This is a genomic window from Rhizobium sp. CG5 (assembly GCF_023701945.1).
In the GTDB taxonomy this organism is placed as follows: domain Bacteria; phylum Pseudomonadota; class Alphaproteobacteria; order Rhizobiales; family Rhizobiaceae; genus Allorhizobium.
Genome location: NZ_JABAEF010000020.1, coordinates 57,672 through 115,342, shown reverse-complemented (window position 1 = coordinate 115,342; position 57,671 = coordinate 57,672). Strand labels below are relative to the sequence as shown.

55 protein-coding genes (2 of these 55 cut by a window edge) are annotated in these 57,671 nt (G+C 57.8%); 17 read left to right on the top strand and 38 right to left on the bottom strand.

The genetic code is table 11. The features are described from left to right. The 4 genes from traF to HGO38_RS25530 all read left to right on the top strand — a co-directional run. Positions 1-73 carry the 3' end of a conjugative transfer signal peptidase TraF gene (gene traF / locus HGO38_RS25545; RefSeq protein ID WP_250958634.1) on the top strand. The gene continues 455 nt to the left of window position 1, outside the view, so 73 of the gene's 528 nt are visible here — the last part of the coding sequence; its start codon lies beyond the left edge, outside the window; it ends in the stop codon at positions 71-73. A gap of 16 nt (positions 74-89) precedes the next feature. Further along, positions 90-1,259, top strand: a complete 1,170-nt coding sequence (locus tag HGO38_RS25540; RefSeq protein ID WP_250958633.1) for a conjugal transfer protein TraB — start codon at positions 90-92, stop codon at positions 1,257-1,259. A gap of 13 nt (positions 1,260-1,272) precedes the next feature. Beyond that, entirely contained in the window at positions 1,273-1,902 is a 630-nt protein-coding gene (locus tag HGO38_RS25535) for a TraH family protein (protein ID WP_110807900.1), read from the top strand. Positions 1,903-2,320: 418 nt separating this feature from the next. Further along, positions 2,321-2,629 carry a transcriptional repressor TraM gene (locus tag HGO38_RS25530; protein WP_130773805.1) on the top strand — a complete coding sequence of 103 codons (309 nt, stop codon included), beginning with the start codon at positions 2,321-2,323 and terminating at the stop codon, positions 2,627-2,629. 47 nt (positions 2,630-2,676) lie between these two features. Here the strand turns inward: HGO38_RS25530 and traR are convergent, their stop codons facing one another. The 4 genes from traR to HGO38_RS25510 form a co-directional block, all read right to left on the bottom strand. Continuing rightward, positions 2,677-3,381: an autoinducer-binding transcriptional regulator TraR gene (gene traR, locus HGO38_RS25525; protein ID WP_250958632.1), complete on the bottom strand. Its 705-nt coding sequence runs from the start codon at positions 3,379-3,381 to the stop codon at positions 2,677-2,679. Between the two features lie 299 nt (positions 3,382-3,680). Next, positions 3,681-4,676: a LacI family DNA-binding transcriptional regulator gene (locus HGO38_RS25520; protein WP_250958639.1), complete on the bottom strand. Its 996-nt coding sequence runs from the start codon at positions 4,674-4,676 to the stop codon at positions 3,681-3,683. A gap of 142 nt (positions 4,677-4,818) precedes the next feature. Beyond that, positions 4,819-6,012 (bottom strand): Gfo/Idh/MocA family protein, encoded by a 1,194-nt coding sequence (locus HGO38_RS25515; protein ID WP_250958631.1) that lies wholly within the window; start codon positions 6,010-6,012, stop codon positions 4,819-4,821. Between the two features lie 71 nt (positions 6,013-6,083). After that, entirely contained in the window at positions 6,084-7,136 is a 1,053-nt protein-coding gene (locus HGO38_RS25510) for a sugar phosphate isomerase/epimerase family protein (protein ID WP_250958630.1), read from the bottom strand. A 161-nt stretch (positions 7,137-7,297) separates the two neighbouring features. Between HGO38_RS25510 and HGO38_RS25505 the strand changes: the two genes are divergently transcribed. From HGO38_RS25505 to HGO38_RS25470, 8 genes are all read left to right on the top strand, one after another. Continuing rightward, positions 7,298-8,056: a sugar phosphate isomerase/epimerase family protein gene (locus HGO38_RS25505; RefSeq protein WP_250958629.1), complete on the top strand. Its 759-nt coding sequence runs from the start codon at positions 7,298-7,300 to the stop codon at positions 8,054-8,056. Further along, a complete protein-coding gene (locus tag HGO38_RS25500) occupies positions 8,053-9,225 on the top strand; it encodes a Gfo/Idh/MocA family protein (RefSeq protein ID WP_250958628.1) in 1,173 nt (390 codons plus the stop codon). Before HGO38_RS25505 ends, HGO38_RS25500 begins: the two co-directional genes overlap by 4 nt. 34 nt (positions 9,226-9,259) lie before the next feature. Further along, on the top strand, positions 9,260-10,597 hold the full coding sequence (locus HGO38_RS25495) for an NAD(P)/FAD-dependent oxidoreductase (RefSeq protein ID WP_250958627.1): 1,338 nt from the start codon (positions 9,260-9,262) through the stop codon (positions 10,595-10,597). Positions 10,598-10,662: 65 nt separating this feature from the next. Then, positions 10,663-12,330: a peptide ABC transporter substrate-binding protein gene (locus HGO38_RS25490; protein WP_250958626.1), complete on the top strand. Its 1,668-nt coding sequence runs from the start codon at positions 10,663-10,665 to the stop codon at positions 12,328-12,330. Positions 12,331-12,409: 79 nt separating this feature from the next. Then, a complete protein-coding gene (locus HGO38_RS25485) occupies positions 12,410-13,360 on the top strand; it encodes an ABC transporter permease (RefSeq protein ID WP_250958625.1) in 951 nt (316 codons plus the stop codon). 9 nt (positions 13,361-13,369) lie between these two features. Further along, positions 13,370-14,257 (top strand): ABC transporter permease, encoded by an 888-nt coding sequence (locus tag HGO38_RS25480; protein WP_250958624.1) that lies wholly within the window; start codon positions 13,370-13,372, stop codon positions 14,255-14,257. Continuing rightward, the gene (locus HGO38_RS25475; RefSeq protein ID WP_250958623.1) at positions 14,250-15,914 is read left to right on the top strand and encodes an ABC transporter ATP-binding protein; all 1,665 of its coding nucleotides are present in this window, start codon (positions 14,250-14,252) and stop codon (positions 15,912-15,914) included. Before HGO38_RS25480 ends, HGO38_RS25475 begins: the two co-directional genes overlap by 8 nt. Before the next feature lie 9 nt (positions 15,915-15,923). Continuing rightward, positions 15,924-17,291 (top strand): MmgE/PrpD family protein, encoded by a 1,368-nt coding sequence (locus HGO38_RS25470; protein WP_250958622.1) that lies wholly within the window; start codon positions 15,924-15,926, stop codon positions 17,289-17,291. 69 nt (positions 17,292-17,360) lie between these two features. Here HGO38_RS25470 and HGO38_RS25465 read toward each other — a convergent pair whose 3' ends face one another. Continuing rightward, positions 17,361-17,720 carry a cupin domain-containing protein gene (locus HGO38_RS25465; RefSeq protein WP_250958621.1) on the bottom strand — a complete coding sequence of 120 codons (360 nt, stop codon included), beginning with the start codon at positions 17,718-17,720 and terminating at the stop codon, positions 17,361-17,363. A 218-nt stretch (positions 17,721-17,938) separates the two neighbouring features. Here HGO38_RS25465 and HGO38_RS25460 point away from each other — a divergent pair, with 218 nt between their 5' ends. Continuing rightward, the gene (locus tag HGO38_RS25460; protein WP_250958620.1) at positions 17,939-19,327 is read left to right on the top strand and encodes an aspartate ammonia-lyase; all 1,389 of its coding nucleotides are present in this window, start codon (positions 17,939-17,941) and stop codon (positions 19,325-19,327) included. A 265-nt stretch (positions 19,328-19,592) separates the two neighbouring features. Next, the gene (locus tag HGO38_RS25455) at positions 19,593-21,548 is read left to right on the top strand and encodes a methyl-accepting chemotaxis protein (protein ID WP_250958619.1); all 1,956 of its coding nucleotides are present in this window, start codon (positions 19,593-19,595) and stop codon (positions 21,546-21,548) included. 486 nt (positions 21,549-22,034) lie between these two features. On the opposite strand, the gene HGO38_RS25450 is transcribed toward HGO38_RS25455, so the two are convergent. From HGO38_RS25450 to HGO38_RS25415, 8 genes are all read right to left on the bottom strand, one after another. Continuing rightward, the gene (locus HGO38_RS25450; protein WP_250958618.1) at positions 22,035-22,535 is read right to left on the bottom strand and encodes an NUDIX hydrolase; all 501 of its coding nucleotides are present in this window, start codon (positions 22,533-22,535) and stop codon (positions 22,035-22,037) included. After that, positions 22,525-24,168, bottom strand: a complete 1,644-nt coding sequence (locus HGO38_RS25445; protein ID WP_250958617.1) for a Na/Pi cotransporter family protein — start codon at positions 24,166-24,168, stop codon at positions 22,525-22,527. Before HGO38_RS25445 ends, HGO38_RS25450 begins: the two co-directional genes overlap by 11 nt. Positions 24,169-24,352: 184 nt before the next feature. Beyond that, the gene (locus tag HGO38_RS25440; protein WP_250958616.1) at positions 24,353-25,255 is read right to left on the bottom strand and encodes an inositol monophosphatase family protein; all 903 of its coding nucleotides are present in this window, start codon (positions 25,253-25,255) and stop codon (positions 24,353-24,355) included. A 32-nt stretch (positions 25,256-25,287) separates the two neighbouring features. Further along, positions 25,288-26,145: a glycerophosphodiester phosphodiesterase family protein gene (locus HGO38_RS25435; RefSeq protein WP_250958615.1), complete on the bottom strand. Its 858-nt coding sequence runs from the start codon at positions 26,143-26,145 to the stop codon at positions 25,288-25,290. Continuing rightward, a complete protein-coding gene (locus tag HGO38_RS25430) occupies positions 26,142-27,260 on the bottom strand; it encodes an ABC transporter ATP-binding protein (RefSeq protein WP_250958614.1) in 1,119 nt (372 codons plus the stop codon). Before HGO38_RS25430 ends, HGO38_RS25435 begins: the two co-directional genes overlap by 4 nt. Positions 27,261-27,262: 2 nt before the next feature. Further along, positions 27,263-28,177 (bottom strand): carbohydrate ABC transporter permease, encoded by a 915-nt coding sequence (locus HGO38_RS25425; RefSeq protein WP_250958613.1) that lies wholly within the window; start codon positions 28,175-28,177, stop codon positions 27,263-27,265. A gap of 4 nt (positions 28,178-28,181) precedes the next feature. Then, the gene (locus tag HGO38_RS25420; protein WP_250958612.1) at positions 28,182-29,072 is read right to left on the bottom strand and encodes a carbohydrate ABC transporter permease; all 891 of its coding nucleotides are present in this window, start codon (positions 29,070-29,072) and stop codon (positions 28,182-28,184) included. A gap of 60 nt (positions 29,073-29,132) precedes the next feature. Beyond that, positions 29,133-30,440: an extracellular solute-binding protein gene (locus HGO38_RS25415; RefSeq protein WP_250958638.1), complete on the bottom strand. Its 1,308-nt coding sequence runs from the start codon at positions 30,438-30,440 to the stop codon at positions 29,133-29,135. A gap of 191 nt (positions 30,441-30,631) precedes the next feature. Here HGO38_RS25415 and HGO38_RS25410 point away from each other — a divergent pair, with 191 nt between their 5' ends. Both HGO38_RS25410 and HGO38_RS25405 read left to right on the top strand, forming a co-directional pair. Further along, positions 30,632-31,786, top strand: coding sequence for an ROK family transcriptional regulator (locus HGO38_RS25410; RefSeq protein WP_250958611.1), 1,155 nt, complete (start codon positions 30,632-30,634; stop codon positions 31,784-31,786). Between the two features lie 69 nt (positions 31,787-31,855). Beyond that, the gene (locus tag HGO38_RS25405; RefSeq protein WP_250958610.1) at positions 31,856-32,056 is read left to right on the top strand and encodes a hypothetical protein; all 201 of its coding nucleotides are present in this window, start codon (positions 31,856-31,858) and stop codon (positions 32,054-32,056) included. Here HGO38_RS25405 and HGO38_RS25400 read toward each other — a convergent pair. The 13 genes from HGO38_RS25400 to HGO38_RS25340 all read right to left on the bottom strand — a co-directional run bounded on the left by HGO38_RS25400 (position 32,038) and on the right by HGO38_RS25340 (position 45,446). After that, the gene (locus tag HGO38_RS25400) at positions 32,038-32,934 is read right to left on the bottom strand and encodes an anti-phage nucleotidyltransferase (protein ID WP_250958609.1); all 897 of its coding nucleotides are present in this window, start codon (positions 32,932-32,934) and stop codon (positions 32,038-32,040) included. The genes HGO38_RS25405 and HGO38_RS25400 overlap by 19 nt on opposite strands. A gap of 10 nt (positions 32,935-32,944) precedes the next feature. Beyond that, positions 32,945-33,871: an anti-phage phospholipase gene (locus HGO38_RS25395; protein ID WP_250958608.1), complete on the bottom strand. Its 927-nt coding sequence runs from the start codon at positions 33,869-33,871 to the stop codon at positions 32,945-32,947. Between the two features lie 356 nt (positions 33,872-34,227). Beyond that, positions 34,228-35,199: a ketopantoate reductase family protein gene (locus tag HGO38_RS25390; protein WP_250958607.1), complete on the bottom strand. Its 972-nt coding sequence runs from the start codon at positions 35,197-35,199 to the stop codon at positions 34,228-34,230. A gap of 767 nt (positions 35,200-35,966) precedes the next feature. After that, positions 35,967-36,941, bottom strand: a complete 975-nt coding sequence (locus HGO38_RS25385) for a DUF4432 family protein (RefSeq protein WP_250958606.1) — start codon at positions 36,939-36,941, stop codon at positions 35,967-35,969. A 37-nt stretch (positions 36,942-36,978) separates the two neighbouring features. Beyond that, a complete protein-coding gene (locus HGO38_RS25380; protein ID WP_250958605.1) occupies positions 36,979-37,509 on the bottom strand; it encodes an NUDIX hydrolase in 531 nt (176 codons plus the stop codon). 80 nt (positions 37,510-37,589) lie between these two features. Continuing rightward, positions 37,590-38,396: an inositol monophosphatase family protein gene (locus tag HGO38_RS25375; protein WP_250958604.1), complete on the bottom strand. Its 807-nt coding sequence runs from the start codon at positions 38,394-38,396 to the stop codon at positions 37,590-37,592. Beyond that, positions 38,389-39,192 (bottom strand): glycerophosphodiester phosphodiesterase, encoded by an 804-nt coding sequence (locus tag HGO38_RS25370; protein ID WP_250958603.1) that lies wholly within the window; start codon positions 39,190-39,192, stop codon positions 38,389-38,391. The genes HGO38_RS25375 and HGO38_RS25370 overlap by 8 nt, the downstream gene beginning before the upstream one ends. A 16-nt stretch (positions 39,193-39,208) precedes the next feature. Further along, on the bottom strand, positions 39,209-40,075 hold the full coding sequence (locus HGO38_RS25365) for an ABC transporter permease (protein ID WP_250958602.1): 867 nt from the start codon (positions 40,073-40,075) through the stop codon (positions 39,209-39,211). A 1-nt stretch (position 40,076) separates the two neighbouring features. Beyond that, positions 40,077-40,994 (bottom strand): ABC transporter permease, encoded by a 918-nt coding sequence (locus HGO38_RS25360; RefSeq protein ID WP_250958601.1) that lies wholly within the window; start codon positions 40,992-40,994, stop codon positions 40,077-40,079. Further along, a complete protein-coding gene (locus HGO38_RS25355; protein WP_250958600.1) occupies positions 40,994-42,010 on the bottom strand; it encodes an oligopeptide/dipeptide ABC transporter ATP-binding protein in 1,017 nt (338 codons plus the stop codon). Before HGO38_RS25355 ends, HGO38_RS25360 begins: the two co-directional genes overlap by 1 nt. Further along, positions 42,007-42,954, bottom strand: coding sequence for an ABC transporter ATP-binding protein (locus tag HGO38_RS25350; RefSeq protein WP_250958599.1), 948 nt, complete (start codon positions 42,952-42,954; stop codon positions 42,007-42,009). Before HGO38_RS25350 ends, HGO38_RS25355 begins: the two co-directional genes overlap by 4 nt. Before the next feature lie 59 nt (positions 42,955-43,013). Next, positions 43,014-44,579, bottom strand: a complete 1,566-nt coding sequence (locus HGO38_RS25345) for an ABC transporter substrate-binding protein (RefSeq protein WP_250958598.1) — start codon at positions 44,577-44,579, stop codon at positions 43,014-43,016. Positions 44,580-44,636: 57 nt separating this feature from the next. Next, positions 44,637-45,446 carry a DeoR/GlpR family DNA-binding transcription regulator gene (locus HGO38_RS25340; protein ID WP_156633547.1) on the bottom strand — a complete coding sequence of 270 codons (810 nt, stop codon included), beginning with the start codon at positions 45,444-45,446 and terminating at the stop codon, positions 44,637-44,639. A 252-nt stretch (positions 45,447-45,698) separates the two neighbouring features. Here HGO38_RS25340 and HGO38_RS25335 point away from each other — a divergent pair, with 252 nt between their 5' ends. Beyond that, on the top strand, positions 45,699-47,351 hold the full coding sequence (locus tag HGO38_RS25335; protein ID WP_250958597.1) for a Na/Pi cotransporter family protein: 1,653 nt from the start codon (positions 45,699-45,701) through the stop codon (positions 47,349-47,351). 78 nt (positions 47,352-47,429) lie between these two features. Here the strand turns inward: HGO38_RS25335 and trbI are convergent, their stop codons facing one another. The 12 genes in view from trbI to traI are tightly spaced (at most 17 nt apart) and all read right to left on the bottom strand, a layout consistent with a single transcriptional unit that may run on beyond the window. Next, positions 47,430-48,752, bottom strand: coding sequence for an IncP-type conjugal transfer protein TrbI (gene trbI / locus HGO38_RS25330; protein WP_250958596.1), 1,323 nt, complete (start codon positions 48,750-48,752; stop codon positions 47,430-47,432). Between the two features lie 11 nt (positions 48,753-48,763). Next, entirely contained in the window at positions 48,764-49,240 is a 477-nt protein-coding gene (gene trbH, locus HGO38_RS25325) for a conjugal transfer protein TrbH (RefSeq protein WP_250958595.1), read from the bottom strand. Then, the gene (gene trbG / locus HGO38_RS25320) at positions 49,237-50,094 is read right to left on the bottom strand and encodes a P-type conjugative transfer protein TrbG (RefSeq protein ID WP_110807980.1); all 858 of its coding nucleotides are present in this window, start codon (positions 50,092-50,094) and stop codon (positions 49,237-49,239) included. The genes trbH and trbG overlap by 4 nt, the downstream gene beginning before the upstream one ends. Before the next feature lie 17 nt (positions 50,095-50,111). Beyond that, a complete protein-coding gene (locus tag HGO38_RS25315; RefSeq protein ID WP_132279446.1) occupies positions 50,112-50,789 on the bottom strand; it encodes a conjugal transfer protein TrbF in 678 nt (225 codons plus the stop codon). A 17-nt stretch (positions 50,790-50,806) separates the two neighbouring features. Then, positions 50,807-51,994 (bottom strand): P-type conjugative transfer protein TrbL, encoded by a 1,188-nt coding sequence (trbL, locus tag HGO38_RS25310; RefSeq protein ID WP_250958594.1) that lies wholly within the window; start codon positions 51,992-51,994, stop codon positions 50,807-50,809. Continuing rightward, positions 51,988-52,215: an entry exclusion protein TrbK gene (trbK, locus tag HGO38_RS25305; RefSeq protein WP_250958593.1), complete on the bottom strand. Its 228-nt coding sequence runs from the start codon at positions 52,213-52,215 to the stop codon at positions 51,988-51,990. The genes trbL and trbK overlap by 7 nt, the downstream gene beginning before the upstream one ends. After that, a complete protein-coding gene (gene trbJ / locus HGO38_RS25300; RefSeq protein WP_110807933.1) occupies positions 52,212-53,021 on the bottom strand; it encodes a P-type conjugative transfer protein TrbJ in 810 nt (269 codons plus the stop codon). The genes trbK and trbJ overlap by 4 nt, the downstream gene beginning before the upstream one ends. Further along, positions 52,993-55,461, bottom strand: a complete 2,469-nt coding sequence (locus HGO38_RS25295; protein ID WP_250958592.1) for a conjugal transfer protein TrbE — start codon at positions 55,459-55,461, stop codon at positions 52,993-52,995. Before HGO38_RS25295 ends, trbJ begins: the two co-directional genes overlap by 29 nt. A 9-nt stretch (positions 55,462-55,470) precedes the next feature. Next, a complete protein-coding gene (locus HGO38_RS25290; protein ID WP_250958591.1) occupies positions 55,471-55,770 on the bottom strand; it encodes a conjugal transfer protein TrbD in 300 nt (99 codons plus the stop codon). Further along, complete coding sequence (gene trbC / locus HGO38_RS25285) at positions 55,763-56,167, bottom strand: conjugal transfer pilin TrbC (protein ID WP_250958590.1); 405 nt, start codon at positions 56,165-56,167, stop codon at positions 55,763-55,765. Before trbC ends, HGO38_RS25290 begins: the two co-directional genes overlap by 8 nt. Then, on the bottom strand, positions 56,157-57,128 hold the full coding sequence (gene trbB / locus HGO38_RS25280; protein ID WP_250958589.1) for a P-type conjugative transfer ATPase TrbB: 972 nt from the start codon (positions 57,126-57,128) through the stop codon (positions 56,157-56,159). The genes trbC and trbB overlap by 11 nt, the downstream gene beginning before the upstream one ends. Beyond that, positions 57,125-57,671 carry the 3' portion of an acyl-homoserine-lactone synthase gene (gene traI / locus HGO38_RS25275; RefSeq protein WP_250958588.1) on the bottom strand. 89 nt of this gene lie beyond the right edge of the window, so only the last 547 of its 636 coding nucleotides appear in the window; the start codon falls outside the window, past its right edge — the gene reads right to left on this strand; it ends in the stop codon at positions 57,125-57,127. The genes trbB and traI overlap by 4 nt, the downstream gene beginning before the upstream one ends.

Below are 57,671 nucleotides of genomic sequence, written 5' to 3'. Positions count from 1 at the left end.
TCGGTATTTTGGACCGGTTCCCGACACGGGCCTTCTCGGTCTGGCGCGGCCGGTCCTCACGTTCGAACCGTAATTGGCAGCTAACCTGCTTGCTCATCGCCGCGTCCGGTGCCTGCGGCTGGACTGCCTGGAGCGGTCATGTCCTGGCCCTCCCGGTCGCTGTGTTGTTTCCGGCGCTCTGGGCGATGTCGCCGTCGCGGCTGACGGCGGGGCTCGTGTCCGCGGGATATTTTCTCGCTGCGTCGCGTGGGCTGCCGCAGGGCGTCGCCAACTTCTATGCCGCCGATCTCTGGCCCGGGCTTCTGCTCTGGGCAGCCGCTTCGCTCTCCTTCGCCGGCGTGCATGCGGCGCTCTGGAAGGCGCGACCGGAAGGGAAGTCTCCGGGAGTAGGTCGAACGGGAATGGCAATGGCGCCACGCTATCTGTCGGCGGCGATGCTCATGGGACTGCCGCCCCTCGGCATAACCGGCTGGGCGAATCCGCTCACCGCAACAGGTGTGCTGTTTCCGGGATGGGGATGGTGGGGGCTGGTCGCGATGACAGCCGGCCTCGCGATGATGACATCGCGATATTGGCCGGCTGCCGCCATCGTCCTGGGAGGAGTCTGGCTCTGGTCCGCCGCTACGTGGACATCACCGAATCTACCCGAGGGATGGAAGGGCGTCGACCTTGAACAGGGTCAGAGTCTCGGACGAGACGGCTCGCTTGACTATCACCGTGACCTGATCGCAACGGTGCGAAGGGCTGCCGGGGAGAAAATCCGCTTCATCGTTCTTCCCGAAAGTGCACTGGGCTTCTGGACGCCGATCGTCGCGAGGCTCTGGCAACAAGGCTTGCAAGGCTCGGAGCTCACTGTGATCGCCGGCGCGGCCGTCATCGACCCGAGCGGCTACGACAATGTCATGGTTGCGATTTCGGCTGACGAAGCACGAATTCTCTATCGCGAACGCATGCCGGTCCCGGTGTCCATGTGGCAGCCATGGGGGGCATGGACCGGGCAGGGCGGTGGAGCTCGCGCCAACCTTTTTGGCAATCCAGTTGTGAAAAGCGACGACCAGAAGCTCGCCGCGCTGATCTGCTACGAACAGCTCCTCCTCTGGCCGGTCCTGCAGTCGATGCTGCATTCCCCCACCGCAATCGTTGCCCCGGGCAACGGATGGTGGACCGCGGGAACTTCGATCGTCGCCATTCAGAACGCGAGCGTGGTCGCCTGGGCAAAACTGTTCGGACTGCCCGTCGTCACAGCTTTCAACAGATAAGGAATTGTTCGCGATGGTCGATGCCGCCCTCATCAAGGAATGCAGCGATCCCGGCCTGAAGCCGGCGATCGTCGAACAGTTCATCGAACGGGCAGGGGCACCGGACCCACTCGCTGTCACAGTCCGCTCCGGCAACCGAGTGGTGCTTGTGCCAAGGCCGAAGACAGCCGAGGAGTCGTTGGCGCTTATCCGAGACAACCTCGGTCGCAATACCGTTCGCGTCGGGATCACACAATATCCCGCCGGGCTCGGCATCGTGGAGGCGGGCCAGCTGAAGCCGGACCTGGTCGATGCTTGCGAGAACATCCGCATGGGCACTGCATTGTTCGCCAAGGTCTACCGTATCGTCACCAAGTGGTATGGCAATCCGACCGAGAAAGATGTTCTGCCGCAGGTGTTCGATGACGCCATCATCGCCTGGCAGACGGGATACTTCGAAGGAACGGCTGTGTTCCGTGCGGAAGATCCAGGTAACGTAAAGCTTGCCCAGCCGGGGCCGGTCAGGCGCGAAGGCGCCGACACAGAAGCCGGCCTTCCGGAGGATGAAGCCAAGTCCGAAACGCCAGCCGAAGCTTCGGGATCCGATCCCAATAAAGCAGGGATCAGGATCGACCTGTCCGGCATCGGTGCTCATCAAAAGTAGGCGTTACCGTCGGTTGATCAAACCAAAGCAACTGCCCAGCAACGATTTCAGAGTGCTTGGACTACGCTCGAAAATATCGATCGGAACGGAATTCCTGGCGTCTGATGCTTCTTGAATGTGAAGATTTGCACGTTCGCGACACTAATCCCCGCTGGCATCTCGTTGAAATGACTCTTATAAAGGCCGGGACGCAGTACGTGCTGTGTTGCGGCGTAGAATCCGCGGATGAAAGGTTGGCGCTGACCGAAATGGCGCCAGGAATCCTCTGACCTTATGGCCGGGGGCCTGTGACTCATGTCCAGGCGCTTCGGTGCTAAAGGTCTCAGGGCCGATTCATCTCGGATTCTAACCCCCGGCTAGGGTTCATAGGGTTCAACGTCAGCGGGGGCGGACCGCAGACAAAACCAGGGTTGGAAACATGGAATCGGAAGATGTGATCTTGTCCAAGGGAGTGGAGCTCCGGCCGGTGGTGGGGCTAACGCGGGGACTACCTCCCGCCGACTTGGAAAGTCTTACCGTCGACGCGATCCGAACGCACCGGCGGTTAGTCGAAAAGGCTGACGAACTGTTCCAGGCACTGCCGGAAAGCTACAGGTCAGGGGAATTGACCGGTGGCCCACAGCATCTTCGTTACATTGACGCCAGCATCGAGATGCATGCGCAGATGAGCGCAGTGAGTACCCTGATCAGCATCCTCGGCTACATCCCGAAGGTGACCGTTAACTGACCCGGATTTAGGATCACACGTGGTGAGCAACTCGGCCACCGGCGCTATCACATCAGCTTTCTGCGAATTGCGAGCGCGGTGAGATGGGCCTTGCTACGGACATCGAAGCGTTTCATCGCCTCGCGAAGCTTGACACGGACGCTGTTGTATTTGACGCCCTCCACATCAGCAATCTCCTCCATCGTCATGCCGACAGCGATCCATCTGAGATAGGTCGCCTCTTTCGGGTCGAGCCAGGCGGCATCTTCCACGGTCGGAGTGGTTTGGAGGAACGAGATGCGGGCATGGAGCTGTCCGACGGCCGCGGCGGCAGCGACCGCGTCTATCTCACGATCAAGATCGATTGCTGGCCTTTCCGACGCTAAAGTGAACATCGACATCGAGCCGTTGGCAGTCTTGATCGGAACGGTTACCCCGGAGCGGATACCGAAATCGGCAGCATGCGCGTAGAAAGCACGCTCTTCCTTCGATTGCTTCGCGCGATCCTGTTCTCCGGACCACGCAAAAACTTGCTTCCTGGATTTCGCGTGTTTGACGACCGGATCGAGCTTATCGAAGTTCTTCTCGAAATACGTCGACCGCCACTCGCGATGATAATTGGTGACTGCGATGCTGTGCTTGTGCTGGAGGTGCAGATAGGCATAGCCGGTGAAGCCAAAATGTTGGGTGAGGTCGGAAAGGCCCTGCGTCAGGATGCTTTCGTCACCTTGTATCGCCGCAAGATCGGTCAGCTTGTCCAGCCAGTGCTGCATTTTTTCACTCCGTTTTGGTGGTCAGGTGGAACAGATCACGAGAGCCCCTCGACGTTTATTATTGTATGCGCCTCAAAATCAACCATAGATTGCAGAATCTACCTTATGGCACAAACAGTTGGCGTAAATGGCAGGTCCCGAGTAAATGTCGGGACCTGCCATAAGCGCACCGCTAGCCGAGAGAAGGCGTCTTGGGAGGAGCCTTGCTATCTCTCGTCTGCGTCGACGCATCTGGTAAGCTTGATCGCGGGAGCGATGGGGAATGCTGCTATATGCTTCCGATAGCTAGATCGCGCGCGCTAACGATCTAATTCTCCCCCAGAACTTTCGCGGATGATCAGTTCATGGTTCAGGATAATGCTTTTCGACTTAAAACTCGGAGCCCTCAGGTTTTTTAGCAGCATCTTCGCACCAAGCTCGCCCATTTGCCGTCGTGGCGTTCTGATAGTGGTAAGTGGTGGTTCGTAGACCCCCGCGAAGGGGATGTCGTCGAACCCAACGACCGCCATATCTCTTGGCACACTTAAACCTTGGCTTCGAACGTAGCGTATCGCACCCATCGCCATTTCGTCACTTGCGCAGACTACGGCGGCGGGAACCTTCCCTTCCCGCATCAGCCTCTCCATGGCATCTCGACCAGCATCGATATTGAATCGCTCGCCTGCTGCGATCCTGATATTTGATGCAAGACCCGCCTGCTCCATCGCGGCCTTATAACCGTCAATACGAGCGGAGAAAGTTGGGCTGCCATGTGGACCGCCAAGATGAGCTATATCTGAATAACCTCGTTCAACGAGATGATTAACGGCGGTCTCGATCGCTCTCTTATTGTCTATATTCACACATGGGATTTCAGTTTCTTTCAGTGCGCGGCCTACGGCTACTATCTTCTTTTCGAACCCCGGGTAAGATCGCAAAACCTCGGGGATACGTCCGGTCAGCAAAATAATGCCGTCGGCAGCACCATTAAGGATCTGGCGTGCGAGGACGTCCTCTCTCGCTCTGTCATGTTGAGTGCTCCCGACGATCACGCTGATTTGCTCGTTTTGCAGCGTTTCCTCGATACCCAGGATCACCTCTGGAAAGAAAGATGCCGCGATATTTGGCAGTAGTACAAGTACCTGCCCAGCCATCTTGTTGCGAAGCATACGAGCGCCGTGGTTGACCACATACCCATGTTCTTCAACGATCTTGCGTATGCGTTCTTTCGTCTCGTCCGTCACTCGCGATGAATCCGCAAGCGCACGACTAACGGTAGACACATCGACGCCAGCAAGGCGGGCAATGTCTACCATTGTGAGACGAGAGGTGCGTGCAGTTCTTGCTCGTGCGCTCTCCAGAAGTGGTGACACCTGGCCTTCCTTTCAGAATTAGCCGCTGTTCGCCGTTGCGGTTGCGGTTACCGATACCAATACAAGGAAACTTTGTTTCGCGGGCCTAATTCTTCATCTTGATCCACACTCCATTTCTTTCAGATGAGGCAACACACGCTTCCACAAAAGCGACGCCTTTGACACCGTCATCGACGGTCGGATAGGTGACCGCCTTGTCGAGCTCCGAACCGGTGCGGCGGGCTTCGATGGCGTGGGCCGCTTCGGTATAGATGGTCGCGAAGGCTTCGAGATATCCTTCCGGATGGCCCGAGGGAATGCGCGTGACGCGCGAGGCCGCAGCACCGGTGCCAGCACCGCCGCGGGTGATGAGCTGTTTCGGCTCGCCAAGCTTCGTGAACCAGAGATAGTTCGGATCAGCCTGCGTCCACTCGATGCCTGCCTTGTCGCCGTAAACGCGGACCTTCAGCCCGTTTTCATGCCCGACAGCCACCTGGCTGCACCAAAGTAGGCCCTTGGCTGACTGCTTGCCGTCCTTTGGCTTGAAGCGCAGCATCACATGCGCATTGTCGTCCAGACGGCGACTCTCCACGAAGGTATGTACATCCGCTGCCAGTTCATCGGCTTCCAGACGGGAAATGAAGCAGCCGAGATTATAGGCATGGGTGCCGATATCCCCTGTGGAGCCGCCGACACCGGATTGCGCCGGATCGGTGCGCCAGACGGCCTGTTTCGCACCGGTCTGCTCCAACGGCTCAGCCAGCCAATCCTGCGGGTATTCCATCTGCACCAGACGGATGTTCCCGAGCGCACCGGTTTCCACCAGTTCACGCGCATGCCGCACCATCGGATAACCGGTATAGTTATGGGTGAGGATGAACAGCGCATCCGCCTTGTCCGCCACGTCCTTCAGTTTTTTGGCATCCTCCAGATTGGAGGTCAGCGGCTTGTCGCAGATGACATGGATGCCGCGTTCCAGAAACGCTTTTGCCGCAGGATAATGCACGTGGTTGGGCGTAACGATCGCCACCGCCTTGATACCATCCTCGCGAAGCGCTTCCTTCTCGGCCATTTCTTCGAATGACCCATAGCAACGTTCTGGATCAAGCCCGAGTTCGCGGCCGGAGGCGAGGGATTTTTCCGGTGTCGAGGACAAGGCCCCGGCCACGAGATCGAAGCGATTGTCGAGCCGTGCGGCCATGCGGTGAACGCCGCCGATAAATGCACCTGAACCACCACCGACCATGCCCAGGCGAATCCGCGTGTTCGCCTTGTCGGTTGTCTTTCCTTCAATAGCCATAATGTCTCCTCGGCATTTTCTAAGCGCATTCCCACACGGAAAACGGCTTCACACTTTTCCTGGAAGTGCTTTCAAAGCCCAAGCATGCGCCGGTTGGCCGCATCGTCGGTGCCAGCAGATGCGAAATCATCAAAGGCTTTTTCCGTGACGCGGATGATATGGTGCTTGACGAACTCGGCCCCTTCCCGGGCACCGTCTTCAGGATGTTTCAGCGCGCATTCCCATTCAACCACTGCCCATCCGTCGAAATCGTTGGCCGCCATCTTCGAAAAGATCGCCCCGAAATCCACCTGCCCATCACCCGGCGACCGGAACCGTCCGGCCCGGTTCACCCAGCTCTGGAAGCCGCCATAGACGCCCTGCCGCCCGGTCGGGTTGAACTCCGCGTCCTTCACGTGGAACATCTTGATCCGGTTTTTGTAGATGTCGATGTTTTCCAAATAATCCAGGCATTGCAGCACGTAGTGCGAGGGATCGTAGAGCATGTTGGCGCGCGGATGGTTCTTCACCCGCTCCAGGAACATCTCGAACGTGACGCCGTCATGCAGGTCCTCACCGGGGTGGATCTCGTAACACACGTCGACGCCGTTTTCGTCCGCATGGTCGAGGATCGGCGTCCAGCGGCGGGCAAGCTCGTCGAAGGCGGCTTCCACCAGACCGGCCGGGCGCTGCGGCCACGGATAAATGTAGGGCCAGGCAAGCGCGCCAGAGAAGGTGGCATGCGCCGTGATGCCGAGATGCTTCGAGGCTGTGATCGCCATTTTCACCTGCTCGACTGCCCATTCCTGACGTGCCTTCCGATTGCCGCGCACTTCAGGCGCGGCAAAGCCGTCGAAGGCTTCGTCATAGGCCGGATGCACCGCGACCAGCTGGCCCTGTAGATGGGTGGACAATTCGGTCACTTCCACGCCGTTCTGACGGGCGACACCGGCGAACTCGTCGCAATAATCCTTGGAGGAGGCAGCTTGTGTGAGGTTGATCAACTGGCTTGCCCAGGTAGGGACCTGCACGCCAATGTAGCCCTTGTCAGCCGCCCATTTTGTGATGCTGTCCCACGAATTGAACGGTGCTTCGTCGCCTGCGAACTGGCCGAGGAAAATGGCGGGCCCCTTAAGGCTTATCATGATTGATCCAATCGAGTGTGCTTGAGCTAATCTGAAGTCGGAATCATTTTGGCATCAATCCTATTATGCCTACTTTGCTCGCTTGACAAGGATACAAACGTTTGTCTACCCTGTACAAACGATTGGATTTCATTTCAGCACGGTTTATTCGAGGAATATCTATGACCAAACTGTCGGTGCAACTGTTTACAATGCGCTCGATCGAAAACGACGCTGAAATGCTCGACACCGTTAAGGCGGCGGGCTTTGAGTTTGTTGAGCTTTACGGTGCCAAGCTTTCTCGCGGCAGTGCCTTGGCTGGGCTACTTGGTGAGCGGGGCCTCCAGGCATCTGGTAGCCATGTTGCGCTCGCCGACCTGACGGACGACTTTGAGACGGTTGTAGAGAACGCGCAGGCGTTCAACATTTCTTCCCTGTTCGTGCCTTCTGTTCCTGTTCCGCAGCGTGACATGCCAGCAGATGGATGGCGGGAGTTGGGAAAGCAGCTGGCGCTCCTGAGCGACAAGCTATCGGCCCACAGTATGACCCTTGGTTACCACAACCACAATTGGGACTTGCATCTCAAGGACGGTGATAAAACGGCTTTGGATCTGGTCTTCGAAGCAGCCGGATCCGCTCCCGTGCAGTGGGAGGCAGATATCGCATGGCTGACACGGGGCGGCGTCGATCCGGTTGTTTGGCTGAAACGCCATTCAAGCAGGCTAGCGGCGGCACATGTGAAAGACCTTGCTCCGGAGGGGCAGAACGAGGAAGAGGCTGGCTGGGCCGATGTGGGCGCCGGGGTGCTGGACTGGAAAGTCTTGTGGCCGGAAGCGATTGCTAATGGCGCCAAGGTCATGGTGGTGGAGCACGACAAGCCGCTGAACCCGGCGGCCACCACTGCCAACAGCTTCCGCTATCTGCAGGAGAACCTGCGGTGAGCGCTTCCCCTATGAACGTTGGCATTATCGGGTGCGGTGTTATCAGCACCGCCTATATCCGCGGCGCCGCCCGCTCACGCCATATCCTTGTCAAATCGGTGGCGGATATCCGGGAGGAAGCCGCCCGTTCGCAAGCTTCTGCGATGGGTGTGGGATACGCCACCATCGACGAAATGTTAGCTGACCCCTCGATCGAGATAGTCATCAATCTCACAATTCCGAATGCCCATGCCGAAGTCAGCACGCGTATTCTTGAGGCCGGCAAACACGTCTATTCGGAAAAACCTTTGACAGTCTCGGTCGAGGAAGCCCAAAACCTGTTGCAGTTGGCCGCTAAGCGCGGCTTGCGGGTGGGCTGTGCTCCTGACACTTTCCTCGGAGCCTCACACCAGGCCTGCAAAGTACTGCTTGATGACAGAAGGATCGGAACTGTACTTGGCGGCTCTGCGAGCTTCCTTTCGCGAGGGATGGAGGCCTGGCATCCGAACCCGGACTTCTTCTTCAAGTCGGGAGGTGGTCCGGTTCTCGATCTTGGGCCTTATTATATCACTGTTCTTGTCAATCTTCTCGGGCCTATCCGGTTGGTCACGGCCACCGCCTCGACCGGCTATCTGACGCGACGGATTGGTAGTGGGGATCGCGCCGGTGAAGATATCGCGGTTGAAACACCGACAAGTTACAGCGCTCTTCTGATTTTCGAGAGTGGTGCCCGTTTCAGTCTGGACGCTTCATGGGATGTCTGGAAGCATCAACGATCGCCAATCGAGATCTACGGCACGGAAGGCTCGTTGCTCGTTCCCGATCCCAACTTCTTTGGAGATGAACCGAAAGTTTCCGAACGAGGAGGAGATTGGCAGGCGGTGGATATATCGGCATTCGCATTCGGAGAGCGGAACAGAACCCTGCGGACCGGCCGCGAAGTTGCGGACCATCGCTCGATCGGTGTCGTAGACATGGCACTCGCGATCAGACAGGGCCGTCCTCATCGTGCAAATGGCGACCTCGCACTGCATGTTCTGGATGTTCTGCTCGCTATCGGCAGGTCTGCGGCTGAATCTCGCGTCATCGAGATCGGGTCCAGTTGCGACCGTCCGCTACCCGTGTCCACAGGTTCCAGTGAGGCGGTTTTCGAAGTGATCAATCAAACGCATTCGGGCAAAGTCGCCTAGGTGCTACCGGGCCGCGGGTGCGGGAGGAATAGATATGCCAGGTCCAAGAGTGGTTCCTTTTCATGGCGACGAGGCGTTGCCAAAAAAGGTTGATGTGGTTGTCATAGGCGGTGGAATTGTTGGTGTCTCGACGGCCCTCGAACTTGCCGAGCAGGGCCTCAAGGTTGCTGTATGCGAGAAAGGCGGCGTTGGCCACGAACAGTCTAGCCGTAACTGGGGTTGGGTGAGACTCTCGCGCCGCGATCCGCGTGAAATCCCGTTGATGATCGAAGCTGTCCGCATGTGGGAGACGCTCGATAAGCGTCTGGGACGTGATACCGGCTACAAGAAGGCGGGCATCACCTTCGCATGCGCAACAGAAAAGCAGTTCAATACCTACGCAGACTGGAACAGGCATCTCGAGCCCTACCAGATCGAAAGCCGAATGCTGAACGGGCAAGAATTTGCCGAGATGTTTCCAGGTCTTCGGAAAATACCATACGGCGCATTGCATACTCCCGGCGACGGCCGCGCTGAGCCTCAGAAAGCAGCTCCGGCAATTGCTGAAGCTGCCCGTGACAAGGGTACAACGATCCTTACCGACTGTGCTGTCAGGGGACTGGAAACGTCTGCAGGGCGGGTAAGTGGCGTCGTCACGGAACGCGGACTGATCGAATGTGATGCAGTGGTCGTTGCCGGTGGCGTGTGGAGTAATCTTTTCTGCCAGCGGTATGGCATAGACGTGCCGCAGCTCAACGTGATGAACTCTGTTTTGATGACGAAGCCGCTGGAAGGCGGCCCCGACGGTGCTCTGTGGACACGAGACTTTGCGCTTCGTAAGCGCCAGGACGGTGGTTACACCATCGCATCGGGACACCAAAACATCGTCGACATCGTGCCGAACTCCTTCAAATATGGCTGGAGTTTCTTACCATCCTTTAGAGAGGAATGGCGGTCCCTTCGGTTTAGGCTTGGTGGGCGCTTCTTCGAAGAGCTTCGCCTATCAAAACATTGGGAGATGGATGAAGCCAGCCCGTTCGAATACCACCGCGCGCTCGATCCCGTCCCATCGAAGAAATATGCCGATGGAACGCTTAAAAAGCTCGCCGAAGATTGGCCAGTTTTTGCGAATGCTCAGATTGCCCAGCGTTGGGGCGGCTATATCGACGTGCTGCCTGATGCAATCCCAATCATCTCCGCCGTCGCCTCAATCCCAGGCTTCCACATTGCAACCGGCTTTTCCGGTCATGGCTTTGGCATCGCACCGGCTGCCGGCCGTTTGATGGCGGATATTGTCTCTGGGCGACCTCCTATCGTCGATCCGGCTCATTTCCGCTTCTCCCGTTTCTCGGACGGTTCAAAGATCGAGCTCATGCCCGATATGCGCCAGTAGTCCGCAACTGCCCGATAAAGAGGCAGGTAACCGTCTTCGTTCACCAAACCAAAAGGGGTTCTGTTATGTCGACTGAAAATGAGAATACGAAGCTCGCCTTCACTCGGAGGAAGACTCTTGGACTGCTTGGCGCTGCTGGCCTTGTAAGCTACTTTGCGCCGAACCTGCTCGGCAAGGATCGGGCACTTGCTGCTCCACCGTCATCGCCGACAGGCCAACTTATCATCGGCCTGTCGCAGGAGCCGACCGTATTGAATCCTCACAAGCTTCACATTGAGGTCGACGAAGGAATTCAATTCGCTCTCTACGACACGCTCTTCACTGTCACACCCGAGGGCAACTTCGAACCATCGCTTGCGGAAGTGCCAACAGTGGCCAATGGCGGCATATCTGCAGATGGTCTCAACTGGCGTATTAAATTGCGCGACGACGTGAAGTGGCACGACGGAAAGCCGTTTTCGGCAGAAGATGTCAAGTTCACACTGGAACTTCTTGTTGATCCGAAGTTCAACAGCTGGCGTCGCACCGGCCATGAACTAGTTCGGGATTTAAAGGTTGTCTCGGCAACTGAACTGACGTGGCGCATGGAGCAGCCTTTCGCGCCTTACCCGTCAATCCTTGCGGCAACGTTCATCGTCCCGGCCCATGTATTTGAGGGCGTAACCGACAAAAATGCCTCTTCCCTCGACAGGGTGCCGATCGGCACCGGACCGTTCAAATTCGTTAATCGACGGGCCGGTGACAGCATGGAGGTTGCCGCCAACCACGATTACTTCGGTGAAGGCCCGTATATCGAGAAGGTGATCTTCCGGTACATTCCCGATCAGACAGTCCTCTACACGCAGTTCAAGACCGGCGACATCGATCTGATTAGCCTTTCGTATATCCCCGCAAATAATTATGCAGACGCCCAAACTCTCCAGGGCAAGGTCGTGGATCTGATGCCGGCTTCGTCGGTGGAGTGCATCGCGTTCAACACCGGCCGAGCGCCTCTGGACGAACAGGCTGTCCGTCAAGCGATCTACAGTGCGTTTGATAGGGACAGTGCGCTTGAGCAGATCAACTATGGTGTGCCGATTGCGACCGAGAGCTACATCCCACAGCAGTCGTACTATTACAACCCGGACTTACCGAAGCATAAGTATGACCCTGAAGAGGCGAAAAAACTCCTTGATCGGGCCGGTTGGGTTCCAGGTCCGGACGGTATTCGGGTCAAGGACGGAAAACGTCTGTCCTTTACAAACTCGACATCAGCCGGAAATCAGATCCGCGAACAAATCCAGCAATACATGCAGCAGACACTTCGGGACGTCGGCATCGAGATGAAGGTCGAGAACATGCCTTCGGCGGTGCTATTTGCCGACTTCTGGCTGAAGTCGCAGTTTCACAGTGTGATGCACGGCCAGGACTTTCTCACTGGATTTGACCCCGACACAAGCGACTTCTTCCTGTCGACTAACAGCGCAGCCAAGGGTGGTGGCGGCCTGAACTTCTGGCAATATTCCAACCCCGAAGTCGACAGACTTCTCGCGGAAGGCGGAAAGCTTTTCGTGCCTGAGGAGCGTAAGCCGATCTACGCCAAAATCCAGGAAATCGTGCGAGAAGATCTGCCGTTCATCGTAATGTGGCAGCGTCGCACTGTCCGCGGTCACGAGAGTGGCATCAACGGCTACGCGGCTAACGTGAATGTGCGCATCGATACCTGGAATATCGCTGATTGGTATCGCTCTTAAGTAGAGCTTGCGGGAGGCCATTGGCCTCCCGCGTTTCGATCGATGTCTTAGCCCGTGACAAAACGGGGGGAACCAAACTATGCTTCGCTTTTTGTTCGGACGTCTCATGCAGAGCGTTCTTCTGCTCGCGCTCGTCTCAGTTATCGGCTTTTCTGTCCTACACTTGGCGCCGGGTGGGCCACTATCACAATTTGTTGCCACGCCCGGCATGACGGCGGCCGAGCTGGAACGCATTTCCACTCAGATGGGCCTCAACCGCCCCCTTCCCCTTCAATACCTGGATTGGGTTGGCAAAATGCTTATGGGCGATTGGGGACGATCCTATCGTGACAGCACACCTGTCCTCGAAGTCGTCTCCTCTCATCTGGCCGCGACCGTCCTTCTCATGGTTTCGGCGACGTTGATCGCGGTCGTCCTGGGCTGTTGGATTGGTGTGCGCAGCGCTGTTAGGCAGTACTCGGTATTCGATTATGTAACGACGGTCATCGCGATGATCGCGCTTTCGATCCCAACCTTCTGGTTTGGTTTGGTCGGGATCTACGTCTTCTCCCTTAAGCTTGGCTGGCTGCCGCCGGGCAACATGTACACTGTTGGCGACGAATCTTTCCTTGGCTACGCCAAACACCTCATTATGCCGTCACTCGTGCTCGCTCTCGTTCATCTGGCCGTCTGGAGCCGGTATATGCGCACGGCAACGCTGGAGGTCCTAAGTCAGGACTACGTCAGGACCGCACGAGCAAAGGGCATGAGCCACCGTCGGGTGATTATCCGGCACGTGTTACGAAATGCGATGTTGCCCATGATCGCGCTCGCAGGACTTGAGCTGCCTACGCTGCTCAGCGGTGCACTGGTAACAGAGACAGTTTTCACCTGGCCGGGCATGGGCCGGCTGTTTCTCGATAGCCTCAGCTACAAAGATTACCCTGTAATCATGGGTCTCCTGATGTTCTCGGCGATCCTCGTTATCGTTGCCAATCTCATCGCCGATATCTTGATTGCTGTCGCCGACCCTCGAATCCGTTACGCATAGGAGTACAAGATGTCTTCCGGTTCCAATGTCATCGATACTTCTCGTACAGGTTTTTTCGCAAATCCGGCGGTTCGCCGATTCGCACAGCACCGCTTGGCCCTCTTCGGAATTGCCTGCGTCGTGATGCTCGTACTGGTCTGCGTTGTCGGCCCATATCTACTCCCCTATGACCAGCTTTACATCGATCTGAGAGCGCGGTTTGCCCCACCTTTGACAGGCCATCATTATCTGGGAACGGATCCGTTGGGGCGGGACGTTGCCGCACGATTGCTGATGGCGGGGCGCGTATCGCTCCTGGTTGCCTTCTCCGCCATGTTCATCAGCATTTTCATTGGTGCAAGCATCGGTATCATTGCAGGTTACTATAGCGGTCGCGTTGGTGCGGCACTTATGCGCGTCGTCGATGCATTTCTATGCTTCCCCTCAATCTTCCTGCTTTTGACGCTTGCAGCTTTCATTCAACCCAGTCCCGCAATGATTACCGTGCTCATTGCATCGACCAGTTGGATGGAAATCGCTCGTATCGTATCTGCTGAGGTTCGCTCACTGAAAGAGCGGGATTTTGTGGTCGCGGCACGTATGTTCGGGTTGTCCGGCCGCTGGATCATGACCCGAGAACTGCTCCCGAACGTTATGGGCCCTATCATCGTCGCAGCGACGCTCACTGTCGCCCGGGCAATTCTGGCAGAGGCCTACATCAGCTTTCTTGGCTATGGAATTCAGCCTCCGGCGCCAAGCTGGGGAAACATGCTCAATGGCGCACAGCAGTACCTCGCCACAGCGCCTTGGCTCGCAATCATACCCGGCGTGGCGATTACCCTCGCGGTGACCAGCTTTAACTTTATTGGCGACGGATTGCGCGACGCCCTCGACATCAGGAGCCATGGTAATGACTAAAGTGTCGCCATCGTCACAACGAGGTCTGGTCACCGAAAACCCTATTCCAGACGTTGCTTTATCGGTCCGTAATCTCACAGTTCAGCTTCCGAAGGGCATGGAGCGCACCCATGCGGTGAAAGATATTTCCTTCGATCTGCGGAAAGGTGAAATTCTCTGCATCATCGGCGAATCCGGTTCCGGCAAATCGGTGACTGCGAACACGATCATGGGGCTTTTGCCGCCGTCCATCATGGCGACGGAAGGAACCATCACGCTCAGTGGCAAAGAAATACTGCAACTGCCTGAGCGTGAACTGCTGTCACTGCGTGGACGCGTGGTTGCGATGATCTTCCAGGACCCCTTGTCCGCCCTCAATCCTCTTATGAAGATCGGAGACCAAATTGAGGAGGTCATGCAGGTTCATCACATCGGCACGGCGGAGTCCCGCAGAAAGAAGGTTTTGGCGCTCTTGGACGAGGTCGGCCTCCCAGAGCCGACGGTTCTGCAAGGACAATACCCCTTCCGTCTTTCCGGAGGGCAACGCCAGCGCGTCATGATTGCGATGGCACTGGCACTCGACCCCGATATTCTTATCGCCGACGAACCAACCACGGCATTGGACGTCACTACGCAAGCGCAAATCCTCGAACTAATCCGCAAGATCCAGAAACGGAAAAACATGAGCGTGATGTTCATCACGCATGATTTCGGCGTAGTTGCCGAGATAGCCGATCGAGTCCTTGTGATGGAGAAAGGATCTCTGGTCGAGCAAGGTATTGCAGCAGACGTGCTCCAGTCACCTGCACATCCCTATACTCGCAAGCTCATTGCCGCAGTCCCACGCATGTCTCAGGCCGATCGACAAATTGATCGTGGTACTGAGATAGTTCTCAAAACAGAGAATCTTCGGAAGACGTATGAAACATCCGTCGGTCTCTTCAAACCACAGCGGGTGGTGAAGGCTGTTAACGATGTCAGCATCGCTCTCTACAAGGGAACCACACTAGGCGTAGTTGGCGAATCCGGCTCCGGCAAGTCGACACTGGGCCGTATGATCGTCAAGCTCATGGACAGCGATAGTGGGCGTATCGTCTTCCGCGACACGGATATCGCTAAAATGTCCGAGGCCGATTTCAGGCCCATGCGGCCTCAGATTCAGATGGTGTTTCAAGATCCTTTCGCATCGCTCAATCCCCGCCATAGGGTCTTGACGGCACTGACTGCAGGCCCACTTGCGCACGGTAATCTGACGTCAGTTGCGGCGCGCGAGAAGGCTGCTCATCTCCTTAAGCTCGTCGGTCTCGATGAACGAAGCCTCGACCGGTACCCTCATGAGTTCTCAGGCGGGCAGCGACAGCGCATAGGCATTGCCCGTGCTTTGATGTTCGACCCGCAGGTTCTTGTGGCCGATGAGGCTGTCTCGGCGCTCGACGTGTCGATTCAGGCGCAAATCCTCGAACTTTTGATGCGAATTCAACACGACCTGAAGATCGCAATGATCTTCATCACTCACGATCTTCGCGTAGCTAGCAAGATCTGTGACGAAATAATCGTTATGTATCGCGGACAGGTTGTAGAAAGCGGCGTTCCTTCAGCTATCTTTCGCAGCCCCAAACACGAATATACACAAAGGTTGGTAGCCTCGATCCCGGGCGCCGATTGGATGGCGGGGTGAGTGCGGCAGATGGCCACTGAACAAGAAATCTTGCGTTTCGCCGCAGCCATACACTATTCGGCGTCAGGTTTTTCAGACGACGACCGGCAATCGTCGATCATGAACTTCGTTGACGGGATCAGCACCGCTTATGCCGGCTTTCGTCGGCCAGAAATCAAAACGTTGCTAGCAAGTGACATATTTGATGTTCGTGCGGATGGTCCTAGTTGGCTTATTGGCAGTGACTTGCGATGCCGTCCTTCGGACACAGTACTGCTCAACGCAATGGCTGCGCATCTTGATGATTTCGACGACGACGAGGCCCTTATTTCGATAGCGCACGTCACTGTACCCACAATGGCTGCGGCCTTGGCTGCGGCTGGCATGACCAACTGTTCAGGCCAAACGCTTTTAAATGGCTATCTATCGGGCGTCGAAACAATGGTGGCGTTAGGTGAATTGCTCAATCCGGCACATTATGCACTCGGATGGCATGCTTCAGCGACCCTCGGAGTGTTCGGCGCGGCAATGGCAAGCGCACACATTTTAGGTTTGTCCGTTGAACAAACGGCGACAGCGTTGTCCTTTGCGGTAACGGCGAGCAGCGGAACACGGTCCGCGTTCGGCAGCAGCGCCAAGCCCTGGCAGGTCGCCGCCGCTGCCCGCGACGGCTATGTCTCGGCACAGCTTGCAAAGACTGGACTCGATGCTAACGCATCGGTCTTCGGTCCGATGGGGCTTGCAGTGCTTTACGGTGGCGATCCGGGTCGCGTTGATGCGGTCCTTGCCCGGATTGGTCGTGGTTCACCATTCAAGGATCCCGGTGTGACGATCAAGGCTTACCCCTGCTGTACAGCCGCGCATACGGCCATGGAAGCCTGCGAGATAATTCGCGGTCGCCTGCAGACGGATACACTGCGCAACATCACATCAGTCCGGATCAATGTCGGCAGGACAATCCCTTCGATCCTCGTTCATAACCGGCCGGAGACAGCACTCGAAGGTAAGTTCAGCATGCAGTTCTGTGCGGCCGCCGCACTATGCCTGCCGTCGGCCGCGCTCAATGCGTTTGCGGACGAGACGCTCAGCGACCCGGATATCCGACATGTGATGGAGCGCGTCGAAATGGTTGGCCTCGAGGAGCAAGACGATCCGTTTCTGTCTGAAGTCACGGTCACGTTTGTAAATGGCTCCTCGTTTCGCGAGGCCGTAAAACAGACAAAAGGTAGTCCTGATAGGCCGTTCGAGCGCGAGGCAATGAAGGATAAGTTTGTCTCCCTGTGTGGTGGTGCAAAAGCCGAGGCTGCGTTCGAGCATCTTTATGAACTACCATCCGCTGCGGATTGGCTTTCGTTCGAGACGCGTCTGGCGGGATTGTTAGGCTGTCCCGCAAGTTAACAGTAACTGCGGCACCCGCGTCAGCACCCTGAAATGAAGCCGGCAGTGCCGGCTTCACAAATGCGCTGATTAGCGCACGACAACGTACATTTTACGCACAGTCTCGATCGTGCGCCAAGTTCCGCGGAAGCCCGGCTTGAAAATGAAGCTGTCTCCGGCACGGTAGATTTTTGACTCCCCACCGTTCTCAGTGATTTCGACAACGCCTTCGAGGATAAGGCAGTATTCGTAGACACCGTCCTTGATAGCATGGGTCAGGCCGGGAGTGGCTTCCCAGATTCCGGTGCGGACCTTTCCATCGAAAGATTCATCTTGCAGCCATGTGCGGAAATCCGGATCGCCCTCAATCTTCTCTTCTGGCGATGGCTTACGACCAGTTGGGTCGGGCAGCTTGGTGACGTCATTTTTTAGCGTAACTAGTAGGGACACAAAATTCTCCTTATCGTCATAGACAATCGTTTGTATTCGTAAATACAAACGATTGTCAACAAATCAGTAAGAATTCTGTCGTAGGTTGAGACATAACAACTTTCGCGAACACTGTACCGTGGACCCGGAAAAACGAGGAAGCAAACTGGGACCCCAGCGGGTCACCTACGTGCATCGGCTCGTGCCGTCGTTCTTCCTTATTTTGAGAGGTGCCTAATATGACCGACGCGACGACTGAACGATATGAAGTGGACCTGCTTGGCACTCGCGTCCTACCAAACAGCGCACTCTACGGGATCCATACGTTGAGAGCGGTGGAGAATTTTGGGGTTTCAGGTATCCGCCTCGGTGAATATCCGACCTTTGTCGAATCCCTGGTTATGGTGAAGAAGGCAGCCCTCCTCGCGAACGAGGAGCTTTCGCTGTTGGCTCCAGATGTAGCTCAAGCCATCAAACGAGCATGCGAAGAAATAAGCTTACGTGATTACTCCGACCATTTTCCCGTCGATATGATGCAAGGTGGGGCGGGGACTTCGACAAATATGAACGTGAATGAGGTCATTGCTAATATCGCTCTACTTAGCATGGGGCGCCCGGCGGGAGACTATTCTGTCATCAGCCCGAACGATCACGTGAACCTTTCGCAATCCACCAACGATGTCTACCCGACAGCAGTCCGGCTGACCGTCCTTCGTGAGTCCGAGGGATTGCTTAACGCGCTGCTCAAACTGACCGCGTCATTGCGCCGCAAGGCCACGGAGTTCTCAGACGTAGTCAAGGTGGGAAGAACGCAGCTGCAAGATGCAGTTTCGATGACCCTGGGGCAAGAGTTCGAAGCTTTTGCCGAGACGATCGACGAAGATCGCATCCAGATGTTCAGGACGCTCGATCTCATGCGGGAAGTAAACTTAGGTGGGACAGCAATCGGTACTGGCGTCAACGCACCGCCTGGTTTTGCCGCTATCGCATGCAGGCACCTTAACGCGGTATCGGGTGTTGAACTCAAGCCAGCATTCAACCTCATCGAGGCAACATCGGACACCGGCGCGTTCGTGTCAGTTTCTGGCATGCTGAAGCGGATCGCTGTGAAGCTCTCAAAAGTCTGCAATGATCTACGCCTTCTTTCGAGCGGCCCACGTGCAGGTTTCGGCGAAATTAAACTGCCTGCTCGACAGGCCGGTTCATCGATAATGCCGGGAAAGGTAAATCCTGTCATTCCGGAGATGATGAACCAGATCAACTTCCAGGTCATCGGTAACGACCTGACGATCACGTTAGCGGCTGGGGCCGGCCAGTTACAACTCAACGCCATGGAGCCAGTGATGGTCCTTAACCTCCTCCAATCGATCCGGCTTCTCGCGCGAGGGATGGAGATATTGCGGACATGTTGCATCGACGGCATCGAAGCTGACGTATCAAGGTGCCGGGAGCTTCATGACCGATCGCTGGTTCAGGCTACAAGTTTGAACCCCGTGGTCGGGTATAACAAAGCGGCGATGTTAGCAAAAGATGCGCTGATTTCCGGAGCCTCACTGCGCGAAGTAGTCGCAAAGGATCCTTCCCTGTCTGAAGAACAGCGGATGTCTATCTTTTCGGTGCTGGCCTAAAGCAAGACTTATATTAAGGCCAATAATGTCTATGTATTGCCATCTGAACAACACGCGGGAGTGCGGGTAACTGCTCCAATATAAAGTGAAGTTCATCTGCTAGGTAGACCCGTTTTCGTATCCCGTCTCGTCGCCACTGTGCCGTACCCGTACTGTCATTCCACACCAGCTCAACGTCCCGAATTCGAGGGATAGGCCGCCTTGTCACAAACAGCGCCCTACCTCTTGCTTCGCGTTCGCAGCACCAAACCAACAGCGAGGAAAAATGTCGTTCTTGAAGAATGCGAGCGTTCGCACAAAAATATTGGCGCTTATCATCCCACTATGCGTGGTCGGGATAGGCGCCACAGCTTTCATTTCGAGTCGCTACAAACAAGCTGATACCACCTATTCCGAGTTCATCATCAAAGAGAATGGGGCTTCTCTGGACATCGCTCGCGCCAACAGAAACCTTATGGCAACCGCCTATGGCGCTTACGAAACGTTGGCGTATGCTACAGACGACGCCAGGCTCAAATCTGCTGTCGACTTTTATAATGATAGCAAAGCATATTTGATGTTGCGCCTTCAGGCAGCGAAGGAGAAACTTCCTCGTGAAGCAACGTCGATTGACGGAATTATTACGCGAGCAAAAGATATCATCGCTTTGACGGATCAAGGCGTAGAGTTCGGACAGACGGGCCAATACTACAAAGCAAAGATTGCCTTGAGTAAGGCTGACGCCTTGATCGTACCTTTGGCCTCTGACGCCGGGGCGTTCCTCGATAAGATTAATGAGAACGTGCGCATCAAGAGTGGGGCGATAAGTGAGGAGACGAACTTTTCCATTCTTACATCCTTGATGGTCGCTATTCTCACGTTCGCCCTCGGAATTTTGGCGTCGCTAATCGTGGCCGCCAAAGGCATAACCACACCTATCGCAAGTCTGCGCGAACGCATGATCTCGCTTGCCCAGGGACAGACGAAAGCATCAGTTGACGGACAAGAGCGCAACGATGAGGTCGGCCAGATGGCAAAGGCCGTAGCAGTTTTTCGCGAAAACGCTCTTGAAAAAGCTCGCTTGGAAAAGGAAGCTCAGGACAACCGAAGTGTGTCCGAGAAGGAACGTTTGGAACGGGAGGGCCAAAAGGCCAAGGACGCCGCAGATACCCAATTTGCTATCGACGAGTTGGCAAAGGCTCTCGACCGTCTCGCCTCAGGCGACGTCGCGTATCGCATAGAGGTGCCCTTTGTCGGCAATCTAGACACGCTGCGCAGTAACTTTAACGGCTCCGTTGCTAACCTGAACGATGCGCTTTGTGCGGTCGGCGAAAACGCTCGGAGCATTGACGCGGGCGCCAATGAAATTCGTTCTGCAGCCGACGACCTGTCCAAGCGCACCGAACAGCAGGCGGCCTCCGTTGAAGAGACTGCCGCCGCTCTGGAAGAGATCACCACGACTGTGAAAGACTCCAGCAATCGGGCAGAAGAAGTCGGCCACTTGGTATCACAGGCTCGACAAGGCGCAGAAAAGTCAGGTGAAATCGTCCGCGAAGCCGTAACAGCCATGACCGAGATCGAACGTTCGTCCGGTGAAATCACCAACATCATCAGCGTTATCGATGAAATCGCTTTTCAGACCAACCTTCTGGCGCTGAATGCGGGCGTTGAAGCAGCGCGTGCCGGTGAGGCCGGTAAGGGTTTTGCCGTCGTCGCCCAAGAAGTCCGCGAATTGGCCCAACGGTCTGCAAAGGCAGCGAAAGAAATCAAGGTCCTGATTAACACCTCCGGCGAACATGTCCGATCTGGCGTGACGTTCGTGAATGAGACCGGCAAAGCACTTCAGGTCATCGTCACCGAAGTCCAGGAAATCAATCGTCACGTCACTGCCATCGTCGAATCGTCGCGGGAACAGTCAGTCGGCCTTCAGGAGATTAACACTGCCGTTAACACGATGGATCAGGGCACGCAGCAGAATGCGGCCATGGTCGAGCAGTCGACTGCCGCCAGCCACAGCCTTGCCAAGGAAGCGGCCTCCCTCAACAAGGCGCTCTCACGCTTCAATCTCGCAAGGGAAGGAGACGCTAGCCGGTCAACACCGTCTGCGGTAACGGTCAGAACTGCATCCAGTGCATCAAGACCAGCACCCTCTCCAGCCCGAACGCTAAGTCTCAAGGTCGCCGGTGCCTTTGGTGGCGGTTCGTCCGCAGCTGTCGCGCATGACACGTGGGAAGAATTTTGAGCGTAAGTTCCTGCCAAAAAACGGGAGGGCGCTCTATCGCGCCCTTTCGATGTCCGATGTGCGGCACATACACAGCGTTCATGCAGCATGTTGGTTTCGTCTTGCGCAATAGAGATTGTTTCTCAGGAAGATCGACAGGTTCTAGTTGTTTTATTGTCAGAAGTGGCGCTACTTGGGCGTTGCCCCCATGGGGACCAGAGAAGCTCAATGATTTTCAACGGCGCGCCTCCTGGAGGTCGATGAAGGCATCGATGAAGCGGACCGGGTTGTCCGGGCCGACGTAATCGTCAACCGTTTCGGCAAAAGCAGCAATTGCGCGCGATCTGTTCCTGAAAGATGGGGCATAGCGGAATCTATCCCAGTGGCCGATCTTACCTCATTTACTTGTTCAGGTCACTGAGGGGCGCAAACAACACCATATCTAAGCTCACGTCCCAGAAGTCAGGTCTTATCAAAGCAAGCATTCAGGCACTTTGCGTGCCTTCGTCAGACTTTGCCGAAAAAGTGTCTGGTGCGTATGAGCAGCGTGGCGAGTTCAGGTTCATCGACCGACGCCGCCGCCTCTTCCGGGGAAAACCAACGCGATTTTCGTTGGCCACTTTCCGGATAGTCGTCGTCGAGTTTGGTGACCCTAAGCAAGTGTACTTGGACGAGCGAAGGCACATGCTCTCCTACCCGCACTTTCTTCACGTATGTATAATAGCCGACCGGCTTCTTCTTAACCTTGCCCGTAACACCTGCCTCTTCCCAGGCTTCCCGGGCGGCGACCTCATGCGGTTTTTTCTTCGGCAATCCCCAACCCTTGGGGATGACCCACCGACCGCTATCGCGGCTGGTGACCAGGAGGAGCTCGATGTCGTCGTCAGATTGCGAGTTTTTCCTTATGCAGATGGCGGCATATTGTTCGCCCACGTTCCCCTTCAGGATTTGTTCGGTGACTTGGGCGAGTTTGGAAAACGCTGACGAGCGCACTTTATCATCCGGCATCGCGCAGCCTGCTTTCGATCAAGAGGCCGCTTTCATCAAGGATCGGATGGGCAACCGAGACAATATGGGCGTTGATGCGCTTCAGGTCGCGCAGCACGTCGAGATGCAGTGAGCTCGTTTGCAGGCTGTCGGCGCGGCCATCGCGCAGGCGTTCGAGATGACGCTCGGCCGATTGTTTTTCCATCCGGCGCACTTCGACCTTCATTTCCATCAACTGCTTGGCGAGATTGAAATCTCGGGTAACGAAGATCGTCTGGGCGATCCGCAGGTTGTCGATGGTCAGATCGAAGAGCGTCTTCAATTCGTCGTATCCATCTGCAGATAGTTTTAGGCTAAGCGAGGCTTTCTTGACGACCTGCGGCAAGAGACCTTTTTCGATGATGTCACCGATATGCTCGAGGTTGATCGCGTAGTCGATGATGACGATCGACCTGCGGCCGTCTTCTTCGGTAAGACCCTCCCGGCCAAGCTTGGAGAGGTAGACCTTCACCCCCTGCTGGAGGCTATCGACACGCCTTTCCAGCAAAGGGATCTCGTTCGATTTCGAGATGTCGTTTTTCTCGAAGGCGTTGGAAGTGCGTAACAGCATGCGCTCGATGAGATCTCCGATGCCCAGTACCTCACGCGTGGCGCTGGCGAGTGCAATCACCGGCGTCGATAGCTCCTGGGCGTCCAGATATTTTGGACCGTGTTCGGACTGCGGTTCGTCAGGGACCAGGTAGATCATCAGCCGCGACAAGAGCCGCGACAACGGCCATGCGAGCGCCGCCAGGGCGAGGTTGAAGCCGAGATGGGCATCGACCGGCAATTTTTCCGCCGCCAGAGGCAGCATTTCGAGCAGATGGGCGCCGTAGCCGGCGAGTGGAAGTGCGATGAAACAGCCGGCGGTCCGGACAATGAGGTTCGCGAGAGTCACGCGTCTGGCCGAGGCTGGACCAGAAAGGGACGCGACAACGGGCGGAATAGCGCCGCCGAGATTGGCGCCGAGGACGAGCACAATGATAAGTCCGGCTGAAAGGATACCGGTCGAGGCCAACGAAAGGATCAGCACCACAGCGGCGAGGCTGGAGGACGAAATGAAGGCGATACCTGCCGATATGATGAGCGCGACCAGCCAGGCATTATCAAGTAAGCCGATGAAGGCGGCGAGTGCTGGCGAATGACGCATCGGTTCGGTCGCAGCCCCGAGCAGGTGCAGCGACAGCAACATCAGCCCAATACCGATCAGCGCCGTACCACCGCCCTGTCGATTAGTCGAGCCGCTGCGATAGAGCACGATGCCGGCAAGGATCACGAGCGGTGAGAGCCACTCGATGCCGGTGGCGACAATCCAGGCGGTGACGGCCGTGCCGACGTTGGCGCCGAGTAGTACGATCTGCGCCATCCGCGGCTTGACCAGTTCCCGCTCGACGAAAGAGGCAACCATCAGCGCCGTCGCCGTCGAACTCTGCAGCGCTATTGTCGCGACAAAGCCGGAGAGGAAGGAGCGCACGCTGCCGCGCGTCCCGGACGCGAGACCCGTTCTGAGCTTTGCCCCAAACGCCCGCGACACGCCATCCTTGACCTGCGCCAACCCAAACAGCAGCAGGGCAACCGCGCCGAACAGGTTGATCATCACGATTGTGGTTTCCAAGTCCTGGCCTCCTTTTCGTTGGGTATCGCAGGACAGCGACGGTCGCTGACCACGCACACAACAGCGGTTGCTCCCCAGGCGAGCCGCCGCCTGCTTTACACAGGGTCCGCCTAAAGGCAGGCGGCGGCCGTCCCCGGGAGGAGGATGCTGGCTCTACTGCACCAGCCGGCAGACAACGGCTTGCTCAGCCGTTATTCCGGTGTCCATAGAGACCCTGCCACGGCCGATCGCTTGCGGCTGAAGCTGATTTATCGGTAAAGCCCCAGCCCTCATGAGCGAACACCTCGCGGACGAGAACCTGCCAGCTGTCGGGGTCGGTCGCCGTCAAAAGCGCTCCAGTACGTTTGGTCGCGTCGTAGGCCGATCCATCGAGGCAGGCGACGTAAGCGCCAGCTTCCGTGGCGATCAGGGTTCCAGCGAGATGATCCCAAGGCGTCAATCGGTCGAGCATCACGAAATGACCGTGGCCGCTGGCGAAGGCGCGATACATATGGGCCGCGCAGCGATGACTGGAGAACATCCGTGGTTTCGCCAGCTTTGCAATGATGTCAGGCTTGATCGCAGCGGGCAAAAAATCCGTGGAGACATAACCTGTCATCTCCGCCAAGGGCGCCGGCTCGGAGATCTGGAGCCGTCTTTCGGTTCCATCGGCGCGGATCAGGAAAGCGCCGCCGCCCTGTTCCGCCATGACCCAGTCATCGCTCATCGGATCGTAGATCACGCCAGCGATGGCTTTACCCTGCCGGACGATGGCCGCCATGACGCCGAAGAGCGGCATGCCCGCCACGAAATTTGCCGTTCCGTCCAGAGGATCGACCACGACCGCCAGTTCGGCCCGGTCAAGTCGGTCCAGTAGACCGGGGTCCTTCGATGCACTTTCCTCGCCGACGAACAGCGCGTTCGGCATCATTCTTCCAATCTCTTGGGCGAGAAAGCGCTCGGCAGCTTCGTCAGCCGCTGTCACCAGATCCGTCGCGTCCGATTTCGCCCGGACGTCGAGGTCCCTCACCTGCTGGAACCGCGGCAGTATCTCGCGCCAGGCAGCCTGACGAAGCTTGTCACCAAGTTCACGAAGATCGAATTCCATGACGTCTCTCTTTCTGCGACGATGTACGGGCCTCAAACGGATGCCCTGGTCCTCGTGGTCGCTGGCTGCCGCGCCGCGACGTAGGAGCGTAACTTTTCCATTTCGTCTGTCTGCACGGCGGAAAACCCGGCACTGAGCAACCGTCCCCAGATCGCATCGGGATCTTTGACCGCAGCCGTATCCGTGAAACCCGGAGAGGCGACACCATCGAGCGTGTTGACCCACAAGGTAATGCCGGCGTTGTGGAAACGCTGCCTGATCGCCTCGACCTGCGCGACGTCCTTGAACGAGATTTCGCAGATTAGCGGCTTCAACCGGAAGACGAGGTCTACTTGTGCATCGGCATCGTCGTGCTCCAAGTGCGTGCGTGCTATGAAAGGGACGCCCTTCGACGTGATATTGCTCTCGATCCAGGCTAGATCGTCCTGGGTCTTTAGATCCGCCCAGAAGTCGACTTGTTTGTCGACACCCATTTTCTTGGCATAGGCCAGGACCTCCGGAATGACGTGCCGGTGTTTGATGTCCAGATGAATGAGGATCTTGTCACGGGTCAGCTCGAAGACATCGCGCAAGCTGGGAAGCTTCTCGCCAGTCAAGGCGTTGTCCGGCCCACCGTCGCGGTTGCGGAGCGCAATGGACGTCAGCTCTTCAAGGGTCAATTGTTCCGGCTCGCTGCTAACTCCAGCCACGCGCTCCAGTGTGTCGTCGTGCAGGAGAACGAACTCACCGTCCGCGGTGCGGCGAACATCAATTTCAACGACGTCGTATCCTGCGTCGATTGCCCGTTGGATCGAAAGAAGGCTGTTCTCCGGTGCATCCTGCCAGACGCCGCGATGCGCGACGATCGCGCACTGGCGTTTCGGGTCGGTCATGTAGTCGAAATAGTTCATTTCTGGTCTTTCGTTGTAGCGGTGAACGCCCCTGCGATTGCCTTGCCGGTCGCCGCATCGAACAGATGCAGCTTTTGCGGAGGACATGTCAGGAGCAGCGCCTTGCTGTCTGGTGCCTGCGAGCCAAAGGGCGTGGTGATGCGGACCGTCATGCCGGAGAGGTCGGCGGCCAGAATGGAGTGCGAACCGAGATCCTCGCTGTAGCGAACATCGGCTTTCAGTGCCGGACCTGCGTCGGCAGGACCGATGATGAGGTCTTCGGGCCGAACGCCGAGCTGGAACTTGCCTTTCAGATGACACTCTGCAACAGCTTGGCCGTCGGATAGTCGCAAGTTCGAACCGTCGCCGGTCACGGGCAATATGTTCATCGGCGGCGAGCCGATGAATTTGGCGACAAACACGGAGGCCGGGCTGTGATAGATTGCCTTGGGCGTATCGTATTGCTCGACCTCACCCTTGTTGAGGATCAGAATGCGGTCGGCGAGTGTCATCGCCTCGACTTGATCATGGGTGACGAACACCGTCGTCGCGCCGATCCTTTTGTGCAAATCCGCCAGTTCGATGCGCGTGTCGTGGCGCAATTGCGCGTCGAGGTTCGATAACGGCTCGTCGAAGAGTAGAACAGCGGGCTCGCGAACGATCGCACGGCCGATCGCCACCCGCTGGCGCTGTCCACCGGATAGTTGGCCAGGTTTGCGGCCAAGATAGTCAGTCAGGCCCAGCATCTTGGCGACGACGTCGACGCGGGCACGCCGTTCAGGCTTGGTCAGGCCGGCGATCTTCAGACTATAGGCGATGTTGTCGAAGACCGTCATGTGCGGATAAAGCGCATAGTTTTGAAAGACCATGGCACATCCACGTTCCCTCGGCTCCAGATCCTGTACCTCCCGGTCGCCAATGACGATCTTGCCGCCGCTGACCCTTTCGAGACCGGCGATCATCTGCATCAGCGTAGACTTGCCACAGCCGGAGGGACCCAGAACGACCGTAAACTCTCCTTCCCTGAACTCGACGTCGAGCTTCGGGATAATGGTGACAGAGCCATAGGATTTGCTCACTCCGTCAAGCCTGATATTGGCTGCGGCGATATGGATCGTGGGATCGATGGCGTTCATTGTCATTTCTCCGAGAGGACGAGGCCCTGGACGAGATACCGCTGCAAAAGAGCAATCATCGTTAGAGGCACAATGGATACGAGGATGGCGCCTGCCATGATGAGGGGGTAGTCGGGCACGTGCGCTTCATCTGGCACAAGCCTCGCCAGACCGACGACTGCCGTCTGCATCTCCGCCGTCGAGGAGGCGACCAACGGCCACAAATACCCGGTCCAGCCGCTGAGGAAGCTGAGCACGAAGAGCGAGGCAAATGTGGTCCGCGATAGGGGCAGCAGGATGTCGAGCAGGAACCGGATCGGTCCAGCGCCATCCATGCGAGCCGCCTTGAACAGGTCCTTCGGCAGGGTCATGAAGAACTGCCGGAACAGGAAGGTGCCCATCCCGTGTGCTAGTAGCGGCACGACAAGGCCGACATGGGTATTGAGGATACTCCACTCCGCATGAAACGGTGCGCCAAACACGCTTGTGATCACGTCGTTCAATCCGGTCACATCAAGGACGGCATTCAACGGCGAGAAGACATTGGATGCGACCTGGTAGGTCGTAACGAACCGCATATCGAGCGGCAGGATCACGGTCGCGAGGATCAGCGCGAAGACGACACTCGCCCAGCGGACACGGAAATAAACGATCGCATATGCTGACATGAAGGACAGGATGCAGTTCGCTACCGCATTGCCCGTGGCGACGATCAGGCTGTTGATCATCTGCAACGGGATCGATGTTTCCGTAAATATCCGCTTCATGTTGACGAGAAGCTCACCGCCGAATGACCAGACGAGGCCATTTTGAAGCATGAACTCGTATGAATGCGTTGCTGTCGTCAACGTTAGATAAAGCGGTACGACGATGTAGGCGATGCCGACTATCAGGATCAGGCTCGCGACGATGTTGATGGAACGTGCGTTCTCGACCATGGCTTTACCGTTCGTAGTTGATGCGACGGCCGAGCAGCGCGAACTGCAGAGCGGCGACGAGAATGAAAAAGACCATGAGGATCGCTGTCTGGGTGGACGCGCCTGAAAGGTCATAAGAGGCAAAGCCGTCCTGGTAGATCTTGTAGACCAGCAGCGTTGTCGCGCCGCCGGGTCCCCCCTTGGTCATCGTGTCGATGAGCGCGAAGGCAGAGGTCACGCTTTCCGTAAATTCCAGCACAAGCGTCAGGAAAAGCTGCGGCATAATCAACGGCAACTGCACATCAAAGATGCGGCGCCAAGGGCCTGCACCATCCATGGCCGCTGCCTGTATGATCGTATGCGGAACGGCGCGTAAGCCTGCGAGAAGGATTACGAAGTTGAATGGGATGTTGCTCCAGACATGCGCGGTGATGAGTGTGATAAAGGCGTCAAGCCCGTCGAAACCTGGCTGCCATATGCCAGGAAACAACTCATTCAGTGGTGCGAGTAGACCGAGGAATGGGTTGAAGATGAAAGAGAAGACCAGCCCGATGGAAACACCAGCGATTCCTTTCGGCCAGATCAGGATGTTTCTCGCCGGAAGCGAGATCCGGATCGCGCGGTCGGCGGCAATCGCGAGGATCAGTGGGACGAGGACCGCAAGCGATGAAGCCGTCGCCATGAATATCAACGTGCGCCAACTGGCTTTCCAGAATTCTGGATCCGACAATACGCGGGCAAAATTGTCCCAGCCGACGAATTCCGAACCGCCACCAAACGGACGTTCCAGAAAGAACGACCAATAGAAAGCCTGGAAAACCGGCGCGTAGAAAAACAGGACGACCAGCACCAGAAGTGGCGCAACAAACAGTATCGGCAGCCAGCGATGCCGGAACATGGTGGATTCAAGATACATGACAAACCCCGATGTGTGGGAGGGCGCGGAGTTATTCAAACCCCGCGCCATGAATTGCGATCAGGGTAGTTGTACGCCCTTGTAAGTCTGCTGGAAGCGGCGCAGCAGTTCGTCGCCGCGCTTCTTGGAATTGTCGAGCGCCACTTGCATGGTCTGCTGACCGGAAAACGCTTTCTGGGTTTCTTCCGTCCAGATCTGCCGGAACTGGATGTAGGAGCCGAGACGGATGCCACGCGTGTCGGCCGTTGCAGGCTTGCTCATTGACTCGATCCCGACAGCTGCGGTGGCGTATTTCGGGGAGGTTGCCTCCGGGCTCTTGGCAATGACGTCGAGGACGTCGTTGGTGACTGGCACATAGCCAGTTGCGGCAACGAACGACATCTGCTGAGCAGGCTGGCGCAGGAAATTGAGGAAAGCCTTGGCACCCTCGACTTGGGCCTTATCATGACCCTTCATGATGTAGAGAGACGCGCCACCGACAAGCGTATTGTGGCGTTCCTGGCCCTGATACATCGGCGCCATGCCGACAGTGATGTCGTATTTTCCTTCAAACGCCTTCGTGAAGGTCGAATAGGAACCGGACGACGCCTCAATCATTGCGCATTCGCCCGAGCTGAACGCGGCAACAAGATTGCCGCCCTTCGTGTCTGGGTTCAAGCGAACAAGGCCTTCTTTGCGCCAGTCTACGAGGTTCGTGAGATGCTTGGCGACCAAGCCCTCATTGAAGACAAACTCGCCGTCGAGACCATCATAGCCGTTGTGCTTGCTGGCGATCGGCAACCCGTGGCGGGCGGCGAACTGTTCGAAGACGATCCATGGCTCGGCATTGGTCACGAATGGGCACGTGCTACCGGCAGCCTTCAGCTTGCGCGCGGCATCCATCACCTCTTCCCAGGTTTCCGGGGTCTTGGTGACGCCAGCTTTCTCCAGCTCGGTCTTGTTTGTATAGAACAGCAGCGTCGAGGCGTTATAGGGCTGGGCGAAGAGCTTGCCCTTCGTCGTCTCGTAGTAGGCGCGGGCGCCAGCGATGTAGCTGTCCCACTTGACGTCGGGCAGGACGTCCTGAACGGGCTCGACGGCACCCGACAGCATCATGTCGAGCGTGCCGGCATCCAGCACCTGAAGCAGAACCGGAGCGTTCTTGGCACGGTAGGCGGCGATTGCCTTCTGCATCAGGACTTCGTAGCTGCCCTGTCCGACGCAGTTGACCTTGTGTTCGCTTTGCGCAGCGTTGAAAGCGTCGCACTGGGCCCGGATGGCCACTTCGACGGGCCCGATGTTGCCGTACCAGAAATCGATGTTGGCAGCGTTCGCGCACGCAGCGCTGCTGAGAAGCCCGGCTACCGCTGCTAGGGTGGATAGTTTCATGATGCCCTCCTGTTGGAACGTCACCGAGCCCTCCTCGGCAAATCGTGGCGACGTCTTAGTTACTCAGCTAGGGTAACAATAATATGACAAAATGCAACAGCTTGATGCACGAAAAAATGCAAGCTATGGGTCGGCGCATTAAACCATCCAGTCCTGGTACTCAGCGTTGGTAGATTGGAGGAGGAAAATTGATGGGATATTCGCCGGAGACATTGATCTCTCCCCGGTTCTTTCGGCCGACCGACGACGCAGTTGCGACGCCCAATGAACGAACCCTTCTCCGGGTCATCTGGCGCAACCCGGGGGTTTCGCGCACGGAATTGACCGGCCTTACAGACCTGGCACAGCAAACGATCCATCGACTGCTCGACCAGTTGGCCGAGCGCGGCATTATCAATCTGGGTTCGCCCAAAGCGGGCCTGGGCAAGGGACAGCCGAGCCCGATGCTGACGCTCGAAAGCCGATATGCCTGGTCTTGTGGCATGTCCGTCAATACCGACGTCATCGACGTCTGCCTCATGGATTTCGGCGGAAAAGTCCTTGCCGAAACGAACGTGCAATTGCGCGAGCGCACCGTGGCCCAGGCGCTGGAGCGGGTTCGCGACTGGGTCCGGGAGCGGCAAGTAGCTCTCTCTCTTTCAGACGAGCAATTCTTCGGCGTCGGGCTGGGGATTGCAGGTTTCCACGTCAGCGGCACAAGCTTCAATGCATCTCTGCCCCTGCACGAATGGTCGCTGATTGAGCTTGGGCCGCTGTTGACGAGCTACTTTGAAAGGCCGGTTTGGGCGCTGAACGGCGGAAAGACCGGTACGGTGGCGGAATCCATGTTTGGGGTCGGACGGTATATCAAGGACTTTGCCTATCTGAGCTTCAACTACGGTTTCGGTGGCGGCCTGATCTGGAACGGTGAGCTGTTGCATGGCGGCAATGGCAATGCCGGCGAATTCTCGCAGATGTACGATGACGAGGAAGTTCACCGTCGCCCTGCCCTTCAGCTCGTCATGGAGAAACTCAGGGCGCGCGGTGTGGACGTGCCGTCAATCACGTACCTGCGCAAACACTTCGACCCGAAATGGCCGGGCGTGCTGGAGTGGCTGGACGAGGTAACGCCCGCCTACAACCGCCTCGTGAATGCAATTTGGGCTGTTTATGACCCACAGGCAATTGTCTTTGGCGGTCAAATCCCGCCCGCATTGGCAGAAATGATGATTGAGCGGACGCACCTGTATGGAAAGCCGCGCTATGGCGTATGGAGAGCGAGCCCGAAGTTGATCGTATCGGAGATTGCTCCAGATGCCGCAGCCATGGGCGCCGCGGCAACGCCATTCAAGCTGACGTTCTTTTGAACGGATCGAGGCATTCCCAGCCGGTTAGCAATAACGGTAGATGAGAGGGCAATCCTAGGCAGGTAGAGAGTGAACAATTGGCTGGCTGAACGTTGGTTTCGTGTAATTGCTAAGTTTCGCGATAAAGCTGCCGACGCTGATTTTGCAGAAGAATTGCTGTCGCAAAAGTCGCTCGCGAAAGTCAAAATTATGCGACTGATTTTTGCGACAATTTGGGGTGACAGGAATCGACGCCATCCCGGTTATCTCGCTCACCAGCTGTTCCAGTAGTCCAGTGCAGCGTTGAGATATTTCTCGAAGTCATCGGTATTCCAGCACTCCACGTAGCCCTTCCGGGCGAGCCAATGAATGCCATTGGCGCAGGTGAGCTGTGAGTGGTTGCTGTGGGCGATCCAGTGGAACGACTGGGCGACCGTCGTCTGATAGGAGGTAAAGTTGAAATGCCCGTTGGGGACATTGCTCATCATTCCTTCAATGAAATACGACGGAGCTAGTCCGGCTTCGATCACCCCGTCCGCAATCATCCTGTTGCGCATGTTCTTGAGGATGCGAATGGTGGGCTTCAGCATCCCATTCGTGTTCTGATGCTTGGAGGTCAAGTTCGCGGAATGCTGCTTGGGGTAGTTCACGACCTGCGTGCCGTTTGGCAGATAGAACGTGATCCCCTCAATGTACGATTGGTCCGACCCAGAGCTAGAGCTGTAGTAGGTCCGGTGTTGCAGGCAGGGTAGCACGTCAGCATCGCGACGATTGCCGGTGCCGTCGATGCGAATAGCCTTCTTGCCAGCGTGGACGCTCGACGCTCCATAATTTGCGATTAGCCAGGACGCCACCTCCTCCTTGAACTGGGAATAGCCATACGGCTCATGAAGGAAGGTGCCGTGGAAGTTCGACTTAGCTGTCTCAGTCAGCTGTTCGATGTCGAACTGGAAGGTAGAGTTTAGGCGAAGGACTACGTCGACGTCGCTGTCAGCATAGATGTTGGTGTCATTTCCGTACGAACCCTGAAGAAATGAATCGAAGCTTCGTTGGTAGTATGGCGAGTTTGGGCTTTCGAGGACGCCCTTCACGGAAGCGTACGTATTCTTGGACTGGGTCACCGACCCTTGAGCGGACCAGGTGTCGAGCTGGCTTTCCGGAATGGGCACGACGAAACTCCTAAAGCAGGTACTCTTTGAGCTGTTGTTCCCGCGATGCAAACGACTCCATGCCGCGTAAGCGCAGTATGTTGAGCTTCGTCATGTCGTGCTCGAAGAGGTCCGTTGCCATATCTGGCTTCTCGAACGTGTCGCTGATCCGAATCGTCTCAATGTGCTTGAAAAGGATCGTGCGGAGCTGGTCCATCGACTCCGTGTTGATGCCCAGCGTTTTCTGAAGAAGCTGCACGCTCAGGACCTTATTGAACCACCAGTCCTTGCTAAACACGCTCAGCTTCGGTTCTGGATAGTTGCCTACGCCGATATTCACCGCGCGAATCTTCTCGGCGGGTATCTGCATCGCGACCAGCGCATCTGCGATGGCGTAGAGCGTGGGGTTGTTGGCGCAGTACCCACCGTCGATAAGTTCAATGTCGACGCCGGCTGAGGTAGTCACGACCTTCTTCTCGAAGAACGGGTATGCGGAACACGAAGCCTGGACGGCGTCACCAATGGTGACTCCAAATCCTGGCACCCACGTTCCTTGCCGGCCATGGGCTTGTTCGATGTTGCCCTTGAAGATCATCGGCTTCTCGATCGCCCACTTGGTTGTGACGACGCCGACGTTGGTCTTCACATCATCGAACTTCTTCTCACTAAAGACCTTCTTTGAGAGCTCGCGTAGGGCGGCGGACTTCTCATGGGGCTTCTTCTTTGCCACCACCGAGACCACGTGCTCTTTGTAAAGGGCATGAATCTCGTCCACGCTGTGCCCAAGAGCCAGCAATGCCGCAATGATCGAGCCTGTGGACGTGCCGAAGATCAGATTGAATCGTTCGTGTAGACGGCAGCCAAGCATCCCCTCGATCTCGTGCAGCACCCCTAGGGTGTAGAAGCCCTTGGCTCCCCCACCATCCAGGCTCAAAATGCGAAAATGGTCCTCGGCCATATAACCCCCTCAGCTGCGTCTTTCGTTATTGTCGCAGACTAACGGCAATACTTCTAGGAGCGGAGTACTTATCCACATATCCACTCGGTTGGGGCGCCTTTCCGTCGAAGTACTGCAGCCGCGACAATGACCGCTTTACCAACTTCCGCGCACAAAAGCGGTCAGGCAGGAGACCACCAGGAAAAGCGGTTGAGTGTTGTCGCAAAACTTAGGAACTCTGCGACGCATCTTGCGTTAGGAGCAGCCGGCGGAACGGGTCCGTTCCATCACATCGTTAATGAAGCCGCTCTTGCACCTTCTGTCATTGGGTGCCTTCGACCACCGGTTGCACACAGATGTTGATCAAACCCGGTACTCTAAGCGAGAGACAGCGCCCGCTTGACCTCGTCCAGCGGAATCGTTCCGGGCCGCAGTTTTTCTCGTACCATGCGGGCAGCGAGTTCGCAGAACCAGGTATTGGCAGGTGTGGGGACACCATGCAGCCGCCCCAGTAGAACGACTTCACCGTTGAGATAATCGGTCTCGATAGATCCCGTGGAGCGGGCAAGGCTTTGCATGGAGGAACTCCCAGTTCGGCTGAAACCTGCGATTGATGCCATTTTCATCAGCCTTCCACGGTTCGGATCGGTTTCACCGACGCCCTGCCATTGAATGCCCGAAGCGGCGAAAACCACCTCTGCCTCTTCGCGGAGAAGGTCGACGATCGGTGCGATATCGCCCTGGTCGGCGCATGCGGCCTCGACGATGTTGTGAAGGTTTAGGAGCAACTTTCCATATTTGTTCTTCATCACGTCCGGAACCACAAAGGCTGGCAGGCCTGACGCCGTGAGCGCCTGCGCGACGGCTTCATCGACACTGTCGAAACCTTGCGGATACCGGCCAAGATAGAAATAGCCGGAGTGAGGTGATCCGAAGGCGAGGATCTCGCCGGGCGTAACATAGTCCGCCGGCAGTATGACGCTCACGCCATGTACATTGGCAAAACGCCGCAAAGCGGTCCGTTCGTTCTCGACACCGTTCTGGAAGCAGAAGATCGACTGGTCCTGAAGGCCAGCCGCCGCGAGTTGCTCGATCACTGCATCCATGTGTTGGGTCTTCGTGCAGACCAGCACCACATCGTCAGGAAGAAGCGCTATCGCGCTCGGCGATTCCACGCATTCGAAGTGACAGGTCTCGGTTCCCCTGGGAGTCCGCAATGTCAGCCCCTTCGCTTTCATCGCCTTTAGCTGCTCGCCGCGCGCGATCCCGATGACCTTCTGACTGGCCGAAGTCAGCGAGACCGCAATCGTGCCGCCGATGGCACCCACACCATGAATTATGAAACGCATTTTCAAACACCTTATGCAAGCGATCCGGACAGGCCCGGTTCCATCTTGAAATTTTAAAAGACTTGGGCCGAAGACAACGAACGTCCAGGTAATATTTGCGATTCCGGCCGCATTAAAGATCGACGGCGCTTCGCCAGACCAACCCTTCGATTGTTTCGCTAGCGGAGATTATTCACGCCCAACCCAGCGTTCATAGCCGAGTTCTCCGATCCGCCATAGCACATAACCCCACACGATATTGTTCCCGGACCCGATGACGCCAAGTCGATAGCCTGGCGGCGCGGGCCTTACCGCATCTTGGCCGCTGGTTCTGCATCGCCTTTCGCTACGCATTCCCCTCTCCAGAAGACACGCCCAGCCGGCCACCTCCATCCGCATAAGCATCAAACGCCGCGCCGATCATTTCCCGGATCAGACTCCAATCGGTTTTGATTTGGCTCTTCTTTCATATGTGACGTAGCGGCCTGGGAGACCTACGACGCCTTTGCAGGAAGTACATGGTACTTGGGCGATCGCGTTTGTCGCAAATCCCCCGATTTCTTTTTCAATTGTGCGCCTGACATTTGCAACGCGGACAATGTGTGCGCCATCAAGCGACGCCCGTTTTCGCGGAGCCGTGCCGTTCCTCCTAGTTGGGGCCTATGCGGCGGCGCCATATACTCCCTTCCACCTCGACCGGGCTCGCGTAGATCGGAGTGGGGAAACTCGGATCATGCAGCTTAAGGTACGGCCACGCGTGGTTTTTTGTTCCTTGCCACATGATTTGCTTAAACAGACGAGAACTTAAACGTCAGACCATACGAGCGGCCCTCGCTTGGTTGCAGCAGCGCGCCGTTGGCGGGACGCAGATCCGTTCTCGGCTCCACTCCCAACGCAAAAACACCTGACTGATATGCCCGCCATATGGCTAGCTTAGGTAGGGCCGCTTGACCGTAGGACATCGCAATTTCGATCCCGCACCTCAGGTTCCGAAGCAGAACAGGAACCTGATGTGGTGTGAGCCGGTTGTCCACTACATCGACTTTCTCACCATATTCGTCACCTGGCCTCGGCGGAGATGAGTTGATTTCGGAAGAGATTTCATCGGGCAAACCGCCGATCGTGAGCGTGTCGTCAAGGAATGGATAGCCGAAATTCGTGTGGTACATGACCGCGTGGTCAGTCGGCCTGAACCCGCGGTTTGTGACCGTGTCCTGGATCGCCAGCTCCGAACCGAAAATCGCCAAGGTGATTTTCCGCTGCAGTTCCAGCGTCTCCCCGAAAACACTTGCTTGCCTGACTATCCCCTCACAGGAAATTTCGAGGGTTTCGATATCTACGCCATAGCTGACGAGGCGCCCCTTCTCGGTTGCAATCCGGCCATGGAGAGGCATTTTCCTCGTCTTCAGGTGGGGATGGTTATAGTGGCTGACATCGAGTTCGGATGGCTTGCTGTAATGGTCCAGCCCGCATGTAACCAGGAAACCGTCGAAGTTGCGCAGGAAGCCCCACCCGTCCTCAGATCCCGGATCATGCGTCGGAAATGCCATCTGGGTTGGTGAGTGCCAGCCGATGTTCGTCCCTTTGAAAGACAGGCTGGAAATGTCGAACCCGCGATCGACGGCGACTTCAAACGCAACGCCGGCTGCGTTTCGGGCGACCAAGATACGCTGACCGCGCCCCGGGCCATCTTCCAAGGTGACAAGGCGTATGTCCGCGAGCGAACGCAGGTCAGCGCTGCGCTTCAATAGCTCCATGTCCATTTCATGCTCCTTGTAAAATTGTCGCTGTGAAAGGTGATCATCTCGATGGTTCAGGTATTCGGCGCAAACGACGCTCGTCTGAATCGAGTAGGTCGAGTTTGGTGATGAGCCCGCTCAGTTCTGGCTCCTCCACAGCCAAAGCTGCGATGCTCGGCCTGAACCATGCCAGTCTGCGCTGATCGCGCTCCGGGAAGTCGTTTTCCATCTGCGCCACATCGAGCAAATGAACCTGGACAACGGCGGGCACGAGGTCACCATCATCGAGCTTCTTCATATACGTGTAGTGGCCCCATACCTTTTTACGAACGCGCCCGCGCACGCCTGCCTCTTCCCATGCTTCCTGACGCGCAACCTCGTGGGGCTTCTTCTTCCGCATTGGCCAGCCCTTCGGAATGACCCAGCGCCCGCTATCCCTGCTCGTGATCAGAAGAACTTCGATCGATCCGTCGCTGCTATTTTGGCGATGGCAAATCGCCGCGTACTGCGTCCTGACGTTGCCATGAAAGAGCGTGTCGGTAACGCGCGCGAGCTGAGACAGCGATGTTCGCCTTGAAAGCTCACCGGCCATGGCGTGATCAACCCTTTAACGCTGTGGCTTCGGGGTGCCGCGACCGTGCGCGGCACCCGGTTCCAGTCATTTGCGAACAATCACGCGGCAGCTGCCAGGTTTTGCAGGAGCGGTTGAAGCCGGCTGACGAATTCCTCCCCGCCACATGCAAACCGCAGCTTCTGCGAGAGGTCGGTGTTGTCCCAGTCGATGGTGTGCGAGACGCCAAGATTGGCGAGGATCGGCAGAGCCGCCATCACATCCCATGTCGAGTCGCCAAGAGAGAGGTAACCGTCGGTCTCACCCAGTGCGACAGAGATAAAAGATAGCGTTGCCGACCCGCAGAACCGGAAGCTGATGCGCAGCTCATCGGAAATAAACCGCATCAGTTCGAGGCGATCTTCGGTTGCCACTGTCGGGTGGATACCAAAGCTCATGGCCGCCTGCGACATGTCGAGTGGACGCAGCGGTAACAACGCCTTCCCGTTAAGCTGTGTGGGAACCGAGATGCCCCCCACCAGCATCTGGTCGCGAGCAGGCGCGTAGATCACCCCGAAAGTTGGGCGGCGGTTTTCAAACAGACCGATCGAGATCGCCCAGTTGTCGCCGCCTCGAACGAAATTGAAGGTTCCGTCGATTGGGTCAATGACCCAGATCCGACCAGATGTCCCAGCGAGCTCACCGCGCTCCTCTCCGTAGATACCGTCGTTCGGAAAGGCCTGTTTGAGACGCGCGATCAACAAGTCCTCGACCTGCCTGTCGGCCTCCGTCACAAGATCAAGGTGCCCCTTCTTTTCGACGGGCAGGCTTGCCAGCGATCGAAAATGCTCAAGGGCAAGCTTGCCGGCCTCCCGAGCGATTCCTTCGATGATTATCTCGACCGAGGCTGGCGTATTCAAATCATGCATTGGCCATGTCCTTGAGCCGGACGACCTGGGAGACATCGTTGCTGATCAGCTGGTCGAGCTGACCATCGCGGATCCATTCAACGACGTCAGCCTCGATATCGACGCCGTAGGTCTTGAGGCTCTTCAGTTTGCTTGGGGGTGGCACGTGCAGGAAGGTCGCGATACCGCCGTTGTGCAACTGGCGTGCCTCGCCGCTTGGAAAATGATGGATTTCGAGGTTAATAGCGTCGACGTTTGCCTCCAGGGCAATCGCGGCCGGATCGATCAAACGGGAATGGGAAAGACCGACCGTTGGAACGTCCGGGATCGCCTTCTTCAACGCGCGCAGTTGGACGAAGTCGAACGACGAAAACTGCAACAGATCGGCGCATCCCAGTTCTTCGATCAGCGCCTTCAGCCTCGGAAAGAAGACATCGTCCTGACCGTAGGTCTTCAATTCGAGCTGGTAAATGATGCCATGCTCACGAGCAAACTGCAGAGCGTCGGCTAGACGAGGCACCCGTTCCTCGGCGAATTCCTCACCAAACCAGCTACCGGCACTCAAGGTCTCGACTTCGGCATAGGCCATGTTGCGGACGAGGCCTTGGCCATCGGTCGTGCGATCGACGGTCTCATCGTGGATCAGGACGAGCTCGCCGTCGCTGGTGATGCGCAGATCGGTTTCACACGTCACGCCCGGTCCGGCATATTCGCGGGCCTTACGGAATGCGGCGTACGTGTTTTCCGGCGCACCTTCACTGTGGCCGCGGTGGCCGGCGACACGCAACGTCTTCGGTGTCATTCTCAGCGGGTTCATTTTCTTTTCCTTTCGTTTAACGGAGCCGCGCGTCGAGACGGTCGCGCAGGTAGTCGCCGAGCAGGCTGATCGACAGGGTCGTAAGCACGATCACGGCGCCAGGGAACGCAGCCAGCCACCATGCGATGGCCAGATAGTTGCGACCGTCTGCCACCATCAGGCCCAGGCTCGTCGCGGGTGGTTGAATGCCAAGGCCGAGGAAGCTCAGGCCGCTTTCGAGCAGGATGATTTCTGGGAAGTTCACTGTGAACTGCACGATGAGAGGCCCGGCGATATTCGGGAGCATGTGCCTCAGGTAGATACGCATAGGCGGAACGCCGACGATCCGGGCGGCCTCCGCGTAGCCCTCTTCCTTGGCGCTCAAAACCAACCCGCGTGTGAGGCGGGCATAGCGCTCCCAATTCGCAAACCCGACCAGGAACACGAACAGGAGCGGACTGGACCCGAAAATTGCCAATACGCCGAGTGCAACGATGATAAAGGGAATGGACGCCATGGCGTCGGAAAACCCCATGATGGCGTTATCCACCCACCCACCGAAGTGGGCGGCGAGCAAACCAAGGCTGGTGCCGACCAAAGCGCAGATGATAGATCCGATAATGGCGATCATCAGGGTCGTCTGGGTTGCTACCAGAAGATTGCTTACCACGTCTCTGCCAAGGTAATCGGTCCCGAGAAAATGGGCGGCGGACAGGAACGGCTTGGCAAAGCGGGCCAGAGGGTCTTGATGGAGGTAGTCATAGGGCGCCACCCATCGCGCCGAAACGCCGATAACGATGACGATTGCGATCCATGTGCAACACGCGCCGATGCTGATCGGCATGCGGTGGAAAGGTGCCCAGATGGCGCTCGTGTACGAACGCGATGATGTCGCTGTCGTCATATCACTGCTTCCTGATCTTGGGGTTGAGAACCGCGTAGAGGACGTCGACGGTCAGATTGATGGTCACCATGAAGGCGGTAAACAGGAGGATCATCGCCTGGACCACCGAGAGGTCGCCGCTGCTGGTGGCGGCGACAAAACCGCTGCCAAGGCCTGGCCATGCAAAGACCGGTTCAATGAGCACAGCACCGCCCAGAAGACCGCCAGCGGTAAAACCGAGCGTGGTCACCATCGGGATAGCGGCGTTGGGCAAAGCATGCCGAACAATGATCTCCCAGTTCGGGATCCCGTCGGCACGCGCGGCAGCGATGTAGGGCTGGCCCAACACGTCAATCAGCGTCGAACGCATGAACCGCGCAATGCCCGCCGCATTGAAGAGGGCGAACGTTGCCACCGGAAGGATCATATGTTTCCAGGAAGAGCTGCCGGAACTTGGAAGCACACGCAGCCAGACGGCGAACAGAAAGACGAATATCAAGCCAAGCAGAAAGTTTGGGATACTGTAGCCGAGCACCGCTCCTGCCATAACACCCTTGTCGACAGGGGACTCACGGCGCACAGCAGCGATGATACCGGCCGGGATGCCAATCATTATGCTGATAAAGAAGGCGGACACCGTCAGAAGCAGTGTCTTTGGAATTCGCTCTCTGACAATTTCGAAGACTTCGCGGCCATCCGCGAAGGACGTGCCAAAGTCTCCCCGCAGCGCATTCCCGATATAGATCACATATTGCTCGAAGATTGTTCGATCCAATCCCCACTTTGCACGAAAAGCCTCCAGCGCTTCGGGACTCGCTGTATCTGGCAGCATCTGCTGTGCAGGGTCGCCGCTCAGACGAAGCACGACAAAGACGACTGTCACGGTGGAGATGAGGACGATGAGTGCCCGGATGATGCGAGCTGTTATGAAAGGACCCATTACGCGATCTCCTCCTGCAGTGCAGTCTGGGGCGATGACGCAATCGATTGTGGGAATTCCTCAGCCCGGTGACATGCGACTAGCTGTCCGCCAACCTGTCTAAGGATCGGTGTCTCGGTTGCGCATATGTCGATTGCAAATGGACAGCGCGAACGGAACGCACATCCGTGCGAGACTTTTGATGCGTCGAGCTCACCCTTGATCGGCGGTTCTATATTGCGAACCGTCGGGTCCATTGTCGGAACGGAAGCCAGAAGCGCGCGCGTATAGGGATGGCGTGGCCATTGGTAGACCGACTTTATATCTCCGGTCTCGACGACGCGGCCGAGATACATGACGGCAATACGATCAACGAGATGACGAACGATGCGGAGATCATGCGTGATGAAGACATAGGCGAGATCGAGCTCCTGCCAAAGCTCGCGCAACAAGGCGACGACCTGCGCCTGCACCGAAACGTCGAGGGCAGAGACGGCTTCGTCGAAGACGACGAGCTTCGGATCGAGGATCAGAGCACGAGCGATAACCACGCGCTGTCTCTGGCCACCCGACATCTGGTGGGGATAGCGGCTCATCATCGCACTCGACAGACCGCCACGCTCCAGCATGGCCGCGGCTCGTTCATAGGCGCCTGAGCGATCACTGACATGATGCACCAGGAGGCCCTCGGCAACCTGCTGACCGACCGTCATCTGCGGGTTCAATGCGGACAAAGGGTTTTGCTGCACGAGCGAGGTTCTGATGCGAAACTGCTTCCAGTCCTGTGCGCTTCGCTCCTTGTGGTCGACACCCTCGAACCAGATGTCGCCGCTGGTGGGCGGGGTCAGTCCCAGGAGAAGTCGACCGAGCGTGGACTTGCCGCTACCGGACTCGCCGACAATCCCCAGCCGCTCGCGTGGAGCGAGCTCCAGATCAATGGCATTGCACGCGAATTGGCTGGTTGGCTTGGCGAAGAAACCAGTCTTGTGCTTGAACGCCTTGGACAGGTCACGCGTCTGAAGAAGATGGGTCGTCATGCGGCCACCGGATGATAGCAAGCGGCTTCATGAGCGAGGCCGATCCTTGCAGGCGCCGGGAAGCGAGCGGTGCATTCACCGCTCGCCCGCGAACAGCGCGGATGGAAATAACAGCCTTCAGGCAGGCTATCGAGAAGCGGGACCGAACCCGGGATCGGAACCGGCGGCTCGAGATCGGCCGCATCGATGCTCGGCATGCAGTCGATAAGCGCGCGCGCATAGGGGTGCGCTGGCCTGTCCAGCAATTCGGCGACGGGCGCTGTCTCTACGATTTTGCCGCAATACATTACGGCTGCCCGGTCGGCCAAACGCGCAATGACACCCAGATCATGCGAAACGATGATCAGGGCCATGCCGGTTTCAGCTTTCAGCTCTTCGAGCAGATGGAGGATCTGCGCCTGCATCGTCACGTCCAGCGCTGTCGTTGGTTCGTCTGCAATCAAAAGCTGGGGTTTGGCCGCAAGGGCATGAGCAATCATCACGCGCTGGTTCATGCCACCGGAAAACTGATGCGGATACGAACGAAGCCGGCTCTTGGCCCGGTCAATACCTACCCGCTCAAGAAGGCGCATGGCCTCCATTTGGGCGTCACTGCCTCTTAGGCCCTGATGGCGGTAGAGCGCCGATTCAAGGTAGTAGCCGATCGTATGGACCGGGTTGAGACTGCTCGTAGGGTCCTGGAAAATCATCGCGATGGTCGGTTTCCCGGCCTTGCCTACTAACTCATGATCTGTGCCGAATTCGATCAAGCCAGCCGTTTGGACGATCCCGCGCGGAAGCATGTTGCCAACCGCAAAACAGGTGATGCTCTTGCCGCAGCCGGATTCTCCGACAAGCCCAAGCGTCTGCCCGGCCTCCAGGGAGAAGCTCACGTCATCGATGATTTTGATCTTTTGTGCCGGAACCTCGACCACGAGATTACGAACATTCAACAAAGTAGACATTCTTCCCTCCCAGGGGGCGGTGCGCACGGATGCGCACCGCCATTTTTGTCGGTCCGTCGTTATTTGAAGTTCAGGTTTTTGCGGAATTCCATGGTCTCGAACGAGACCGGGCTCCACTGGACGTCCTTGCGCGCGGCATAGACGTCGTACGGCTGATACAAGAGCACGGCAGGAGCCTCGTCCTCGAAGATATCGCGCAGGCGGTTGAAAGCAGCCGAACGCTCCTCGCCATCTTTCATCTGGGCCACCTTGTCGCAAAGTTCGTTGAACTCGGCAGGTGCTTTCCAGCCCCAGCGCTTCTGGATGCCGCGGCCAGGACCGAACTCGGATACCAGGGTCGTCAGACCATCTGTCAGCCACTGGCCGTTCGACCAATTGCGGATGAAGATATCTGGATCCTTAGGAGTCGTTCCTGGAGCGTAGATCTTCGGTACGACATTGATGCCAACCGCCTTCCACATCTCGATCATCATCATCAGCGCCGGTACGGCGTTTGCGTAGTAGTTACCCATCGTGTGATAGGTGATCGGCGTGCCGTCGTAGCCGCTTTCCTTGACCAGGCGCTTGGCTTCTTCGATGTTGTATTCCATCGCCTTGCGGTTCGGATCGAAGCTTGCCCCATAGTGCGGGAAGTTGAAGCCGTTCGGAATTGATGCGGTTTTCTTCCAGAGTGCTTCGACCATCAGGGGACGATTGACCGCGAGGCCCAGGGCCCGGCGCAACGCCTTGTTCTGGAAGATCGGCTGGTTCATGTTGAAGGTGAACATATGGACGTTCTCGATCAGCGTGCCCCGTGTTTCGAGGTCCGAGTATCCGTCAACCAGCGCCATGTCGTCCGGCGTCAAAGTGGTGATGATATCGTATTCGCCGCTGATGAGACCGGCGACGCGTGTCGCCGGTTCAGCGACGACCTGATACGTGATTTGCGAGGCCGTGGGCTTTTCACCCCAATAAGCGTCGTTGGCTTCCAGCGTGACGTGGTCGTTGGCAACAAGTTCCTGGAACTTGTACGGACCGGTACCAATCGGCTTGTTGCCGAAGGCGACCGCGCCGAGGCTCTTGTAATATTCCTTCGGAACGATGGGGCCGAGCCAGGAACCGAGATACTTTTCGATGAGATAGGACGGCGTCTTGGTCCGCAGCACGACCGTGTACTTGTCCTCGACGACCGGCTCATCCCAGTTCGGCGAGAAATTGCGGCCGTTCGGGACGGTCTTGATCGCCTCGTCGCCCCAAAGACGCTCGGAAGAGAAGGTGAAGGCTACGTCCTCAGCCGTCATTTCAGCGCCGTTGTGGAATTTAACGCCCTGGCGCAGCTTGAAGCGTACCGACTTGTCGTCGATGCGTTCAAAGCTTTCGGCGAGTGCCGGCACCAGCTTGATGCCATTGCCCTTTGCGCCGTCAGCGAAATAGTCGCGACGGATAAGGGTGTCGAAGATCTGGTTGATGATGCGGGGACCGGTGTTGCTGATACCGTTGATCGGCTCAAGCGAACTCGGCAGGCCGTTGACGCCGATACGCAACGCGCGGCGATCTGCTGCAAAGGCGAATTTCAGGCTGGTGGTCGATGCAAGCGCAGCAACGCTTGCGCCGATCAGGAAATTTCTGCGATCAGTTTTTACCATCGGTCCTCTCCCGGACTTAACAAGTTTCTATTGACGGATTGGCGGGGACATCGAGCCCTAGTTCGCGATCACGAACTTCCTCCGCAATTTTTCTGGCACCGTGTCGATGATGGTCCTGGTGCCGACGTCGGTGATAATCACACCGACGTCCTCGATTTTTGCTGTGACCGACAGGCTGGATTTCGTGAACTTCGAGTGGTCGGCGACCACGATCACACGGCTCGAGACTTCGATCATGGCTTTCTGAACGCTGGCGTTCATCGGTGTCGATGTGCAGATCTGGCCGCGATCGAGATCGATCGAGCTGGCATTGAGGATCAGCTTGTCGGCGTTGAACTGGCGAATGAAGCTTTCCGCATGCGGTCCGCGATAGGAGCGGTTCGTATCGGTGAACTCACCACCGACGGAATAAATGGTGTTGCCTTCGCCCCGGGAGAGCTCGGCTACAATATCGAGACCGTTGGAGATCAGCGTCAGACCTTTGCGAGCCGACAGGATCTTGGCGACCTCAAGTGCGGTCGTCCCGGCATCGAGAAAGACTGCGTCACCGTCGGCGATCATCCCTGCGGCGACGGCAGCAATGGCTGCCTTCTCTGCTTGACGCGAAATCGCGCGCGCAGCATGCGTTGGGTCCTGGCCGACCTGATTGACGCTAACAGCACCACCATGCGTCCGGCGAAGTACGCCGGCCTGCTCGAGGTCGCCAAGATCGCGCCGGGCTGTTGCGAGCGAGATTTGGAAACGTTCAGTCAGCGTATTGATCGCGACAAACTGCTCCTCGCGCAGCAGCTCTGCGATTTTGGCTTGGCGGTCCTGGGCGGCTGTAAGCACGGTGTCTCTCTTCGAATGGTGATCTAATTCGATCATTGGTATGATCGTTATCTATCTTTGTCAAATGACAGGTTGATGACAAAAGATGCTGCTTTGCAGCAATTACGAAGATAAACTCATTGTCCGAGTGAGATGGTCACGAGCGGGAAAACTGAGACTCTTGAATAATTGAGCGATATCGATCATAGTAACCGCTGCTCTCTAACGCTCCAAAGTCGAAGACGGCAAGGGATCGCATCTTGCTGAATCGACACGCCGGACAACTCGAAATCGAACGGAGCTCAAGAATTGAATTCCACGGTCGTCATGATAAATTTGCTCGGAGCGGTGGCGCTGCTTCTTTTCGGGCTCGCACTGGTCAAAGATGGAGCGACCCGTGCGCTTGGCGCGAAGCTTCGTACGGGACTGGCTAGCGGTACCAAGGGAAGCCTTCGGTCATTCGTGTCGGGTTTTGTCGCGACAGTCGCGTTGCAAAGTTCGACTGCAACCGCGCTGATGGTGTCTTCCTTCGTCGAGCGCGAGCTGATCAAACCAAGGATGGCCCAGGTGGTGCTTCTTGGCGCCAACGTTGGAACAGCCGTAACGGCCTGGATCGTAGCGACAGGAATCGAATGGATTTCGCCAGTTCTGCTGTTCGTCGGCATCATCTTCTATAGAAGTAATTCCACGGCACGGCAGGGCGCTGGCACCGCTTTAATCGGAATTGCCCTCATGTTGCTTTCGCTGCATCTCTTGAGCAGTGCGACCGAGCCCCTCCGTCATTCGCCTGCGCTTGCTGCCTTCATCGGGCTGCTTGACAACGCGTGGCCGGTGGCAATGATTTTTTCGGCGCTGATCGCCATACTGTCATCGTCGAGCCTCGCGGCGGTTATCCTGATTTTGTCATTATCGTCGACAGGCATGCTCTCTGGTGGACTTGTCGTCGCATTGGTGCTTGGTGCCAATCTCGGAGGTGCCGTTCCACCAGTGATTGCGTCTTTGTCAGGTTCCGGTGCGGCACGACGTGTGACACTTGGCAATTTTATCGTGCGCGCCGCTGGTTGTCTGATTGCCCTCCCGGGGGCACAGGTAGCGGCTGATTTGCTTGCGATCCTCCCCCTCGCCGCGACAAAGCTGCCGGTCGATGTGCACCTCGCCTTCAACCTCTGCCTCGCGCTGATTGCCTGGCCGTTCTCAAGGCTATTGGCACGTTGGATGGCGATCTTGATACCCGAGCAGATGCAATCTGGAGACGCGCCAAAATATCTTGATCCAGAGGAACTCTCGACGCCGGTCGTGGCACTTGCCAGCGCCGCTAGGGAGGTACTCGGTGTCGGAGATCTGATCGAGAGAATGCTCCTGAAAGCATCTGACGCCTTCGATCACAACAACGAAACCGGGCTTCGCGAGATCCCTGCCCTGGAATCTCAGGTCGATCGCTTGCAGCAGAAGATCAAGGTCTATCTGTCGAAGCTCGGACGGACAGGCCTTTCAGAGGACGAAGGGCGCAAATCGATCGTCATCATCGATTATGCCATTAATCTCGAGCACATTGGTGACATCATCGAGAAAGGTCTTTTGCCGGCAATGCGAAAGAAGGTTTCCCAAGGACTGAAGTTTTCCGACGATGGTTTCGCCGAGCTCCAGCAGTTGTTCAAGCTGACGATCGACAACCTGCGAATTTCGCAAACGATCCTGATCACGCGTGACTTCAACCTCGCCCAGCAATTGATGGAGAGGAAGGTTGACGTTCGAAACATGGAAAAACAATCTTCCGAGCGACACCTGGAGCGGCTGAGGAACGGTCGCGCAGATAGCCTTCAGACGAGCTCACTTCATCTCGACATTCTTCGGGATCTCAAGCGCATCAACGCCCACATTGTGTCGGTCGCCCACCCGATCATGGATGAGCAGGGGCTTCTCGGTGAAAGCCGCCTCATCGTCAGGGTTTCGGCAGATTAAGCTCTCCAGGGTTGGATGTCCTGATCGGGCACGACCGCGCTAGATCGAGCCATCCTTGTCGACTGTTCCAGCCGATGGTCAGCCTTTGAAGGCTCCTGGGAAAACAATGTCTTGATCGACAAGAACATTGAACTTGTAGCCAGGCCGAATTTCGAGCGTCGGCTGAACATCCATGTTCCGTTGGATGGTTCGATCCGCAACGCGCCCGAAGGTCTCGGCGAAATTCCGCCGTGTAGCATCCGAGGCAGTGTCCTGGGTCGCGAGCGTCGAGCTTTCCGGAACGGCCATGTCGATACCTGTCCCGATCAGGGCAATCAGCACCGCCGAGCCGAAAGTCTTCAAATAATGATTGTTCACCTTGTCGCTGAAACCGCCATATCCCTGCGCATCCGTCCCCGACATGCCGCCAATCTGCAAAGTCGAACCATTCGGGAAGATGATGTCGGTCCACACGACGAGAACGCGTTTCTGACCAAATGACACCTTGCTGTCATAGCGACCGAAGAGCTTCGTTCCTTGCGGAATGAGCAGACGATGGCCCGTCGCGCTGTCGTAAACGCTCTGGCTCACCTGGGCGGTGATCCGGCCGGGAAGATCGGAATTGATGCCCGTGATCAGTGTTGCCGGAATGACCGAACCGCGCTTCAGCTCGAAGGGCGATTGTTGGGGCACGACACGGTTCGGCAGGTAGCCAAGCTCTTTCAGGTCGGCATTGAAGAAGTCTTCCTTGGCGCCTTGGGCATTGGGATCAACGTTTTGACCACCGAGCCCGGCGCGGAGCGCCGCTGCATAGAGATCGGGGGAGCTTCCGTTGTCTGTCGGAACTGTCGAGGCTCTTCCCGCTGTGTCTGCGGTCGCATCATGCGTTTCAGCACGCCCATCCAATTTGCCGCGATCGATGGCAAGCGGCGCATCATAGGCAGCGTTGTTTGCCTGCAGGCGGGCCATCCGCTGGCGCTGCTGCTCACGCAGAAGCTGCTCCTGTTGTTCTCGCTGAAGACGGGCACGCCAGACCCCTTCCGCTTCGAGATCCTGACCGCGCTCCTGCACCTCGTGTTGCCCCGGCTGCGGCGTGAAGGGATTGCTGGCCTTTTCATCGACCTGTTTTGTTTCGACCGGCGTCGGCTGGAAGGTGGTCTGCTGCTGTGGCTCGCCGATGATACCGTCGGTGACTCCGCGTTTGATCTGGTCGGCAAACGTCGAGGCGGGGTTTTCCGAACTTTTCTCCGGGCCGCTGTCCTTGCCGAAATACAATCCGCGCGAGGCGAGCCCATAAAAGATGACGCCAAGAAACGTGACTGCCAAGACGGCAATGACGATGATCGGCAGACGGTTGATCCGCCGGATAGTCGATGGGGCCCGGCTGTTTGGGGCGCCGCCGAGATTGAGAGATTGCACCATATGATCCTCCCTCACCCGCGCCGCATGAGCGACAAGGCGCTCGCTGGCGTCGCGCCGTTTGCCGTGACGGAATAGGCGCGGCCGAGCTCGACGCTATTTGTCGATAGACGGGCCAGCACCTGACCATCGACAGTCAAGATCACATAGGCGAGCGGGATGACCGTCGCGCCGCTATCTGTCTTCTGGTCGGTGACGACGGCATAGCCCCATCCCTTCAGCGCCGCTTCCATCGCCTGTCCGAAGGGCGAGGTATCAGTCTTGAGCGCAACGGTCGCTTTTCCCGGCCCGATCTGTTCGGCAAGGCGGCTCACCATATCGCCGGCGATTGCGCTGGCCGCAGGACCGGAGATTTCCGGTGGCGCGCTGCTGGCCACGACACTGTCAGTCCCTATCGACTGGCATCCGGAAAGAAGGGCGGCTAGGGCGCAGGCTGCGGCATAATTGCGGAGGCGTTGCAAGGCGCGCGAATGGGAGAGAGGGATGTTCATTGCCGCCCTCCCCGCTTGATGGTGATCTTTTCCTGTTTCCAACCGACCCCCGACACGAGCACCGCGCGATCGACATGGTAATCGACGACCATCATGTCGCCCTTCATCCGATAGTTGACGATCCGGTTCTGCCCGCCTGAGGTGACGAAAAGAACAGGCGCATCCTGGCCGGAGACCGAGCGTGGAAACTGGATGTAGGTCTTGAGCCCATCGGAATAGACCCGTGTCGGCCGCCAGCCGGCGTTGCCCGAGACGGAATAGGAAAAGTTCAGCTGCTCGGCGGGGACGCCTGCGCCTGGGATGGTGGTCGCCTCGATCCGCGCGTTGATGTCGGCCAGCTTCGCCGAAACATCCTCAGGGTACTCGAAGCCGACACGCGCCATATACTGCGTCGGATGAGACTTGAGCTGAATGTGATAGGTACGCCTGGACGTCGTCACGACCATCGAGGTCACAAGACCTGGCTCCGACGGCTTGACGATCAGATGGATGGCCTGACCGCCGGCCGCCCCCGAAGTCGCGGGCTCTACCTTCCAGCGCACGGTGTCGCCGACCAGCACGTCACGGACCACCTCGCCGCCCTGAAGCTCGATATCGCAAACCTGCAGCGGCGAGCAGACGACGGAGGGCTGGACCTCGCCGTAGAGGAAGATCACCTTGCCGTCGGCACCCTTGGTCACCAAGCCGCGAGACCCCCGCCACTGCGTGGAGATACCCATGCCCTTTGCTTCGTTGGCCGTGACGCCATCGGCCCCAAAAGCATGCAGAGGAGCAGTGACCGATAACGCCAGCACCGCCGAGGCAAAAGCCGCCGCGGTCAGCGTGGCCCGTATTCTTGTGAGGGGGATTTTCATGTTCGGGGCCATTTCTTTCAAAGCTGTGCTGTCCAGTCGAAGTCGCGGAGATAGAGACCGATGGGGTTCAAGCGGATGACGCCCTCGTCTTGTGGCGGCGTCAGGGTCACGGTGGCGATCCCACGGAAGCGGCGGACGGCGGTTTCCTTGCCGCGCCGGTCGCGCTCGAATTCGGTCCAGTCCACCTGGTAGCTCTGGTTCGACAGCGCGACGATGTTGTTCACCTCGATGGCCACCGTCGAGTTCTTCGCTTTCTCGAACGGTGAGTTGGAGCGAAACCAGGCATTGACCTTCTCGGTTGCCGGATCGGATGTCCTCAGCAGCCCATAGGTTCTGTCGATGTATTGCTTCTGCACGACGGCGTCCGGAGTCACGCTTCGAAAGTTCGACACGAAGCTGCCGAGGGTCGCACGCACCACGCGCGGATCGGCATATTCGATCTGCTGCGGGAAGCCGGCGTTGACGGCTGTGCCGAGCTTGTCGACCTCGACGATATAGGGAACGAGCTTGACCTGCGTGCTTTGGTAGAGCGCGTAGCCAAAACCGATCACAGCCATGGTCATGCCGGCTATGCCGACGATGCGCCATGCGGCGGCGGATCTGACATAGGATCCATAGCGCTCGTTCCATTCGTTGCGGGCGGCGATATAGGGATTGGCAAGATCGGGATTATCGAGCGGATTGTGTCCGGCCATGGCTGATCGGCCTCCAGTTATTTGGTCTCGTTAAGCGGCGGTGGTGGAGGCGATGCGGTTCGACCCGACTGCTGGTCGAGTTTGGCATTGGCAAGCCCGAGCAGAGATCCGGCATAGGCGCCGGGTGACCCGACGGCCTTGTCTTTCGCGGCAGAACCGACCGCGCCGGCAGCACCGCCGATGCCCGCTTCCATACCGCGCATGGCGGCACTGCCAAGAGATGCTCCCCCTGCCCTTGCCGCGCCTGCTGCCTGAAATCCTCTGCTGGCTGCGGCCGTCGCCAGGAAGCCGGCACCCGCCGCAAAAGATGCGGCCTGTCCACCGTGGCGGATCGATTCCATGCCCCCGGAAACGGAGGCGCCCTGAACGACACCCTGCAGGATTGGCGGCACATACATGGCGATGACGAAGACCACGACCGAAATGCCGGCGATCGCGAGCGTCGTGATGAACTGCTCGGAAGTTGCTGTCGGTGCTTCGGCCAAGCCGAGCAGAATGTCCGAGCCGATCTTGGCGATCATTACCAGCGCCATCAGTTTCATGCCGACGGAAAAGGCGTACACCAGATATTTGATGGCGAAATCCTTGGTGTAGGATGTGCCACCTAATCCGAGCATGATCATGCCGGCGAGCAGCCCGACATACATTTCCACCATCACCGAGACGAAGATCGCGGCAACGAGCGAGAAGCAGACGACGACCACGACCATGGCGAAGACGGCGGCGATCGCCAGGGAGTTATCCTCGAAGAGGCCAAACTTCGCCTGTTCGGACATCTTGGTTGCAACGCGAATGCCGGCGTCAAAAATGTTGGCGGGCGAGGCCGAGCCGCCGCCAGCTCCGATCTGATAGAGGCTGTCGACGACCGCCTTAGCGAATGCCGGCCCCTCATTGAGAATGAAGGCGAACAGCCCGATGAACATGATGCGCTTCACCAGCTCGGCAAACCAGCTGTCGAGCGAGGCAGCATTGATCGCCAACCATACAGCGGCGATGCCGACTTCGATTCCGGCAAGGATCCAGAACAACGACCGCGCCGCATTCATCACCGTCGTCTCCCAGCCCTTGGCTGCCGCAACAACGGCGTTCTCCAGCGTGGTCAGCACTTGACCCTGCTGCGCCAGAGCGGGCGTGCTAGCGATCAGGATAAGGCCGATCGCGACGATGGCGCGCTCGATGCGCCGGGAGGCAGGAACGATCACCATCTCGGCTTCATCTCCTGGCCGCCGCGAATGTCGCGAGTGGTGTCGCCACCAAAGAACTCTTCCCGGTGAGCACGGCGGTCTGCGTCGGATGCAGCCTCTGGCGATGCTTCTTCCGCTCCGGACATGGGAGTCGGTCCCCGCTGGACGATCCACCTGGCGATGCCGAGGCCGGACGCGATGATCCCCACTACAGCAAGGATGATGACAAGGCGCGCGCTCACCAGCGGGGCTCCATCGTCTGCCCGCCGCGGATGTCATGTTCGCTTCCGCTAAAGAATTTTTCGCGGCGCGCCTGGGCGAGATCCTTTTGCGCCTGTTCCGACTGAAACCAGGTGCCCATCATCGTCATCTGTTGGGAGACGAGGCCCCGCAGTTTTTGCATTTGCGCGACCTGCTGTGCTGCGATCTGGTGGCCGACCTGCAGCGCTTTCATCTGTCCGTCGGCCGTTTCCGACATCGAGCGCAGCGACGACATCGTACCTTCCTCGCTTGAGAACTGGTCGGCCGTCAGGTTTGCGGCCTTCAGGGAGCCAGCGATCGTGTCGCGGTTGGTGTCGGACCAGTTCTGATAGGTGGACGAGAAGCTTGCTCCGTCAGGCAGGTTGCTCTTCATTTCCGAAAAACTCTGAAACCGCTGCTTGAGCACGTCGTCGATATTGCCCATCGAAAACGCGACGCCCTGCCCCTGCTCCACGACGTTCTGCAGGTTCTTCAGGTCATTCTCGACCTGGCCCCAGATGTGGCCTGGCAACTGCGCCGTGTTCTGCAGCATGTTGTTGTAGATGTTGATCTGGTTCTGGATCTGCTCGGCAAGCTGCGAGATCTGGGTAATCTGGTTGTTGACCTGCTCGGCCGACTTGCCGACCAGCGAAATCAGTTCGGTATTGTTGGCGAGCTGTGTCCATTCGGTCGCCTGGCCCGTCACGCCCCCGGCCTGAACTGAAGCTGGCAATGCAATCACAAGGGCGCTCGCAACGACGACGACCAGATTTACGGTTTCAAGATGTCGGGAAAAGTGTCTCGGCATGGGCGATCCCCCTTTGCTGGAGCCAATGAAGAGGCCATGCGGCCCCGTGTTCGGAATGCAGGCCGCGAATGCGCTTGAGGTCTTCCTTGGCCGTCGCCCCAACAAACGAGAGCGCGACCGGACCGAGCGCCATGTTGAAGAGCCTTCTGCCCTCCGGGGAGACGACGTAATATTCGCGCTTGGGAATGGCGGTTGCGACGATCTCGATCTGCCGTTCGTTGAAGCCAATGCGCTCATAGAACTCACGCGTGCCCGGTTCGCGTGCCGCGCCGTTTGGCAGGCAAATCTTGGTCGGGCAGGATTCCTTCAGCACATCGATGATCCCGGATCGCTCCGCATCCGAGATCGACTGGGTGGCAAGCACAACGGCGCAGTTGGCCTTTCTCAGCACCTTCAGCCATTCCCGGATCTTGTCCCGAAACACCGGATGACCGAGCATCAGCCAGGCTTCGTCGAGAATGATCAGGCTAGGCGCGCCGGTCAGGCGTTTCTCGATACGCCGAAACAGGTAGGTGAGAACGGGAACGAGATTACGCTCGCCCATGTTCATCAGTTCCTCGATCTCGAAGCACTGGAAGGCGCCAAGCGCCAGACCGTCCTCCTCGGCGTCGAGCAACTGCCCCATCGGACCGTCGACGGTATAGTGATGCAGCGCGTCCTTGATCTCGCGCATCTGCACGCCGGAGACAAAGTCCGACAGCGAGCGACCACGGGATTCAGTCATCAGCGCCAACTGCCTGGAGATGGCGTTGCGATAATCCGGAGTGATGGTCACACCTTGCAGCGCCACCAGCATCTCGATCCACTCGGAGGCCCAGGCACGGTCGCCGTCGGTCGACAGTTCGGCGAGTGGGCAAAAGGCAAGCGCCTTCACCTCACCACCAGCCGACGGGCCGATATCGCCGCCGATCTGGTAGTGATCGCCGTTGAGACCGAGCGTCAGCGGCAGCATCGAGCCGCCCTTGTCGAAGGCGAACACCTGGGCATCGGCATAACGTCGGAATTGCGCGGCAATCAGCGCCAGCAGCGACGACTTGCCAGAGCCGGTTGGCCCGAAGATCAGCGTGTGTCCGACATCATCGACATGTAGGTTCAGCCGGAATGGCGTCGACCCGGATGCCACCTGCATCAAGGGTGGCGAGGCCGGCGGATAGAATGGGCAAGGTGCTACTGGACTGCCCGACCAGACGGAATTGAGCGGGATGAGGTCGGCGAGATTGCGGGTGTTGATCAACGGCTCACGGATATTGGCGTACGAGACGCCTGGCAGGCTGCCGAGGTACGCATCGGTGGCGTTCAGGGTCTCAATGCGTGCGCCAAAGCCTTCGGCCTGGATCAGCCGGCGAATGGCCTCGCACTTTTCCTGGAGCCCGACCGCATCTTCTTCGAAGATGACGATAACCGGCGTGTAATAGCCATAGGCGACGAGCTGCGAGGAGGCTTCTGCGATGGCGTCTTCGGTTTCCGCCACCATCAGCATGGCGTCCTGGTCGACCGAGCGTGATTGCGTCTGGAACAACTGGTCGAAGAACGGCCGCACCTTCTGCTGCCACTTTTTGCGGGTGCGTTCGAGCCTTGCCCGCGCTTCTTCGGCGTCGAGGAAAACGAAGCGGGACGACCAGCGGTAGGTGAGCGGCATGCGATCGAGCGTATTGAGGATACCCGGCCAGCTTTCGGCCGGCAGGCCGTCAATCGCAACCACGCCGAGAAAGCGGTTCTCGACCATTGGGGTCAAGCCATGCTGCAACTCGGCCGTCACCAGCCAGTCGAGATACATGGGGATATCAGGCAGGCGCACCGGTTGGTTCTCGCCGGTTACGCAGAAGCGAATGAACTGGAACAGCTCGTCGTAGCGCGCGACGCGATAGCCGCCGCGCTCAGAGGTTTCCCGCGTCATCATCCGGCGGATGGACACGACATTGGCAAGATACTGCTCGACCTCGCGGATCGAGGTCAGGAAACTTGTCAGCGCCTTGTCGGCGTACGTTGCGGAGCGGCTTGCGGCATCCGAATAGATATAGCGCGTCAGGCCGGAGCGCCGCGGCTCCGGCGGCCGCCAGGTCAGGATCAAAGCGTGACGGCTCTCGAAATGCCCCCTCTCCTTCTGAAAATGCGCCCGCCGCTCATCGTCGATGGCGCGCGTGACGGGATCGGGAAAGTGGGATTCAGCCTCAGTCGGATAATCGCCGGTTGGCACCCGGATGGCCTCGACCTGGATCATCCATCCGGAGCCGAGCCGCGAAAGGATGGCGTTGATCTGCCGTGACACCTCGTTGCGCTCGGCGTCGGTCGAACTCTCGCTATCCGGCCCGGCAAAATACCAACCGGCCATCAGGGAGCCGTCTTTCAGCAGAATGACCCCATTATCGACCAACCCGGCATAGGGCACCAGATCGGCAAATGACGGTCCGGAATGGCGGAATGATTTGAGGGCGACCATCTGAAATCCTCAGAACTTGCGCCACGGCGACGACGTCGCGCGATAAGACGTCTTGTAGGGAATGTGGCGCAGATAAACCCGGCGCATCAGTGGATCGGATTTGGCCATCATGCGGAGTGCCGCGACAGCGACCAGCCAGATCGCGATGCCGAACAGTGCCGCGTACCAGGTCAGGACAACGAAGATCAGGATGATGGCGGCCAGCGCCGTCAGCAGCACCAGCTCGCGGTCGGCGCCCATGAGCAGGTTCGGGCGCGATAGCGCCCTGTGCACACGCGAGCGTGCCAGAGAAGATCCGGCCTCAGACATGAGCCCCCTCCCCCGCTGTGGCCGGCGTCGCCTTCGGTTCGGGAGTTCCTTGCTCGGCCTGTGCGTGGCCCTCGCCGATCGAGGCGCCGGTCGCGCCGAAGAGAGCGACGATCTGTGTGGCTCCGAGGAGCACACCGCCCACCAGCGCGACATAGCAAAGCCGTCTCGCGAAATCATTGAGTTCGCCTCCGAAGATCAGCATGGCGCCGGCAATGGCGACAGCGGCCAGCGCGATAAACCCGGCGACAGGTCCGGTGATCGATTGCTGGATCTGTTGCAGTGGCGATTCCCAGGGAAGACCGCCTCCGCCCGAGGAAGCGAATGCGGAATCACTAAAGCCGATAGAAATGGCGACAAGCGTCGCGCCGGTGAGAAGAATAGAGATTTTACGCGACATGGCTGTCCTCATCGATCTGGGCATAATGTTCGGTCTGGTAGCGGCCGTTGCGGTATCCTTCGATGTGGATCACCTCACGGACCCGCCTCCCCTTTCCCGTTCGCTCAATAGAGACGATGAGATCGACGGCCTCGCCGATCACCTCCTGCATCGGCTGCTGGCTGGCTTCTGCCGTCAGTTGCTCGAGCCGGCGCAAAGCTGACATCGCCGTGTTGGAATGAATCGTGGTGACGCCGCCGGGATGGCCGGTGTTCCAGGCCTTGAGCAGCGTTAGGGCGGCTCCGTCGCGGACCTCGCCAACGATGATGCGGTCGGGGCGCAGACGCATCGTGCTCTTGAGCAGGCGCGCCATGTCGATGGCATCGCTGGTGTGCAGCGACACTGCGTTCTCGGCCGCGCATTGAATTTCGGCCGTGTCTTCGAGAATGACCATCCTATCGTCCGGGGCCGCAGTGACGACCTCGGCGATGATGGCATTGGCGAGCGTCGTTTTGCCCGACCCCGTGCCACCGGAGATGACGATGTTCATCCGCGCATCGATCGCGCTTCGAATGGCGGACGCCTGTGCTTCCGTCATCACCTTCGACTTCACATAGTCTGTCAGTGGAATGAGACGCGAGGCACGACGGCGAATGGTGAATGCCGGTCCGGAGACCACCGGCGGCAACAGCCCCTCGAAGCGGTGTCCACCAATCGGAAGTTCACCAGAGATGATCGGCCGCTCGTCGTCGGCCTCCGACTGCAGGGCATGAGCAACACTGCCGATGACGACCTCAGCTGCGGCGGTGCTCATTGCGCCGGCCGGTGCCACGCCGTGCCCCAGCCGTTCTATGAAGAGGCGTCCGTCTGGATTGAGCATGATTTCGACGACGGTTGCGTCATCGAGGGCGGTGCACAGTTGGTCGCCAAGCGCGTCCTGTAGTTTGCGGACGAGGCGGGGATGAGAGCGGAGCTGGGTCACGCAGCGCTCCTGAGCAATGACCCATCGATCTGCGGGGTCGAATGGTAACCCTTTGGGCAAACCTGCTTAAAGCTGCCACTGTCTGCCGGCAGGCATCCGGCGATAGCGATGGTGTTGCCGATCGTGGCCGGTTCGCCGAGACGCCGCATCGGCCACCCTGCTCGCTTCAGGATGCGCTCGAAGCGGAGATCGGTGGCCGTGACGATCTCGCTGTAACCGCTCGCCATCGACCATTCGATGATACCGGCGAACAAGGTGAGCGTCGCAAGATGCAGTTGGCTTGCGTCCCTCTGCGAGGCGAGTGAGGTATCGACGCAGAAGCGTGAACTCTCGACCATGCCTGAATGATGGCGAAGCGAACCTGCATCGAGAAGCTGGGGGAAGGTCTGCTCCAGCATTGTGGGACCAGAAGCTGGAAGGAGACGAACGCAACCCGCGACGAGTCCACCGTCGGCAAGTGCCAGAAGATAAGTCGGCCTGCAATCATCGTACTGGTCGCGCTCTTCTCCCGCGGCGATGGATACGTCCCAGGCGAGACGTCCG

Bases quoted from the DNA above. Each gene is read 5' to 3' on its own strand.
- HGO38_RS25535 (WP_110807900.1), top strand. From the start codon at position 1,273: ATGGTCGATGCCGCCCTCATCAAGGAATGCAGCGATCCCGGCCTGAAG.
- HGO38_RS25530 (WP_130773805.1), top strand. From the start codon at position 2,321: ATGGAATCGGAAGATGTGATCTTGTCCAAGGGAGTGGAGCTCCGGCCG.
- traR (WP_250958632.1), bottom strand. From the start codon at position 3,381: ATGCAGCACTGGCTGGACAAGCTGACCGATCTTGCGGCGATACAAGGT.
- HGO38_RS25520 (WP_250958639.1), bottom strand. From the start codon at position 4,676: ATGGTAGACATTGCCCGCCTTGCTGGCGTCGATGTGTCTACCGTTAGT.
- HGO38_RS25515 (WP_250958631.1), bottom strand. From the start codon at position 6,012: ATGGCTATTGAAGGAAAGACAACCGACAAGGCGAACACGCGGATTCGC.
- HGO38_RS25510 (WP_250958630.1), bottom strand. From the start codon at position 7,136: ATGATAAGCCTTAAGGGGCCCGCCATTTTCCTCGGCCAGTTCGCAGGC.
- HGO38_RS25505 (WP_250958629.1), top strand. From the start codon at position 7,298: ATGACCAAACTGTCGGTGCAACTGTTTACAATGCGCTCGATCGAAAAC.
- HGO38_RS25495 (WP_250958627.1), top strand. From the start codon at position 9,260: ATGCCAGGTCCAAGAGTGGTTCCTTTTCATGGCGACGAGGCGTTGCCA.
- HGO38_RS25490 (WP_250958626.1), top strand. From the start codon at position 10,663: ATGTCGACTGAAAATGAGAATACGAAGCTCGCCTTCACTCGGAGGAAG.
- HGO38_RS25485 (WP_250958625.1), top strand. From the start codon at position 12,410: ATGCTTCGCTTTTTGTTCGGACGTCTCATGCAGAGCGTTCTTCTGCTC.
- HGO38_RS25480 (WP_250958624.1), top strand. From the start codon at position 13,370: ATGTCTTCCGGTTCCAATGTCATCGATACTTCTCGTACAGGTTTTTTC.
- HGO38_RS25475 (WP_250958623.1), top strand. From the start codon at position 14,250: ATGACTAAAGTGTCGCCATCGTCACAACGAGGTCTGGTCACCGAAAAC.
- HGO38_RS25470 (WP_250958622.1), top strand. From the start codon at position 15,924: ATGGCCACTGAACAAGAAATCTTGCGTTTCGCCGCAGCCATACACTAT.
- HGO38_RS25460 (WP_250958620.1), top strand. From the start codon at position 17,939: ATGACCGACGCGACGACTGAACGATATGAAGTGGACCTGCTTGGCACT.
- HGO38_RS25455 (WP_250958619.1), top strand. From the start codon at position 19,593: ATGTCGTTCTTGAAGAATGCGAGCGTTCGCACAAAAATATTGGCGCTT.
- HGO38_RS25450 (WP_250958618.1), bottom strand. From the start codon at position 22,535: ATGCCGGATGATAAAGTGCGCTCGTCAGCGTTTTCCAAACTCGCCCAA.
- HGO38_RS25440 (WP_250958616.1), bottom strand. From the start codon at position 25,255: ATGGAATTCGATCTTCGTGAACTTGGTGACAAGCTTCGTCAGGCTGCC.
- HGO38_RS25435 (WP_250958615.1), bottom strand. From the start codon at position 26,145: ATGAACTATTTCGACTACATGACCGACCCGAAACGCCAGTGCGCGATC.
- HGO38_RS25430 (WP_250958614.1), bottom strand. From the start codon at position 27,260: ATGAACGCCATCGATCCCACGATCCATATCGCCGCAGCCAATATCAGG.
- HGO38_RS25425 (WP_250958613.1), bottom strand. From the start codon at position 28,177: ATGGTCGAGAACGCACGTTCCATCAACATCGTCGCGAGCCTGATCCTG.
- HGO38_RS25420 (WP_250958612.1), bottom strand. From the start codon at position 29,072: ATGTATCTTGAATCCACCATGTTCCGGCATCGCTGGCTGCCGATACTG.
- HGO38_RS25415 (WP_250958638.1), bottom strand. From the start codon at position 30,440: ATGAAACTATCCACCCTAGCAGCGGTAGCCGGGCTTCTCAGCAGCGCT.
- HGO38_RS25410 (WP_250958611.1), top strand. From the start codon at position 30,632: ATGGGATATTCGCCGGAGACATTGATCTCTCCCCGGTTCTTTCGGCCG.
- HGO38_RS25395 (WP_250958608.1), bottom strand. From the start codon at position 33,871: ATGGCCGAGGACCATTTTCGCATTTTGAGCCTGGATGGTGGGGGAGCC.
- HGO38_RS25390 (WP_250958607.1), bottom strand. From the start codon at position 35,199: ATGCGTTTCATAATTCATGGTGTGGGTGCCATCGGCGGCACGATTGCG.
- HGO38_RS25385 (WP_250958606.1), bottom strand. From the start codon at position 36,941: ATGGACATGGAGCTATTGAAGCGCAGCGCTGACCTGCGTTCGCTCGCG.
- HGO38_RS25380 (WP_250958605.1), bottom strand. From the start codon at position 37,509: ATGGCCGGTGAGCTTTCAAGGCGAACATCGCTGTCTCAGCTCGCGCGC.
- HGO38_RS25375 (WP_250958604.1), bottom strand. From the start codon at position 38,396: ATGCATGATTTGAATACGCCAGCCTCGGTCGAGATAATCATCGAAGGA.
- HGO38_RS25370 (WP_250958603.1), bottom strand. From the start codon at position 39,192: ATGAACCCGCTGAGAATGACACCGAAGACGTTGCGTGTCGCCGGCCAC.
- HGO38_RS25365 (WP_250958602.1), bottom strand. From the start codon at position 40,075: ATGACGACAGCGACATCATCGCGTTCGTACACGAGCGCCATCTGGGCA.
- HGO38_RS25360 (WP_250958601.1), bottom strand. From the start codon at position 40,994: ATGGGTCCTTTCATAACAGCTCGCATCATCCGGGCACTCATCGTCCTC.
- HGO38_RS25355 (WP_250958600.1), bottom strand. From the start codon at position 42,010: ATGACGACCCATCTTCTTCAGACGCGTGACCTGTCCAAGGCGTTCAAG.
- HGO38_RS25350 (WP_250958599.1), bottom strand. From the start codon at position 42,954: ATGTCTACTTTGTTGAATGTTCGTAATCTCGTGGTCGAGGTTCCGGCA.
- HGO38_RS25345 (WP_250958598.1), bottom strand. From the start codon at position 44,579: ATGGTAAAAACTGATCGCAGAAATTTCCTGATCGGCGCAAGCGTTGCT.
- HGO38_RS25340 (WP_156633547.1), bottom strand. From the start codon at position 45,446: ATGATCGAATTAGATCACCATTCGAAGAGAGACACCGTGCTTACAGCC.
- trbI (WP_250958596.1), bottom strand. From the start codon at position 48,752: ATGGTGCAATCTCTCAATCTCGGCGGCGCCCCAAACAGCCGGGCCCCA.
- trbH (WP_250958595.1), bottom strand. From the start codon at position 49,240: ATGAACATCCCTCTCTCCCATTCGCGCGCCTTGCAACGCCTCCGCAAT.
- trbG (WP_110807980.1), bottom strand. From the start codon at position 50,094: ATGAAAATCCCCCTCACAAGAATACGGGCCACGCTGACCGCGGCGGCT.
- HGO38_RS25315 (WP_132279446.1), bottom strand. From the start codon at position 50,789: ATGGCCGGACACAATCCGCTCGATAATCCCGATCTTGCCAATCCCTAT.
- trbL (WP_250958594.1), bottom strand. From the start codon at position 51,994: ATGGTGATCGTTCCTGCCTCCCGGCGCATCGAGCGCGCCATCGTCGCG.
- trbJ (WP_110807933.1), bottom strand. From the start codon at position 53,021: ATGCCGAGACACTTTTCCCGACATCTTGAAACCGTAAATCTGGTCGTC.
- HGO38_RS25295 (WP_250958592.1), bottom strand. From the start codon at position 55,461: ATGGTCGCCCTCAAATCATTCCGCCATTCCGGACCGTCATTTGCCGAT.
- HGO38_RS25290 (WP_250958591.1), bottom strand. From the start codon at position 55,770: ATGTCTGAGGCCGGATCTTCTCTGGCACGCTCGCGTGTGCACAGGGCG.
- trbC (WP_250958590.1), bottom strand. From the start codon at position 56,167: ATGTCGCGTAAAATCTCTATTCTTCTCACCGGCGCGACGCTTGTCGCC.